The following is a 44,451-nucleotide window of genomic DNA, read 5'->3' as shown; positions in this document are numbered from 1 at the left end:
ATCAGGAGATACGGCAGCTGCTGCTTCGGAGCGGACTGCTTCACGGCGGCGGAGCGCGGCACAGCGGCAGTCTGCCGGACGTCGACCGCAATCAGCAACAGCGGGGAAACGATCAACCCTCCCAGCAGAAACGCCGCTTTGCGATTCGAAAACCAGCCGCTGTTCCGGGGCGCGGCGGTGGCGGTCATACTGCGAATGCGTCGCGAAAGTTCACGCGGCGACTCCACAAGCCCGATCGCCACGGACGCCCGCTCCGGCGTCGGAGAGGCGAATTTCAGCAGCAGCCCGCCGTATTCCCGCACCGAATCCGGATGACGCATAAGCAGGGCGCGGTCACAAGCAACTTCGCAGTTGCTGCGAACCTTCCGCCGCGCAATGAGCAGAAACGGATTGTACCAGCAGAGCGCCCAGATCACAAGAGCGAACAGATTGAGCCGGTCATCTCCGGAACGGCAATGCTGATATTCATGTTCCAGCAGAAGCTCCAACTCCCGGTCGGACAACTCACTGAGCCGATCGACCGGCAGCAGCAGCTTCCGGCGGAGGCAGCCGAACAGTGTGGGTCCAAGCCCGATCACGGAAGAGTCAAGCAGAATCACCGGCCGCCGCAGCACCCCGGCTCCGGCCAGAAGACGCGTCCAGCTTTCCAGCACCCGGCGGTCCGTCACCGGAGGAAGCCGTCGCACCCGTCTGCGGCAGCGCAGATAGCGCATCAGCAACAGCAGCAGCGCCGGGAGCGGCAGCCCCGCCAGCGCCGCCGCCTCGAATTTGCGACGGTGAAAAACCAGAAAACGCCATACCGCCCGGGGAGTGGAATTTTTCCGAAGTTCCGTCTCCACTCCACCGGAACGCGTCCCTGCCGCCGCGCCGCCGGAACGCAGCACCACCGGAAAAGCCGCGCCGGAAAGATCGAGCTTCACCGGAAGAATCGATAAATTCATCTGCGGAATCACCAGCAGCACCAGACAGAGCAGCCAGAGCCCCCGGCGCCACTCCGGCCCGAGCCTGCCGCGCAGAAGGCGTTCCGCTCCGAGCAGCAGCAGCACGGAGAACGCACCGCGCAGAAAGGTCGCACACCAGCAGAGCTCAAGCGTATTCACCTTCGTTTCACTCCGTCGGTTGGGTCTCTCCGTCCGTCGTGGTCTGCTGTTCGGCCGCCTTTTCGTCGAGCAACCGCCGAAGCTCCTCGAGTTCGCCGGGACGGAACGCCTCGTTCCGCACGAGGCAGGTCAAGAAATTTCCGGCCAGTCCATCGAAAAGCCGGTCGATCACGTTCCGCCCGACCGCGTACTGATATTCATCCCGCGCGATCGCGGCGGAGTAGAGAAACGATTTTCCCTGCGACTGGCGGCGGACCGCCTTTTTGCGCAGCAGCCGCAGCAGCAATGTCTTGATCGTCGGCTCTCCCCACTGCGTCCGGGTCCGCAGCCGGTCGACCAGCTGCCGCGAAGTCAACGGCGACTCGACCCACAACTCCTTGAGCAGTTCGAGTTCCGCATCGGATATATTCAGCTTTTTCATGATGTCATTACTTTAACCTTTTTCCGGAATTTTTCAAGTTCGGCTTGTTATTTCAAATCCTTCCAGTTGAACATCAGCACCGCCGCCAGCAGAAATCCCGCCATGTAGAGCAGCAGCGTCGCACAATTCAACAGCAGCTTGAACAACGGCAGCGGCGAAAGCCAGAGCAGAAACGCGTTGTTCATCACTTCCGACAGCAGCCAGGGCCGGATCGCATCGCTGAACGGCAGCGCAGCGATCACATAGGAGACGAAATACAGTGAGATCACCGTCACCGTCGCCGCGCTCATCCGGTTGAACACCGTCGAAAAGAAAAGCGTGATCGCCGCGAGCGCCGTCAGCGAAAATGAAAAATAAACCATCGAGGCGAAATACCGCAGCAGCGCCCCGCCGCACCCCATCACCACCACATCCGTCCCGAACATCCGGTCGGTCAACATCACCAGCTGCGTCGGCGACACCCCGAGGATCGCCACCCCGATCAGCAGATTGACCGCCGCAAACCAGATGCAGAACAGCAGCGTTACAATGTAGACCGCAAAAAATTTCGACAGCAGAATCGCACTGCGCGACCGCGCGCGCGAAACATACAGCTTCAGACTCCCGTCCTGCATCTCCCCGGCCACCGTGTCCCCGGCCAGCGTCGCCACCAGAATCGGCATGAGCACGATGAACGTCGGAACCAGCGCCACCCGCGCAAAAAAGAGACCGTCAAGGTAGTCGTTCAGATTCTCCAGATGAAAATTCATCGTCCGGTCGAACCGCTGAAAGAATTTCCCCTGCGCCGACCGGAACGCCAGATAACAGAGCGCCAGAAAACACAAATGGCAAGCGATCATGACAAAATTCTTCTTCTGCACCCGCAGTTTGGCAAGTTCATACCCGATCATTCTGAACATGACCTGCCCTCCCCTTCCGTCTGGCGCAGAAAAAACGACTCAAGTCCCCGACGCTCCCGCGCCAGATGCGTGACCTCGAATCCCGCTTCGACCAGCAGACGATTCACCGCCCCGGGAGCAGCCTCCCCGAGAGCAAGCCGCAGCCGTCCGGAGTCCGCCGTCTCCACCGGCCCGAGCGGCAGAGCTCCCGACTCCGCGCATTTGCGAAGCAGCTCCGCCGCTTCTGCGGGGCGATCGACTTCTAGAATCAGTTCCGGCCGGTCATCGCCGAGCAGTTCGCCGATCTCCCCCCACGCCTTGAGTTTGCCGTCATCGATCAGAATCAGATGGTCGCAGATCTGCTCGACTTCCGACAGAAGGTGGCTGCTGACCATCACGCTCACTCCGAACTTCCGATTATACTCCCGGATGATCTGCCGGATCTCGACGATTCCGGCCGGATCGAGCCCGTTGGTCGGCTCGTCCAGAATGATGAATTCCGACTCCGGCAACAATGCGAGCGTGATCCCGAGCCGCTGCCGCATCCCGGTCGAAAAGGTTCCGACCCTGCGCTCCAGAGCGGAATCCAGCTCCATGAACCGCAGAATCTCCGCGCGCTTCGCACGGTAACGCGCTCCGTGCCCGCCGGAAAAAATATCGAGATTCTGTCGCGCCGTCAGATCCGGAATGAACGCAGGCCACTCGATGATCGCCCCGATCCGGCGCATCGCCTGCGTATGCTCCCGGTGCGCGTCAAACCCGTCCACCAGCACGAATCCCTCCGTCGGCCACACCAGCCCGGTGATGATCTTGATGAGCGTGCTCTTCCCAGCTCCATTCGGACCGATGAGACCAGTCACTCCTCCGTCCCCGATCTCCAGAGAAACGTCATCCAGCGCCAGCCGCCGCCCGTAACGCTTGGTGAGGCAAAAGCATTCCACACTCATTCCACCTTCTCCTTCATCGCATCCAGACTGATCCGCGTCGTAAGATAGAGGTAGTTGCGCGACGAAGTCTCCCCCTCCGGCCCGTGAAACGACCCGCCGTCGTACAGAAGCGGAATCCGGTAACCGAGCAGACGCAGCTCACGGTCGTCGGCCCGTCTGCCGTTGATTCCCCATTCGCGTCCCCAGACGTAACTGCTCCCCTCCTTCTCAAACAGCTCCTCGCCGTCTCCCGGACAGCGGAACACCGTCTCGTTTCCCCCAAGATAGGGTTTGAGCGTCTCGACGATTCCCGGCAGAAACTCCTCCCCCTCCCCCGCACTCTTCGGCATGATCCGGCACGCGGGAATGATATAACGATTGTCCCCCAGGTACGACTCCAGTCCGAGTCCGATCTGCTTCAGATTGCTGATGCAGTTCGCCCGCTTCGCACGGCTGCGCGCTCCGTTCAACGCGGGCATCAGCAGTCCCGCCAGAATCGCGATGATCGCAATCACCACCAGCAATTCCACGAGCGTAAAGCTCTTTCCGACCGCGGCCGTGCCGCGAAAAGCCGAGACCGTTTCCGCCGTGCCCCGTCCCTCCTGCGTCCGGCTGGGTGCCGATGCCGGATACCATGCGTCCCCGGACAGACAGCGGCGGTCCGCCGCTTGCCGGATGTTGCGTCTTCTGACGAAAAGAGATTTCATTTTCACGCCTCCCTTCACAATTCCAGCGTTCGAATCCAGATTTCCGTGATCGGCGCGAATTTGCGCCGCTCCTCCGGCGTGAGTTCACTGTGGATGATGCGCGCCGCCTCGGCATTCAACGCCTGTCCCTCCTCCGAAGCCCGAATCGTGTCGAGCATTTCGCGCCCTTTGCCGCTCATCGCCTCGCGGTGCCACTTTTCGGCCTGGGTCCGGATGGCGGCATACATCTTGTCACGCTCGTCGTCCGGCATCGCCCGGATCTGCCGGAGCGTCTCGCCCATCGCGCCGGTCAGCGCCCGGATACGGATCATCTTCTGCTGTTCTTCCGGATATTTGCGCAACTGGCGGCGCAGATGATCCAGCACCTCCCGATGGGAACCGCGATTGCTCTGCGGAGCAAATGCCCGCGCAAGCGTGTCAATCAACTCCCGCTCGCTCCACTCCTCCTTCGACAGAATCTCCTCCGACGTCAGCGGCTCCGGCGTCACATGCAGCAGCAGCCAGATCAACACCGCCATCACCGAAACTCCGATCAAAGCCGGAAAAAACAGCATCCGCCATCGGGAGCTCCTGCGTTTTCCTCCCCGGCTCCCCTTCTCCGCAACCGTCTGTTTTCGCATGACCGCCTCCCTTTTCTCTCTGCGTTGACGATTCCAATATTAAAATTACATTTGTAATCAGAAAATACAAGCTCCATTATCAAAAAAAGCGGATATTTTTTGTCGAATACAACACAACATTATCAAAATAAACAAGATATGCAAATTACAATTGTAATTTTAAAAGTACAGCAACCCCTTTCCTGCATCAAAATTGGTATGCAATTAGTTCAAAAATGTTCGTAATTTATTCACATTTCTTTCAATCTGGTCTTGACATTGCCGGATAAATTTGTCATAATATAACAAAAGGAGAAACGAATATGCTCAAAGCAATGCCGGCCGTCCAGAACAAGAACGACCACCTGTTCCGGGAATTGCAGGAGGCGATCCGCGGCGGACGCTTTCCGGCGGGGACCCGGATTCCGACCGAGCGGGAACTTGCGGCGGATTACGCCTGCTCCCGGGCGACGGTCCGCAGCAGTCTGCGGAAACTCGAGGAGCTGAATTTCATCGAGCGGGTGCGCGGGTCCGGCACATATGTCCGGGAGAGCGGTGGAAAAAATCGGGAGCTCTGCTACCGGGTCGCCATTTTTCTGGAGGGGAAAGGTGCATTCGGTGACGACGACCCTTACTTCGGACGGTTGCTCGTCGGTCTGTTTCAGGATGGGAAGATGGAGTTTCTGCCGGAAATCCACCAGGTCCGCACCCACCTTGAGTTTCCCTGGCGGGAGCTCGAACTGGAGAAATACGCGGGCTTCGTCATCGGATTCCCGATGTCGGCTGCGGAGTGTGCGGATCTGGAACAGACCGGATTGCCGTTTGTCGCCCTGGAAAAACCCGAATGCGACTCCTCCGTCTCCTACGTCGCCGTCGACAACCGCGCGGGAGCCGCAATCGCGATGGAGCATCTGCTCGAATCCGGACGGCGCAACCCGCTTTTCCTCTGCGGTCAAACCTCTCTGCACATGAACCGCAACAAAATTCTCGGATTCAATGAAATGCTCGAACGGGCCGGCATCGAGACCGATCCGGACCGCATCATTGAAATTGTGCCTTACGACGAAAAAATTTCCAGGAGGATCATCCGGGAGGAGCTTCCGAAACGGTCCGGATTCGATTCGCTCCTCGTCGACGGCGACTGGGCCACATGGGAAACCGTAAACTACCTGCGGGAGCGAAAACTGCGCATTCCGGAAGATGTCGCAGTCATCATGTACGACGAATTCAACTGGGTCTCGCGGGCTCTGGCGCTGCCGGTCACGTCGGTCCGACAGCCGCATGCCGAACAGCTTCGCGCCGCATTGCAGATTCTGATGCGAAAAGTCCACAACCCGCAGCAGCCGCAGGTGATTCAGACGATCCAGCCGACGCTGCTGGTCCGCCGTTCAAGTATCATTTACGGATAATTCGGAAAAAGGAGCATCTATGAGAATCCCAATTTGTCTGGCGACTGCCGCCCTCCTGCTGCTGCCGCGCCTTCTGCCCGGAGTCGAAGAACGTGTCGACCTCACCCAGACCAGTCGTTGGAACATCTGGCCGCAGGGCAAGTTGCGACTTCAGGCCATGCCGGACGGCTCTCTGCGGTTCGATCAGCTCAACAACACCGGATTCTTCGCGCTGCCGATCAGGAAAAACGATGCCGTCCTGAGCGAATTCCGCTTCCGCATCCGGGCGTTGCCGGAAAACCGGATCAAACAGCTTGAGGTCATGGTCGCCGAAAACGGCGGCGAACTTTTCTTCCGCCTGATCGAACTTACACCGGAATGGAAGCTCCATTCGTTTCCGCTCTCCTCCCTCAAACTCTACACCTATGGGAATGCGAAAATCGAAGATGGAAAACTCAACCCCGCCGCCGCTGCGCTGATCCGGTTCAACGGCTGGCCCGCCGGGCGCAATTACGAAATCACAGACCTCGAACTGGTTTATACCGAAAAAGCGGCCGACGGCTCGATTCGCGAAACAGTCGACCTTGCTCATGCCAAGTGGCACTGCTGGCCCGCATCCGACGTCACCGTCAAACCACTCGGCGAAAACGGCACCGTCCTTGTCGACCTCATGAAGCCTGGCCATGCGTCCCTGCCGATTCCGAACAACATCGGGGAACTCGCCCGGATCACGTTCACGGCCCGGCTCGCGAAAGGGACATCTCCGGGTCAGCAGGAGGTCATGCTGATCGAAGCCGACGACGAAATTCATTTCACGTACATAACGCTCACCGAAGAACCGAAAAAGTTCGACCTGCCCGTCTCCGTCTTCAAACACTATCCGTACGGCAATGCGAAGAAGATTGATGGAAAGCTGGACCCCTCCGCCGTCACTCAGCTGCGATTCAACGGGTTCGGAGCCAACCGGCAACTCGAACTCTCCGACCTGGAACTCCATTTCAGTCCGGTCGAAAAGCCGGCGACTCCCGTCACAGACAACTTCACGATCAAACCGACGCCGTATCCGGCTGTCGGCGTGAACTACGATTCGAGCTACCCGGACGTGCAGGATGTCGGCATCGCAGGCAATGCGTTCACCCGCGACGGGCATCGCACCTTTCTGCTCGGCGGCTGGCAGCTCGACGTGGAAGGTCCCCCGTGGATGATGCGGATGTTTTCCGCCGACGTCATGATCTACAACGCGGATGAAATCTACACGCTCTACGCTCCCAGGCGCCTTCCGAACGGGAAATTGGAAATCAGCTGGAGCGAAAATCCCTGGTACGAGGCGATCATCCGCCGCTTTCTCGGCAACGGCATCCGCTTCTGGCATGAACACAAGGCGCACCCGCAATGGAGCCAGATCCGCAATCTGCCGGAGTTCAGGGAGGTCTACAAGGCGGGACACTTCGTCCCATACGACCCCTTCCATCCGCAGGGGGAAGCGATGTACATCGAAATGTTCAAAAGCTGGATGCGCTACACCCGGAGGTATCCGATCTTCTGCTATGAACTCTTCAATGAAATGATCTACAACAATCCGCACCGGATCAGTCGCGAGGCGTTCCGCGAAGCGATGCGGAAGAAGTTCGGATCGATCGAAAAAGCCAACCGGGCGTGGAACACCTCGTTTTCCTCGTTCGATCAGGTCAACCCGCCCGGTTACACGACCGACGACGGCCAAAACGAGTCGCTCCCGCGTGAAACCCTCGCCGCCCGCGAGGGTCGTTCTTATCCGAACCTGCTGATCGACTGGGAAAAATTCCAGGAGGAACGCAGTTATGAGGCGGTGAAGAGTCTCATGCCGAAGATGCGTTCTCTCGATCCCCGGTCGAAGGTTTACTCCACGCTTCAGAGCCACTTGAATCTCTGGCTCGACTACACCGGCATCGGCATCAAACCGGAAACGCTGACCGACTTTTCCGACTTCTACTCCCACGAGGCGGGATTCAACTATCCGGAAACCGGAGGATTCCGCAGCTTCGACTCCCTCTCCGACCTGCTCAAACGCATGTTCTTCAGCGACGCGGTACGCGGCTTCTCCCCGGACAAACCGATTTTCAATGCGGAGGCGCCGCTCGGCGTAAGCGTCCGCGGCGCGCACAAGAACGATCTCATCGAAAGCGATCTGGCCGGACTGCACCGGAAATGGAAATTCTTCGACGCGACCAGCTCCCTTCCCGCCGATTGGGAAAAGAAGAACTTCGACGACTCCGCCTGGGGAAAGGTCACGGTTCCGGCCATGTGGGGCGACGACGGTTACCGCCTCTGTCAGGTCGGGCTCTACCGCACCGGATTCAAAGCCGCAAAACCGACGGTAGGCAAGCTCTACTTGAACGGCCAGGGATTCGCCGACAAGGCCGACCTCTATCTGAACGGAAAAAAAATCGGTTCCGTAGATGGATTCGACGCGAATTTCACCTTCGACATCATCGAATCGATCGAACCGGAAAACGTACTTGCGGTCAAGATCGAAAACCGGTATTTTCTCGACGGCACCTACTACGGAGGAATCCGCGGATTCGTCTCGGTCAACACCGCCCCGCTCGTTCCGGACTTCAAGCGCGAAGTCGAAGAGCGTCACGTGCGAAGTTTTCTCTGGACGCAGGCGATCCGCGGCACCTCGGGAGTCATGCTCTGTTACGAGAGCAACTTTCTGCGGCCGTCGAGCCGCAGCATCCCCGGCGCGAAGGCCGAAATCGAGAACTTCGCCGACATCGTGTTCGACCCCGCCGCCCGGCAGTCCGCCGCCGTCGCGATGGTCTACCCGATCGAAACGCTGCGCGGCATCACGCACAAGGATTACCTTGAAACGATCATGAGTCCCGCGACCACCGACCTGATGCCCTGGTACGCCGGGGCTCTCTTCACCCGGAGCGGCATGGTCGATGTGCTGCGCGATCAGGATCTGCGCAACGGCAGCCTCCCTTACCGCGCCATCATCGTTGCGGGACATCTCCGTTCGACTCCCGCCGCGGTCGATGCTCTGAAGAAGTACGTGGAACAGGGCGGCACGCTGATCGCCGAATACGGCTCCCTCTCCGTCAACGATGAAACGCATGAAACGCTCGACGCCTCGGCCCTGACCGGCGTCGCGTTCCTCGGCTGCGATACCGCCCCCGCGGAATACGATCTGCCGGAACTCGGCCGCGACAAAATCCACGCCCGCCGGATTGACGGCTCCACTCGCGCGCGGCTCGAACTGCGCGGAGCGGAAGTGCTCCTGCGCTACAAGGACAACTCTCCGCTCCTGACCGAAAACCGTCTGGGCAAAGGGCGCGTTTTCGTGCTGAACGGAACCTTCCGGGGAGAATTCACCCGAACTCTCACGGAACAGCTTCTGCGCCGGAACGGCGTCGCGCCGCTGATCGATCTCGCCCCGCTTGCAGGACATCCGCTGCCGGAAAACGTCGAAACCGCCCTTTTCCGGGACAAAGAAGGACGGCACATTTTATTCCTGCAGAACCTCGATCCCGACGGAGCGGCATCGGCAAAACTCGCGCACCTTCCCGCCGGCGGCTACCGCGTGCGCAACGCGTCGACCGGACGAACGATTCCCTCCGTCTCCGGCAAAGAGATCTGGAGCGCACAGGATCTCGCCTCCCCGTGGCCCGTCCGACTGCGGCAATTCGACCCGGTCGTGCTGCTGATCGAACCGGAAGAGATCCGACCGCTTACGCTCTCCGGAATTTCCCCGGTCCGTCTCGCGATGCTGAATGAAATCTGGCGTCTCGTCCCGGAGAAACCCGGTCAGCCGACCATCGGCGTGACACCGGTCAGCGGCGGCGTCACCGACGGACTCTTCGGCAGCGCCCCGACCGCGTACCGGCTGCTCTGCGACAACTCCTTCAACGTGAAGCTCCTTCGAAACGGCGATTCCCTCGAAGGAGTCGACATGCTGCTTCTGCAGAATCGCTCCTTCCGGCTGAATGAACCTCAGAAAATTCTCGACTTCGTCCGCGCAGGCGGGTCGCTGCTGATCTGCGGCAACGCTCCGCTGAATTACCACGTCATCGGCCGAAACCCAAAACTGCTGGAAGGACTGGGGCTTGCCGAGGGAGGCATCGGCTCCGGCGTGCTCTACAACCGCGACGACGCACCTCCTCCGTCCGACCTTCTCCGCGTGATCTGCCGCGATTTTACGGAAGATCCGATGACGGAACATGTCGAGAGCTTTGTGAGCTCCGCCGCGACCTGCCTGACCCGGATGCCGGAGGGGGCGAAAGTGCTGCTCCGCGCCCCGGAGAACTCCACGCTCGCCGGGAAACCGCTTCTCGTCTCATTCCCGTACGGCAGGGGGAAGGTCGTCTGGATCGGCGACGGCTGGTTTCTCCGCCCGCTCAATCTCGAACTCGGAGACAACGCCCAGCTGCTCGTGAACATCGCAAACAGCCTCACGGGCCGCTCCCCGCGGAAGCTGACGGACCAGGAACTGTCCGCCTCGCTCTTCATCACGGCGGACCGGCTCAAACAGGCCGAGGAAGAGGAAAAAGCCGGACACACCACCATGGAGCGTCCCGTCCCCGCGCGACTCTATGTCAGCAGCGATCAGGGAACTCTCGTCGGGATAGCCGGAGGAGACCCGATTGTGGATCTCATGAACCTTTAAATTCGGAAAGGAACCGGATATGAAACGCAATTTCACCCTCATCGAGCTCCTCGTCGTAATCGCGATCATCGCGATTCTCGCCTCCATGCTCCTGCCCGCCCTGAATCAGGCCAGAGAGCGGGCCCGGGCATCCAGCTGCATGAGCAACGTCAAGCAGATCATGCACGCCAACACCATGTATCTTGCCGACAACAACGGCGTCTTTTACAGCAGGGGGAACGACACCTGGGAGGACTGGATGAATCTCGGACTCTACTATTTCCAGGTACTTTCGCCCTACTGCGGAGTTTCCGGCAACTGGAAGGAGTGGGACGGCACGAATGACATCATCCGGCGCGAAGCGAATGTCTTTTACTGTCCATCCTCCCCGAACCGGCTGGCAAACTACAGTTATGCCTACAACACCTGGGGACTTGTTGAAAATCTGGAAAAAGAGACGCGAGCCAAATATCCCACTACGACTCTCGTCGTTGCGGATGGCCGGAAAAGTCAGGGTGCGGTATTCAACTACAACTGCTTCGGAACTTCGATCAGCAATTTCGCGTACCGCGCCTGGTCAACCAACGAAGGCCGGCACAACGGGTCCAATAATGTCGGATTCCTCGACGGGCACGTCGAAGTCATCAGAATCACCACAGACGGCGTTCCGTTCAAATACCAGGGATTTTAATGCAGCTCAGCGCGTCACCCGGAATTCGTAGCGCACAGAAATTTCGGGTTTCGCCCCCTTCTCCCACGGCCGGATGCAGTTGCCCACGAGGTAGATCGTGCCCGGCCGGACGGCTTTGACCATCACTTCCCGCGTCTGCGGAGCGCCGACCAGGCCGCTCCCGGCGGGGAGCAGCCGTTCCCCGGCCAGCTCGATCGGCAGCCCGGTTTTCGGCTGCGGCCCCCGCTTTCCGGTATCGGTTCGGAAAAACCAGGAGTAACCGGTCGTCGGATTCTCCTTGAGGGAAATCTTCGCATACTGCCCGACCTTGATCGGGAATGTTTTCCCGGCCTCCTGGATCGTCAACGTCAGTGCAGGCTCCGGAAAGGTAAGCTCCTCATCCGTTCCCCGGGAAGCACATCCTCCCGCCGCCAGCGATACCAGAACAGCCGCCGTTGCCATTGTGAAAAACCGTCTCATCCGCACTCCTCCGCGATTGTTTACCATCAGCTCCGCCCCTTTCCGCCGCCGACCGATTCGCGGATCAGCCGGCCGAGCAACGCGAAATTCACCGGAACGTTCAGCGGGAATACCCGGCCGAGCGCCGCCAGCTCCCGCCGGAACTCCTCCGGGAACGAACTGGCGATCACCACCACCGGCAGGTCGCGCCTTCCGGCTGCACGACGCAGCTCCCCGATCAACACCGGCAATTCATATCCCCGCAGCGTCGGCGAAAGCACCATGACATCATACCGTGTTCTGCGAACCTCCTCAAACAGTCGGTTTGCATCGGAGAAACTGTGTACTTCGATGTTCTGCGCTCCGAGCAGCCGACCGAGCAGCAGCGGCGCATCGGAGACCTCGGTTCCATGCAGGACCCGGATTCGCTCCCCTTCTCCAGGCGGATTCGGATTGGTCGTCTCCGTTTCCCGCTGCGGATAATCCCGCACGGGAGTCCGCATCAGCGGCACCTCGCCGTTGCGCGACACACAGTTGTCGGAGAGTTCGAACCGCAGCACCGCATTCGCCCGTTCGTTCGAAAACACCTTCAGAACACCGCCGAGTTTCGCAGCCAGCTCCCGGGCGAAAACCAGCCCGAGAATCGATATGCTCAGAGGCTCCGCCGCGATTCCTTCCGTCTCATGGCTCTCCTCGTACGCCCGGAACAGCTCCGTGAGCGGCTCACGCAGCGGCGCATGCTTCGAATCACACACCTCAAACACCACCCGATGATCCTCCCGGAAGCAGGAGAGAACCAGCGTCTCGCCCGCCGCCGCGGCCCGGCCGACAGCCAGAATCAGGATCACCAGCAGCTGATGCAGCAGCTCGCGATCCTGCACCATCCGCTCCGGTGCGCTCGCGGAAAAGTGATTTACGAGCATGACTTCCCGCTCCTGCAGCGAAATCTGATTGAATGCGACCAGTTCCCGCATCAATTCGGCAGTGTTGAATTCGACCGCCTCAAAATGATTCCAGCGGTCGCGGTCGAGCTTTGAGATATCGAGCAGCCGCTCGATCTGCCGGGAGATCGTCCCGACCCGGTGTCCGGTCTCCTCGAGCAGCCGGATCATCTCCTCCCGGTCCGGCTCCTTTGACCCGAGCTCCAGCAGCAGAATCCGGCAGAACCCCTTGATCGACCCCAGCGGGATGCGCATCTCCGGCAGCAGCCGCGCAATGATCCGCAGCTGAAGCATGGAGTGCGACTCCGCGTCGCGCCGCGTCTCGGCCTCGCGCGAGAGCCGGAGCTTGAGCTTGCTGTTCAGGTTCATCTGCCGGTCGCGCAGCAGATTCAGCGCCGTACAGAGCAGCCGCACTTCGTCGTTGCTGTTGCCGTACTCCGCGAGGCGGGGTGGAAACTCTCCCGCGGCGAGCCGGTCGGCGAATTCGATCGCATCCCGCAGCGGCAGCACGACCCGCCGCACGATCCGGATCAAAACAAGAACGGTCAGCAGAAATCCGAGCAGCAGCCCGCCCAGCCCGAACAAAACCAGCCATTCGGTCACCTCGTGCTCGCTTCCGGGGGTATCGTGGGAATGGATCAGTTCCGGAAAACCGAGCAGAAGAATCGGAATCGCACAAATTCCGCACAGCAGACCGAGCAGAAGAATTGCGCCGGTGATTTTTCCGGTGATCCTCATGCAGAACTCCCCTTTCTCTCTTTTCTACTGCTGTTTCGAACCAAGCCGTTTCAGGAAACGGCTGAAAAACGCCCGGGTCTCCGTTCCGGGACCGGAGTTCTCCCCCTTCTCGGCGGATTCCCGCAGAACCCGGATGATTTCCGGATATTCCGGACGGTCCGAGGGCGAATACGAAAGCATCCGGTCCACCAGATCCGACAGCTCCCGCGGACACCCGATCGAAAGTTTCACCAGAGCCGGATACTCCTTCCGATTCCTCCGTTCAAGCAGCTCCTCCGGCTCGCCGACAATCCCGAACGGCGGAGAGCCCGCCAGCAGTTCATAGATCGTCACCCCGAAACTGAAAATGTCTCCACGGTAATCCTCCGCACCGAAGAAAAGCCGTTCCGGACTCACATAAGCCGGGCTGGCGAAACCTCCGCGAACCGAGGCAAAACCCTTCTCCACCGACACGTCGGCCAGATCGAAGTCTCCGAGTTTGGCCTCGCCCTCCTTCGTGAGCAGGATGTTCCCCGGTTTCACGTCGTGGTGCGCCACGCCTCGCCCCTGCGCGTATGCGAGCCCCTCGGCGATCACCGTAAGCTGCCCGAGCAGAATCGACCGCGACGGCAACGTTCCCTCCTTCAAGTGGCGTTCGAGACTGCCGTCGTCCATGAAGCGCATCGCCATGAACGCCTGCCCCTCCCAGACTCCGCAGTTGTAGACCGGAATGATCCCGGGATGGCTCAACCGGGAGACGATCTTCGCCTCCTCGAGAAAATGCGCGACTTCGCTGTTCACATCTTCGTTGGCCGGGTCGAGGATCTTCACCGCCACCCGGCGGGCGAGCTGCGGATCGATCGCCCGATAGACACAGGACATCCCTCCGCGGCCGCAGAGTTTTTCCAGCAGATACCGCTCGAACCGCATCGGCACGCGCAGAATCGTGCCGCACTCCGGGCACGCCACGCGGGAAAACGGCTCAAGCCCGCTCATGTCGAGCTTCGCCTTGCACCCGCGGCAGAATACCTTGATCGGTTCCGGATCAGTTTGCGGCATACGCGAACACCTCCTGTGCAGAAGAGTCGTCCCGAAGTTCCACCGGCCCGACCGGACGCTCCTGGGAAAGCACCTCGAACCGGAGATCACTCCGGTTGATCTCCGCGAGCCGCCGTTCGAAAAGCGCCCGCACCAGCCCGGGATCATTGCACTCCTGCGAGAGGTGCGCGAGCATCAGCACCGAAGTCCGTTCGGTCAGCAGTTCGCCGATCGCCTCGGCGGCAACCACGTTGTCGAGGTGGCCGTGCCGCCCGAGAATGCGACGTTTCAAATAGAGCTGACGATCGGAGTCGCGCAGCATTTTCGCATCGTAATTGCTTTCAAGAACCAGTGCGCTGCATCCGCGCAGACGCTGTCTGGCCAGAGCATTCACATCCCCCAGGTCGGTCGCGATGCCGATCGAACAGCTTCCGCGCCGGATCACGAAACCGACCGGGCAGACCGCATCGTGCTGAACCGCGAACGGCGAGATCTCAAAACCGGCGATCTGAAAATCATGTCCGGGCTCGAACTCCAGAACGCGCTCCGGCAATTTTCCCCGGCGGCGCAGATACTCCGCCGTCGACGCCGCCGTGCAAAGCGGAATCCCGAGGTCGTCGCAGAAGACGCGGCATCCCTTCGAGTGGTCGTCGTGCTCATGCGTCAGCAGCGCGGCCCGCAGCCGTCCGGGATCGAGCCCGAGTGAACTCATGCGGTTCCTGAGTTCGCGGCGGGAAAACCCCATGTCCACGATCAGCGCTCCCGCCTCGCAGGCTAGAACCAGTGCATTGCCCCGGCTGCCGCTGCCGAGTACGCTCAATTTGACCATACGATAGACCCTGTCCGTTCCAGAAAACCGTCTTTCTCCGGCGAAGATTGTGCTTTTTCTTGAAAAAAACCCGAATCCGGGTGGAAAAATACCGTTTTCAAATTTAAATTCTATCCGGGTAAAATGCAAACGCATTCGACCCGAAACAACAAGTTTTTCGAAAGATTATTTCTTAATATATCACCATGTCCGGAAATCAGCAAACACTAACGACCACTCTCAGACAGGAACAGCAGCTTTCGGCGCGGCAGCTTCAGAGTCTCGAACTTCTGAATCTCCCGCTCCTGGAACTTGAGGAAAGACTGACCCAGGCGCTGGAGAGCAACCCCATGCTCGAAGCCGAACATGACGATCCGCTGCCGGCCGCCGAACCGGAACCGGCCGCCGCAAGCGAAGATGAATCCCTCCTCCCCGCCGAAGCCGCCGAAGCCGAGGAGTGGAACGATGAACTGCCGCTGCCTCCCGAACGCTCCGCTTCCGCCGAGGACGAAGAACGCAGAGAGTATCTGATGAACTCCATCTCCGACCTTCCGACGCTGCAGCAGCAGCTCGAATTCGAACTCTCGATGACCGCGCTGCCGGAGGAGGTCCGCCGCGCCGCCTCGGAGATCATCGGCGGGATCGACGACTCCGGATATTTGCGCAGCACCGTCGCAGACATCGCCATGGCCACAGGCGAGCCGGTTGAAACCGTGGAAAAAGCGCTGAAGGTTGTGCAGAGTTTCGATCCGCCCGGCGTCGGCTGCCGCGATCTTGCGGAGTGCCTGCGTCTCCAGCTCGAACGCAAGCACGCGCTCACCCCCGTTTTGAAGGAGATCCTCGAACACCACCTCGACGAGGTGGCCCGCAACCGCCTGCCGCAGTTGGCCAGAACGCTCAAAATCAGCCTCGACGAACTCAATGCCGCACTCGCGGAATTGCGCAAACTCTCCCCCTTCCCCGGCTCGGCGCTCGCTCCGGAACACTCGGAATTCATCGCGCCCGAAGTGGAAATCGTCCGCAGCAACGGATCGTTCGAAGCGCGCGCATGCCGGACCGGAACTCCGCGGCTCTTTCTCGCGGAACGGTATGTAAAACTGCTGGAAGCGCCCGACCTCTCGCCGGAAGACCGCGCCTATCTGCGGGAGAAGCTCCAGCAGGCACGCGAACTTGTGCGTGCTCTCGAACTGCGCCAGAGCACGGTCGTCCGGATCGCGGGAGTCATCGCAAGGACTCAGCGCGACTTCCTTGAACAGGGAGTCGAGGCGCTGCACCCGCTCACAATGCGCCAGGTCGGCGAGGAGCTGGGACTGCACGAAACCACGATCAGCCGCGCCGTTGCAAACAAATTCGTGCGCACTCCGCAGGGATTTTTCCCGCTGAAATTCTTCTTCAGCGCAGGCTTCACCGCAGAAAACGGCGCGGAACTCTCGAACCGGGCGGTCATGGAGAAGATCCGGGAACTCATCCAGAAAGAGCAACCCGACAAGCCGCTCTCTGACGAACAGCTTGCCGGGCAGTTGAAAACCCTCGGAATTCCGGTCGCGCGCCGGACCGTAGCCAAATACCGCGAGGCGATCGGCATTCCCTCCTCAAGTCTGCGGAGGAAACACCGCTGAGGCTGCGCGGCTCAGAGCTTGATCTCCATGACGTAATCGTCCATCACAAAACCGTTTCCAATGTCGGTGACGCTCTCTCTGGCCTTCACGAAACCGTTGCGCTCATAGGCGCGGATCGCTGTCGCGTTGTGCCTGTTCACATTCAGATGCAGCACCCGGTACTCACGGCTGCGCGCCTCCTCGATCACATGCCGGAGCGCAAGCGTACCGATGCCACGGTCATGGTACGCCTTGTCCAGATAAAGTTTGTGCAGTTTCGCACAGAAATGCGGATGTTCCGGGCACGGCCCGTAACTCGTGAATCCGATCGGCTTGTCGCCGTCATAGATCAGGTCGAACCGGGTTCCAGCCGCATACTCTTCCTCCAGCACGGGCAGATCGTACATCATTTTGAGCATGTAACGAATCTGCCCCTCGCTCAGAATCGCCCGATACGCATCCGGCCAGATCCGCTCGGCGAGTTCCGCCACGGTTGAAAGCTGATCTTTTCCGGCGGAACGGATGGTGATATTCGCGACATCGTAAGGCATGACACACTCTCCTCTCAGATTGAATTTCTGAAAAAAGAATATAGCACATCCGGGCAGAAATTACAAGAGCCCCCCCGCACCGTCCGCGCGGCTACCCCTGCCGCCGGTAAACCTTGCCGAACACCTTCATAACCTGCTGAAGATCAGCCCACGCCTCACGTTTGGCCGACTCCTGCCGCAGCAGAAAGGCCGGATGGAAGGTCGGCATGACCGGGATTCCGTCATAACCGAGCCATTTCCCGCGCAGCCGCGTGATTCCTTCGCGTTTGCCGAGCAGAAAATTCACGGCGGTCGCACCGAGCAGCACGATCACCTCGGGCCGGATGAGGGCGATCTGTTTCTTGAGATATCCGATGCAGGCGGCCGCTTCATCAGGAGAGGGAACGCGGTTCCCGGGGGGACGACATTTCACGACGTTGGCGATGTAGACCTCCTCGCGCTTAAACTGCATGGCGGCGATCATCTTGTCGAGCAGCTGCCCCGCCCGGCCGACGAAGGGACGCCCCTGCATGTCCTCGTCGTAACCCGGCCCTTCGCCGATAAACATGAGTTTCGCATGCGGATCCCCCTCGCCGAAGACGACGTTGTGCCGCGTGGCAGCCAGCGGGCAGCGACTGCAAGCGAGCACGGCCGGGTGCAGTTCGTCGAGCGAATGGATGCTCTCCATCGCAACGGGTGCAGGAGCGATCCGGGCATTCTGCGGCTGCTCCCGTCCCGGAAAAGGCGCCGGGGCAGGAATCGGACGGGGTATGGAACGCGGCGTCGCCGAAACCGGCGCCGGGCGCGGTGACGGTAACGGTGTCTGTGTCGGTGTCGGACGCGGTGCGGCGGCCGCATTCTCCGGCGTGGAATGAGCTCCGCCCATGAATTCCCGGAGCACCTCCGGATCGATGCTCTGCCCCGGATGCGCCTCCGCATCCTTCCGGATGCACGCGACCAGACTTTCGAAAAACTCCTGCGCCATACTCTCCCGTCCCGGCTCCGCCGTTAAATATCGTGAATTTTTACCGGCGGAATGGCAATTTACCGCCAGTGGTGTTATCTTATATGAAAATGGAGCCGGAATCCGGCTTTGTGGATAATATAGAGCGATTTTCTCAATTTAAAAGCAGAGATTCGGGAAAGTTTTCATGTTCAGTTTATTTTCGCTGCCTTTCGCAACTGCCGATGTTCCCGCGGAACCGGAAGTGCCACCGGTGACGCCGGACATCACGAAGGTCGACAGCATTGAGGACGGATTCGGCTTCTTCCGTCTGCTCTGGGAAGATGCGGTGGAATGGTTTCAGGAGGAACGCGGCAATCTTCTCATGATGGCGGTCGGCATTGCCGTCACACTTGTTCTTGCATTCGCGATACGATGGCTTTTCCTCTCGCTGCTGCCAAAACTCATGCGGAAACTGCCGTCGGAACTGCCGCGCGAAATCGTCGAACGCATCGGAGCGCCGCTTACTTTGCTGCTGCTGCTCATCGGGCTGTCGGCCTGCAACAACATGGTGCATTTTCCCGGTTCGACCGATCTGTGGCTGGCCAAGATTTTCTACGCGGGATTCATCCTCGCATTTCTCTGGGGAATTTTCCGAATCATCGCGGTGGTGAATTTTTACTTTCAGCAGAGACGGGTCAACGAGGATTGCCGGCTCAACCAGCTGCTCGCGGATCTGGTCCGGCGGACCATCAAAACCGCGGTGTGGGTCATGGCGGTCATCTTCATCGCGCAGAACCTGTTCAATTTGAATGTCGCGGCGCTCGTCACCGGCGCCGGGGTAGTCGGTCTGGCGCTCGCGTTCGCCGCCCAGAATACAGTGGGGAATCTGTTCGGCGCAATGTCGATCGTATCCGACAAGACGTTCAAAATCGGCGACCGGGTAACGATCGGCGAAGCCTCCGGAACGGTGGAGGAGGTCGGGCTGCGCAGTACCAGGCTGCGTTCGCTGGACGGTACGATCTGGAACATTCCGAACCGGATTGTCGCGGACAACACCATCGAAAACATCACGGAACGGCCGTATCTCAAACACTCGTTCAAACTCGGGCTGGTCTACAACACCACCCCGGAGCAGATGCGACTTGCCCTGACGATCCTGAGTGATATTCTCGACCATCATCCGGGATTTGATGCGGAGCAGCTCCCGCCGCTCTATTTTTTCACGGATTTCCAGGCTTTCTCGCTGGACATCAGCGTCATACTGTGGTTCCAGACGCTCGATTACGTACAGATGCAGAAGTGGAAGCAGGAGATCAATCTCGAGATTCTGGAACGATTCAACGCTGCCGGGCTGGAATTCGCCTTCCCGACCAGCACGAATTATCTCATCGCACAAAACACAACCGCTGAAACAAACAAGGAGCAAGTGGTAAAATGAAAGTAATCGTCGCCTATTCCGGCGGGCTTGACACCTCCGTGATCGTCAAGTGGGTCAAAGAGAAGTACAACGCCGAAGTGATCGGTTTCTGCGCCGACGTGGGCCAGGAGGAGGAACTCAACGGCGTCGAAGAGAAGGCGATCCGCACCGGCGCTTCGAAGTGCTACGTGGAGGATCTGACCGAAGAGTTCGCCCGTGATTTCATCTTCCCGATGATGCAGGCCAACGCGATTTACGAAGGCAACTATCTGCTCGGCACGTCGATTGCGCGTCCGCTCATCGGCAAACGCCTCATCGAGATCGCCCGCGCCGAGAAGGCCGACGCGATCTGCCACGGTGCGACCGGCAAGGGCAACGACCAGGTCCGCTTCGAGCTGACCGCCTACGCGTTCGAGCCGAACATCAAGATCATCGCCCCGTGGCGCGAGTGGGATTTCGCTGGCCGCATGGATCTTGTCGAGTACGCGAAGAAGAACGGCATCCCGGTCACCACGACCGCGGCCAAGCCGTACAGCATGGACCGCAATTTGCTGCACATCAGCTTCGAAGGCGGCATCCTCGAAGATCCGTGGAACGAGTTCCCCGACGAGATCGCGGTCATGACCAAACCGCTGTCGCAGGCCTCCAACACGCCGGAAGATGTCATCATCTACTTTGAAAAGGGCGTGCCGAAGAAGATCAACGGCGAGGAGCTCTCGCCCGCGAACATCATGCGCAAGCTCAACGCGCTCGGCAAGGAGCATGCGGTCGGCCGGGTCGACATCGTCGAAAACCGCTTCGTCGGCATGAAGTCGCGCGGCGTCTACGAGACCCCCGGCGGCACGATCCTGAACATCGCCCACCGCGGACTCGAGGAGATCACGATGGACCGCGAGGTCATGCATTTGCGCGACAGCCTGATTCCGCGCTACGCGGACATGGTTTACAACGGCTTCTGGTACGCGCCGGAGCGCGAGATGCTTCAGGCCGCGATCACCGAGAGCCAGAAGTTCGTCACCGGCGAAGTCCGCGTGAAGCTCTTCAAGGGCGCCTGCCATGTGACGGGCCGCCGTTCCGAATACAGCCTCTACGACGATCATGTCGCGAGCTTCGAGGACAACCGCGCCTACAACCACAAGGATGCCGAGGGCTTCATCCGGCTGAATGCGCTGCGTCTGCGCGTGCTGGCCAACAGCAAGCAGAAGCGTTACTGATTCCGATTGCAATTCATGGAGAAATTCAAAATGTCGAAAAATTATAAAATCGCCGTACTGCCGGGCGACGGCACCGGTCCGGAAGTGATCGCCGAGGCGGTCAAGGTTCTCGACGCCGCCGGCAGAAAGTTCGGTTTCACAACGGAAAAAGAGTATTACAACTGGGGTGGCGAACACTACCTCAAGACCGGGGAAACGCTCCCTGCCGACGCGAAGGCGCAGCTCGAAAAGCATGACGCGGTTCTGCTCGGCGCGATCGGCCACCCGGATGTGAAGCCGGGCATCCTCGAAAAGGGAATTCTGCTCAAGCTGCGCTTCGACCTCGACCAGTACATCAACCTGCGTCCCGTGAAGCTCTACGCGGGCGTCGAGACTCCGCTTGCGAACAAGAAGCCCGAGGACATCGATTATGTCGTCGTGCGCGAGAACAGCGGCGGCGTCTACACCGGCATGGGCGGCAACGTTCAGATCGATACGCTCGATGAAGTCGCCTGCCAGAACTGGGTCTACACCCGCGCGCAGGTCGACCGCTGTTTGAAGTTCGCGTTCGAACTGGCCGCGAAGCGCCACACGAAGGAGAATCCGTGGCGCGGCCTCTCCGAAGAGGATAAGAAGGCCGGTTACACCTCGCAGCTCACGTTGGTCGGCAAGACCAACGTTCTCACCTACGTCTGCGGTCTCTGGGATCGCGCCTTCCATGCGATGGCGAAGGATTACCCGACCGTCAAGCCGAACTACTGCCACGTGGACGCCGCGACGATGTGGATGGTGAAGAATCCGGAGTGGTTCGACGTGATCGTCACGGAGAACCTCATGGGCGACATCATCACCGACCTGGCGGCGATGACCTCCGGCGGAATGGGCGTCGCCTCGGGCGGCAACCTGAATCCGAAGGGTGTGAGCATGTTCGAACCGATCGGCGGCTCGGCGCCGAAGTACACCGGCAAAAACGTCATCAACCCGCTTGCGGCGATCGGCGCGGCGGCGATGATGCTCGACTTCCTCGGAGAAAAGGAAGCGGCGAAGGCGATCGAGAAGAGCATCGAGTTCGTGACCGGCCACAAGCTCAAGTCGATGGCTGCGGGCCGCATGGGCTACTCGACCACCGAAGTCGGCGACCTCGTGGTCGAAAACCTGTAATTTCAGGAGAAGGCCATGGAACAGCCCGGCATGCCGGAAATTCTCGAAACGATCATGGAGAACGGGAGTTACATTCCGTTCGAGGGCTCCGGCTGCTCCGGGCTCGTGCGACGGGAGTGGATGCATGCCGGGAACGATCCGGCGGAAATCCTGAACAAGATCAACGATCCCGACGCCCGCCGCTGCAAGAACGGCCGCAAGGTCTATGCCGTCGTCGCGGGCGGCGTGTTCATCAAACGATACAACTTCCGGGGTTACTGGAACGGATTCCGGAAGCTCTTCAAACTCCCCCGGCCGGATCGGGTTCTGGCCGGGGCGGTGCGGCTGCGGGAGTTTGAAATCCCGACGCCGGAGGTGCTTGTGACGGCGCGGCGGACGAGATTCGGGATTCCCTTCGAGGATTTCGTCGTGACGCGGGAGCTCTCTTCGCTGCAGTTGCCGCTGGACAAACTCGCGGGGGAGTTCGCACAGGGAGACCCTTACCGGCAGTTCGTCTCGGGAGTGACTGCGCTGCTGGTCAAGATGCACGCCGCCGGTGTCGAACACGGAGACTTGAGTCTGCGCAACATCTTCTGCCGCAAGAGTCCAGTCGGGATCTACTCCGGCTGGGGCGTCATCGACCTCGACGGGTGCAAAATTCACGTGGAGGAGATGCCGGAGCCGCGCCGCAAACGTGAACTCGCACGTGTGATCTCCTCGTTTCTTCGCTGTGTGAAGGCGCGCGCGCCGAAGGTGAAGCTCGATTTCGACACGGTCATCGGGGACTTCACGCGCAAATACAAGGAGCTTTCCGGCTACAATCTCGCCGGGAGTGCTCTTGACAACCGGGTCGGATATCTGACCGGCCGCATCCGGAAGGACGGCAGACAATGACGGAAGAGTGGCTGCTCTGGCGCGACACGGTGCACGATCCCTTTTTCAACATGAGCATGGATGAGATTCTGCTTGAAGAGGCAGGCAGTCTCGGAGTTCCGCTGATCCGCACCTACCGCTGGGACCGTCCTTCGCTGTCGATCGGCAGTTCGCAGCTTTATCCGGAGAAGGAGGCGGCACGTTACGCGATTGTGCGACGCCCGACCGGCGGCGGCAATGTCTTTCATGATGCGGACCTCACCTATACGGCAGTGATTCCGGCCGGGCACGCGCTCACGGAACTGAACCGGATGGAGAGTTACCGGGTTTTTCACGAGGCGATGCTGCCGATGCTCTCCGCCCTCGGCGTGACGGCGGAACTTAAAAGCGGAGAGAGTGCGCACGTCGACCGGGCGACGATGAAGTGTTTCGTCTCCCCGAGCAGATTCGATGTCGTCGCGGAGGGGGACGGCGGCAAGTATGCGGGAGCCGCGCAGCGCCGCACCCGGAACGGCATTCTGCACCAGGGCAGCATCCGTCTTGCAGTCGCAGGAGGCGACTGGGAGAAGCTGAATGAGTCGCTGATCGCGGCGCTGGAATCCTTTTTTCACATCCGGTTCCGGGAACACGAAATTCCGGATGCGTGGCTCGAACGGGCGGAAATCCTCGCCCGTGCCAAATACGAAAGTTCGGAGTGGAACCGTGGCGCGCAATATTGATGAACTGAAAATCCGGCTCGGCGCGGAGAACTGCGGAAACAGCCGGTTGAACGAAGCGTTGACCCATCGCTCCTATGCCGTGGAGAACGCCCTCCCCTACGACAATCAAAGGCTTGAATTTCTCGGGGACGCGGTGCTTGAAATCGTGTTGACCGAATATCTTTTCAATCTGTATCCGGAGTGCGACGAGGGGGCTTTGACCAAGATGCGCTCGGCGCTGGTCCGGGAAGGGGCGCTTGCGGCACTCGCCCGCAAGCTCGAACTCGGCGAATATCTGCTCGTCGGACGCGGAGAGCAGGAGGCGGGGGGAGCCGGACGCGATTCGACGCTGGCGGATCTCTTTGAAGCCGTGCTCGGAGCGCTCTACCTCGAAGGGGGATTCGAACAGACCAGAAATTTTATCCTGAAGATGTTCCGGGAGGAGTACCCGGAGCCGCGTTCGCTTTTGAGCTCAATCAATCCGAAGGGGCTTCTCCAGGAGTACTCGCAGCACCGCTGGGGGAAACAGCCGGTCTACACCGTGCTGCGCACGACCGGACCGGAACATCTGCCGGTCTATGAAGTGGAGGTCTCCCTGCATGGCTATGTTGCATTCGGGCGCGCCGCCAGCCGCAAGCACGCGGAGAGCGAAGCCGCCCGGAATCTCTATTTATACCTGACCGAACACGAGGGGAAAGCATGAACTGCGAATTCAAACTTCCGAAAGAGATCCTGTTCGGCTGCGGCGAGCGTCACAGGCTCGGCTCGAAACTCGCCGGGGGAAATGTGCTCGTCGTCGCGGGACGTCACTCGAAAGAGCGCGTGGAGTCCGAATTGCTGCCGGAATTGAAAGGGCGGGAAGTCCGGATCGTCGCCGACGTCCGTCCGGAGCCGCCGCTCGAAGACGTCGAGCGCGTGCTCGCCGCCGGACGGGAGATTCACGCGGCGAACGTGATCGGCTGGGGCGGCGGCTCGGCGATCGACACGGCCAAGAGCGCGGCGGCGCTTTTACCGCTCGAAGGATGCGTGGCGGATTACTTTTACGGTCGGCGGCAGATCCCCGGCAAGGGGTGTTTCTTCGCAGCGCTGCCGACCACCTCCGGAACGGGGGCGGAGATCACGCCGAACGCGGTGCTGATCGACCCGGAAACCGGAATCAAGCAGTCGCTCCGCCACGCAACGATGTTCGCGGATGTGGCGATTGTGGACCCGGAACTCACGTACGACTGTCCTCCCGGCGTCACGGCTGCGAGCGGATTCGACGCGCTGACCCAGGCAATCGAGAGTTTTCTCTCGAAAAAAGCGACCCCTTCAAGTGAAGCGCTCGCGTTGAAGGCGGCGCTCGCACTCCATCCCGCGCTGCTTCCGGCCGTTCGCGGTCACTCGGAACCGGCACGGATCGCGATGGCCGAAGGGAGCATGCTCGGCGCGATGGCGTTCACGCAGTCGAGTCTCGGCGCGGTGCACGGAATCGGGCATCCGCTCGGGAGTTTGCTGCACGTGCCGCACGGCGTCTGCTGCGCGGTGCTGCTGCCGGAACTGCTGCGGTGGAATCTGCCGACCTGCCGGGAGAAAATGACGTTCCTCGCAAACCAGCTGATCCGCGACACCCCGGAGGCGCTGATCGCGGCACTCGAAGAGCTGCGGCGGGCGGCCGGCCTGCCCGCGGACTTCCGCGGATACGGACTCCGGGAGGAACACTTCGACTTCATTGTAAAAAATTGCCGCTCCGGCAGCATGAAGAGCAATCCGCGCGACTTCTCCGACGCCGAGGTCGTGGCGATACTCAGAGGAGTTGCCGGATGAAGCGGATCGTGGCACTCGGGCCGAATCCGGCCTGGCAGAAAACGCTGTTTTTCGAACATTTCCGCTACGGAGCGATCAACCGTGCGCGGGAAATGCAGACATTCCCGGCGGGGAAAGGGATCAATTTCTGTCGCGCGGCCGCGTGTCACGGCAGAGTTGCCGCGCGGCTGATTCAGTTTGCCGGCGGAGAGAACGGCGACAAGATCCGGGCGGGACTCGAGGAAGAAGGGATGCCGGTCTTTTCGGTGCCGACCGTCGCGCCGACCCGCTGCTGCACGACCTGTCTGTGTCTCGAAACGCAGACGATGACCGAAGTGATCGAGCCGTCGTTCGCGGCGGCCGCAGCTGAAGTCGATGCTCTGCTCGAACGGTTCGGCGAGTGGCTCAACGAGTCGGACGCGGGGGCGTTCTGCGGCACGCTGCCGACTGGAACCGATCCGATGCTCTATCCGCGTGCGGCCGCCGTCGCCGCAGCATGCGGCAGGCCGCTGCTCATCGACTCCTACCAGAATCTGCGCCCCGTGTTCGAGTCGAACGCGGAACTGTGGCTCAAGATCAACACGGATGAACTCCGCGCCATGACCGGGGCGGAGGATGTGTGCGACGGTCTGGCCAGAGTGTTCGAATTCTCCGCGGTGAAACTCGCGGCGATCACGGACGGGCCGGGCAGGGCGTATGCTTCCGACGGCAGACAGCTTGCGGTCTATGAACTTCCGTCCCTCGAAAGAATCGTGAACCCGATCGGCTGCGGCGACACTGCCAGCGCAGTCTGGGCGAGCGAACTGCTCTGCGGCGTCGATCCATTCGAGGCGTTTCGGCGGGCGCTGGCGGCGGCGAGCGCGAACTGTCTGTCGGCCTTTCCCGGCAGTTTTTCTCCGTCTGACGCCGAAGAGATCACACGCGGAATCCGGATGGAGAAAAGACATGTTTGAGATTGAACTCCGGAAAATAGAAACAAATTTCACCGGGGAAACCTGTTTTACGCACGCGCGCGCCGCGATGACGCCGGACGGGTTCGCGGTCATGACCACGCAGCCGCTGCGGCTCTCCGGCAGCGACATCTACTACGGACTGCATGAGCTGACCAGCCGCGACAAAGGGAGGAACTGGTCTGCGATCCGGCCCGTTCGGGAATTGTCGCGCCGTCCGTTCCCGGGCGGGGACGGCTGGGAAATCGCGATGGCAGACGCGACCCCGCTCTACCACCGGGCAACAGGAACCTTTCTGCTCACGGGAGCGAGCATGCTCTACTGCGACGACGAATTCGTCCCGCCGCCGCGGCCGCGCCATACACTTTACAGCACGATGGATCCAGCAACCGGGAACTGGAGCGAATACAAAGTCCTCGATATGCCGGAGGATCCGGAGGGGAACTTCTTCGCCTGCGCAGCCGGATGCACCCAGTACCTCGAGCTCGACAACGGCGAACTGCTGATTCCGGTTTACACGATGAACCGCGAAGAGGCGCTCGACCCGTGGCACAACAGTTATCGAGCCGCCGTCATGCGGTGCGGATTCGACGGGAAAAGTCTGCGCGTGCTCGAATGCGGCAGCTTTCTGACGACTCCGGTGCCGCGCGGATTCTGCGAACCCTCGATCGCCGGATACGGCGGCCGTTATTTCCTCACGCTGCGCAATGACGAAGCCGGTTTCGTCGCAACAGGAGCGGACGGGCTGCACTATTCCGCCCCCGTTGAGTGGCGGTTCGACGACGGGGAGCCGCTCGGAAATTACAATACGCAGCAGCACTGGATCACGGGCGGCGGCAGACTTTATCTGGTCTACACCCGGCGCGCCGGAAACAACGACCACATCTTCCGTCACCGCGCCCCGCTCTTCATTGCGGAGGTCGATCCGGAACGGCTCCGGGTCATCCGCTCCACCGAACGGATCGCCGTGCCGGAACGCGGCGCGCGGCTCGGAAACTTCGGCTGCTGCCGGATCAGCGACCGGGAGTCGTGGATCGTCGCCTCGGAGTGGATGCAGAGCCCCGGACCGCTCGGGCCGGAAAATCTGCAGCGCTGTCTCGACCACGGCAGCGACAACTCGATCTTCATCGCCCGGATCCTCTTCTGAAGAATCCCGTGCCGGGAAGCAGAAATCCCGGCTTCCGCCGGGACTCTCCGCAACTTACTTTTCGCGTGTAATCAGGTAGTCGACCAGTTCGAGCAGGCATGTCCGGAACTCATTTTCCGGGAACTCGTTCAGAATCCTGCGCGCCTTGTCGGCGAGCACCTCCGCCTCGCAGTTGAGACTTCCGGCCGCGCCCGAGTCCACCATGATTTTCCGCACGCAGTCAAGGTCGTGCTGCGTGTACTCCCGGCGTCCGAGCATCCGCAGCAGCTGCCCGCGGGCGGCGGGTTCGGCCATGCGGAGCGCCGAGAGCAACAGCAGCGTCGCCTTCCCTTCGCGCAGGTCGCCGCCGATCGGTTTGCCGAGGGTTTTGAACTCACCGAAAATCCCGAGATAGTCGTCACGAAGCTGAAACGCATTGCCCGCGGCAAGCGCGAATTCTCCGAGTTTCTTCACCTCCGGAGTCTCCGGATCGTCCGTTTCGAGCGCAATCATCGCCCCGGCCTCGGCGCAGAAGCGCAACAGTGCGCCGGTCTTGCCCATGAGCATCTCGCGCACCTCGTCGAGTTCGATCGACTCGACCGAACGCAGCGAAAATTCGACGTCGAGCGCCTCTCCGCTGATGAGATCGCGGTTCGCCAGCTCCTGGAAGCGGCGCATCAGCCCGACCACCACCTTCGGCGAAACCCCGTGATCAGCCGCGCGCAGCAGCAGATCGTTCGCCCACCCCTGCTGCACGTCGCCGGTCAGAATCGCGAAGTCACGCCCCGTCCGCCCGGCCTCGTTCTCCGAGAGTCCGAAGCGCCCGCGCGCCTCATTCGTGAGCGCGACATGGCAGGCGGGACGGTTCCGGCGGGTCTGGTCCTGGTCGATGATGTCGTCATGAACGAGCGTCCAGTTGTGACAGACCTCCGCCGCGGCCGCCGGATACAGCGCCTGTTCCTGCTTGCCGCCGAGCAATCGGCAGCACCAGATCAGAATCGCCGGACGCAGCCGCTTGCCGCCGTTGAGCGGGTAATCCAGCACCGCCGAACGCAGATACTCGGGACGAATCGTCTTCGGAAAGCCGTCGGACGCCAGCAGCGTATCGACCGCTTTCGAAACGTTTTTCAGTTGTTCAAGCATGTTCTCTCCTCCGGAAACACGTAAAAATCAGAAACAGGTCGTCGCCCGGACGCTCGTCCAGAGCTGGCTGTTGAGATCGATCTTCTTGCGCCGCCGCGTCGCGAGCGAAATCGGCACATGCGTGAAGTTGTCCCCCCAGTGGCCGATCACCATGTCGGTTCTCCCGGCCATCGCGGCGTGAACCGCGTTCTGCGCGAGCATCGCGCAGAATACCGCATCGGCGCCGTGGCACGGACCGCTCCGGACCGCGTAGGAGGTGTCGAAGTATTTCACGTTGACTTCGATGTTCAGCTTCTTGAAATATTCGCGGATCTTGTCGCGCAGCAGAATGCCGATGTCGTTGTGGATCAGGTTTCCGGAGGCATCGTGCATCTCCGGAAGATTTTCAAAGAGCTCCTGCCCCGCGCCCTCGGCGACGATCATCACGGCGTGATGCTTGCTGTTCATGCGTTCGACGAGATTCGGCAGCAGCGCATCCGGCCCCTCCCCTTCGAGCGTGAACTTCCGTTCCGGGACAAGGCAGTAGTTGATGTACGAATTCGCGAGCGCGGCGTAGGCCGCGATGAATCCGGAATCCCGACCCATCACGCGCACGAGCCCGATGCCGTTGTAGGCCCCCTTCGCCTCGTTGTGCGCGCCGGAAACGAAATGGCCGCAGGTCGCGACCGCAGTCTCGAAACCGAACGATTTGTCGATGAAACCGATGTCGTTGTCGATCGTCTTGGGAATCGCGACCACGCTGATCGAAAGACCGCGTCTCTGCGCCTCAATCGCAATCTCATGCGCACAGCGGGCGGTTCCGTCGCCGCCGATGCAGAAGAGCAGATTGATGTTCATGCGCATGAGCGTATCGACCATCACGGCGGTATCCTCCTCGCCGCGCGAGGAGCCGAGAATCGTCCCGCCCTGTTCGTGAATATCGTCGGTGTTCTCGTCGGTCAGCACGAGCGGCGCGAGTTTGCTCGCGGGATTCAAGCCGCGGTAGCCGTAGCGGATGCCGTAGACGATCGGAACCCGGTACTGATTGCGCAAAGTGCTGGTCAGAAACTTGATCACGTCATTCAATCCGGGGCAGAGCCCGCCCGCCGTCAGGACGGCCGCCTTGCTCCAGGCCGGATCATGGTAGATCTTCGCGCGCGGCCCGGCCAGCTCGAACGCCGGAATCGTCTCGCCCTTGCGCACATACTCGGCGAGTTTCACGGCATCGCTGTCGTAGGCGACGGTGGCATCGTCAGGGATAAACGCCGTCGTCGGGCTGAGCGGAGAATCCAGCAGCCTCTTTCCGAGGCTTGCAATCAGAAAATCACTGCTCTTCATATCAATCAAACTTCTCCTTTCCGGATGCATCCACTCTCACTCAGGTACTTTAAGATAACGTTTCCCGCCAAAATAGCAACCCGCGGAACTGGATTTTTTCGAACTTTAACACTATATTGAAAAAACATCAACACAATGGAGCCCCGATGACGACAGAAACAAACCGGAAGCCCCTCCCCGCCTGGGAGAGCTCCCCAGCCGCACGGAAACTGGAACGGATTGCCCGTCTGATCTGCGGCGGCGTATGTCCCGGTCTCTTTCTCGGGGCGGCCTTCACGGGGGCGATCGGCTCGTTCGAGTCCGGTTCCGGCCCCTTCGGCAATCCGGCGACGGCGCTCTTCATCGCGGGGCTCGAAGCGATCTTCGGAGCGGTTCTGGCCGGAAGCTGGCGCGAAAGATGCCGGAAATCCGATACGCGCGGACTGCTCGTGCTCCCGGCGGTTCTGCTTTTTCTGTACACGCTTCTGCCCGGTCCGAAAACCGCGCTGGCGATCTGCGGAATTCTCGCGGGAGGCTACCTGACGGCTCTGCCGCTCCGTTCCGGAGGATGGCGTCTCCTCGCAGGAGGCGCATTCGCGTGTTCGGCATTTCTGCTCGCCGGAAATCCGGAGCGGGCCGCGCTCTGGCAGATGGTGCTGTTCCCCCTGCTCTTTTCCTCGCTGATCCTCTGGGTCAAGGCGCACTGGCTGATGCGTCTGGCGATGATCGTACTGCTGCCGCTTTCGACGATTCTCTTCACCCACGGGATGCTCCCGCGGCGGCCGCCGGTTTCGTTTCCGCAGCCGCACGCGGTCGCGCCGGCGCTCCCGGCGCTGCTCATGGCAAACGCCGATTCGACCCGAATTCTCTTTCTTTCGGAACGAAACTCCCTCATCCCCGGGGTCTGGCTGGAGATGCCGTTCGTCGAACGGGTCGAGAGCATCTGGCCGCAGGGGGTGATTCTCGGCCGCTTCGGCAATCCGAAATTCCACCCGCATGAAGGCCCGCCCGGGCGCGTGCTGCCGGGCCTGAAATCGGGCTTCCACCTGATTTACGCCGACCAGCTTCCGCGCGGCAGCGAAGCGGCACGGCGCGGCTTCGTACAAAAGCTCTGGGATCTTCTCGCGCCGGAAGGAATTCTCGTTCTGCCGAGCGAAAATCGCCTGCTGCTGCCCGATACGGCCCAGTGGGCAATGGTTCCGGGATCGGACGGCAAACGGGTCGCCGCGGCGCGCAGTGCGGTTTCGGCCGATCTGGAACTGCTCGATCTCCGGCTGCAGAAGCTGCTCGCGCCGTTCGGCGGCGAATCGATCGTTCCGGCCGGAATCTTCACGGCGCTCTATGACACGGGAACGGAACTGCCGCAACTCCCCCCGCCGGCGGATGTGCCCTCCTCCGCGGGAGAAGAAAATCGTTCCGCATGGTTTTACGGAGGCGTGTTTCTCGCGCTCCTCTGCTACGGGGCGGTCCGGCTCTACTTCGGCCGGTTCGGCCGCAATCCACACGGATTCGATCTCGTGGAGAACTCCGCCGGTTTCGCCCTGATTCTGCTGGCCGCCTTCGACGCGATGTCCATCCGGGAACTTTTCCACGGACTCCCGGCGGCTCTGCTCTGGAGCTGTATCGGGTTGAGTTGTCCCGCACTGCCGTTGCGCGCCAGAGCCGCACGGATTTTCGCGCTCATCGCGCTGGTGCTGCCCGCCGTCTGGCTCATTCCGGGAAGCGTCATCGCGGCGGAGCCCTCCTGGCTCGCGGTCACCGCCATCGTCGCAATTGCAACCGGCAGCATCCGGGCGCAGATCGCGGGAGCATCGGGATTTCCCCGCAGCTGGAGCACCACCTTCTCCGCCGCCGGATGGGTCGCTGGAAGCGCAGTCTACACGGTCCTGCTGCTGCTTCCCGGAGATCCGCTGCTGCCGGCAATCCTCATCGCAGCGGCACTGCGCCTCGCCTGGCCGCTGAAATTCTGAAAGAGAGTTGATCCATGCTCGACGTTCTCAACACTCCATGGATCGCCACGGTTCTGGCCGGAATCTCCTGGGGAACTCTGCTCGGATTGCGCAGGAAGGAGACGCGCGCGGCGCTTTTTCTGGCCGCTCTCATGCTCATCGGGCACGCCGTGGTCGCCGGAATCGTCTGCGGCCGGAGCGCACCGTGGCTCTCCGCACGCAACGGAAGCGAAGCGATCTGGCAACTCATTGCGCTCGCGCCGGTCATCGCTTGTTTCGCCGCCGGGGAAACGCTCAAAACTCTCGACCGCAAAACCATGCTCTGTTATGCAGGCTGTTTTCTGCCGGCCGCGTTCTTCGGTCTGACCCGCCATATTCCGGCGATCCGGTTCAGTTTGAAGCCGGAGGATCTCCTCTCCGGCCGTCCCGGCATCCTCATCACGCTCGCCGCCGGAATCGGAATCGTCGGAACGCTGCTGATTCTGCACGGACGGGAAGCATTCCGACGGCGGGAGGGGGGCCGATACGTCGCCGCTCTCGCCGCCGCCATCCTGATTCCGGCGGCAGTGTCCTGGGTTCTGCGCGGAAGTTTCCGCTGTCACATTCACCACTATTTCTGGGCGTTGCTGCTGCTCTTCTTCTTCCGCTACGACACCTGGTTCTCCCGGTGTGCGCAGGCTGTTGCGCTCGGAATCTGCGTGGACGGGTTCGTCTCCTGGGGAGTCGAACCGCTCTGGTATCCGCTTTAGGCTTCGCGGAGTTTCCGCTTGATCTCCTTCACACGCTCACACTCGGGACGGCACTTGTAGAACTCGTCGAGCGGATAGCAGCCGGAAACCATGCCGCTGCGCGGCGCGGTCGTGCAGTCTCCGAACGTGCGGCAGATCCGCTTCGTCTGCAGCGGCCCTCCCTTGAGCGCGTCCGCCGGCAGCTCCGGATAGGCGATGACCATACGGCCGATTCCGACCATGTCGGTTCTGCCCGCGCGGACCGCCGCCTGACCGACCTGCGGCAGAAACTCCTGCAGACAGGTGTAGCCCGAACCGATGAAGATCATTCCCGTCCCCTTGAAGTGCACCTTGACTTTCGCGACCGCGCCGATCTGCCGCGCCGCGCCGCAGACCGGATCCTCCGGCGGCAGATAACCGTCCGAAACCGGATAGTAGGCCGGACGCTGGAAGTGCGGATTGTAGTAGGGACTGCACACGGTCGTGCAGATCAGCTCCACGCCGAGCGAACGGCAGAGTTCGAGGAACCGGATCGGCTCGGTGAGATCGTATCCGAGTCCCGTGCCGTCTCCGCCGAATGCGTAATGGTAGTTGCCGACGCCGATCCCGTTGCGCTGCATCGGGATTCCGACTTTGTCCGGCCCTTTTTCAAACGGCAGGCAGTCGAAGAGCGAAAAGCGCGTGCCGATCTCCAGACCCGGCACTTCACGGCGGATTCCCTCGACGATTTCGCGGAAGAAACGCGTGCGGTTCTCAAAACTCCCGCCGAACTCGCCGGGACGCTCGAAGCCGGAAAGCAGTTCGTGGCCGAGATAGCCATGCGCCATCTTCACGTCGACAAAGTCGAATCCCGCCTCCTGCGCAAGTTTCGCCGCGTCGATGAAATGGCGGATGATGTTCCGCAGCTCTTCGTCCGAAACGACGTTCGCGGCGCTGCTGTGGAACTTCTCGTCGAGCAGCGGGTGGCAGTAGGCGGTGACCGACTCGAGTTTCGCGTCGTCGTGCGGATGACTGTAACGGCCGGAGTGGGTCAGCTGCAAACCGATGAGCAGATCGTCCGCCGTGCCGAACTTCTGCGCGTGCAGTTCGCGCATTTCGGCGCAGAGCGCCTTGAGTTTCGGCATGGTGGAAGGCGTGATCATCAGCTGCCGGGTGTTGCTCTTGCCGGACTCCATCACCGCGCACGCCTCGCAGCCGAAAAGCAGTTTCGCACCGCTCGCGGCGAAGTGGAGCCAGCGGCGGCGGGTCAGTTCCGACGGCGAACCGTCCGGCAGGCAGTCCCACCCCTCCATCGGCAGAATGCACCAGCGGTTGCCGATCCGGCGGCCATGGTATTCGAGTCCCTGCGCAAGCGGGCTCTCCGGAGCCGGGAGAATCGCGTCATCGACTTCAAGATCGAGACTCAGGCTTTTCAGATGCGCGCGGAACGCCTCCGCGGTTTTGAATGAACTGATTTTGGGATAGTTTCCTGCCATGGTCAGAACCTGTTTTCCTTTCTGATGTGTAGAATCAACAACTCACAATCGGTCAAAGCCTCGTAGGTGTGCTCAAGCAGCGCGTCGAACTGGAGCGACTGCCCGGCCGAAAGCTCGTGAACCTCGGAGGGGAGCGTCAGCCGCAGCGTCCCCTCCAGAATCCAGCAGAGTTCGTAGTCGTCCTGATGGATATTCGGGTGCTTCATCCGGGCCCCCTTCTCCGCCTTGGCGTGCAGGCAGCGGATGTTCCGGTAGTTGATCTCCCGGAAGAGGAAATCCTCGTTGCGGTGCGCCGTCGCCTTGAGCGGATGCGACAGCCGCGCCTCGGCCAGACTCAGCAGTTCCGCCGCCGTGATGCCGAAGACGCGGGCGAGCCGGTAGAGCGTATCGAGTTCCGCCCGCGTACGGTTCCGTTCGAGCTTCGAGATCACCGCCGCCGAAACGCCGCTCCCGGCCGAAACCTCGCCGATGCTCAACCCCGAACGCTTGCGCAGTTCACGCAGAATCGTGAAATCGAACTCCGCCATCGTTTCACCCGTAGATCTTTCCTGTGCGGTACTCCGCCCAGACCGTCTCGAACCAGCCGTCGGTCTCCGGGAACGGGCGGCACGGCTCCCAGCCGACCCGCACTCCCTGCGGCGTCACGGTCGTCCCGAGCACCTGCGCCCGGAACGCGGGATTCTCCGGAATGACGGAGTTGTCCGCCCGCAGCACGGCCGCACTGCCGCGCGACCCCGCCCCCGAAGCCGCCTGAAACGCGATCGCTTCCAGATAGATACAGGAGGCGAACGCCAGATGGAAATTCGTGACCGCATGGTCCGTGTCCGCCGCCGGATATCCCTCGCGATCCATCGCGTCAAGCAGATTCCGCGCCGCATCCGCCGCCTCGTCGAGCTTTTGTTGCGGCCGCAGATGACCCGCGAACGCGGTCATGCGCTCCTGCAGCTCGCGCCGGTCGCTCCGCCAGTCGCGCGTTCCGGCAAGACGGCGCATGAGATCGGCCTCAAGCTGTTTCGCCGCCTCCTCCGCCCGAGTGAAATCGAGCGTGAAGTCGCGATACTTCGCGGCGATGAACTCCGCCGCCCGGAAGCCGCCGACCTGACCCGCGTTCAGCGCCGAACCGCCGGGGCGGGTCACGCCGTGCGAGCCGTTCACCTCTCCGATCGGGAAGAGGTGCGGCACGTTCACCGATTCATACCAGATGTTCCCCGCAAGACCGCCGTTGTTGTGCTGGGCGCAGACCGCGATTTCAAGTTTCTCTTTGTAAAGATCGATGTTGTGATCCCGGTAAAGTTCGATCGCTCCGGGATTCATCTTCTTGAGCCGTTCGATCGGCGTGCCGAAGCAGGCGCTGGATTTTTCGAGATACTCCCGCGCCTCGGCCGACAGCGCCGCGAAGTCGAGATTTCCCGTGTTCGTCCGGAAGTCAAGAAAGACCCGCCTCCCCTTCTTCACGGTCTCCTCGTGCACGAGAAGATCGATCTGCGAGGAACCGTCCGGAACCTTGCGCACGTCGAACGGCCACTGGTAGCCCTTCAGGAAAATCATCGAATTCATCGCGTTCGGGTCGCCGTAATAATCGAGCAGGAATTCGCGCTCGTCCGAAACGCCGTCCGCCGCGGTCGAGACGAAACGCGGCAGCACCTGCATGTAGGTTCCCGACACATTCCAGCGAAAGCGGGTCGAGGCGAGTCCGAACTGCGACTCCGGCAGATTCTGCGCCTTCGCCCCGATCTTCAGCGCGAGCCCGATCGCCCCCATGTGTCCGGCCGGATAGACGCTCGAAGCGTAGAGACCGCCCGGCCCGCCGACAGCGAACACGGTGTTCTCCGCGAGATACGCCTCGAACTCCTTCGTCTCCCGGTTCCAGGCGACCGCCCCGGCCGCGCGGCCGTCTACGGCGACGAGTTCCGCGACGTTGCGTTTTTCGGCGATCTCGACTCCGGCGGCCTTCACGGCACGGATCAGCGCGAGACACATCTCGCGCGAGGTGTACGGCCCGCAGCTCGTCGCACGCCGCTTCGGGTCGTGGTCGGTCTTGTAGCCGACGTACTGCCCGAATTCATCGCACGGGAACGGCACGCCGAGATTCACGAGATTCATGAAACAGCGCACCGACATCGCCGCCTCGACGAGCGCCACGTCCCCGTGGACCGAACCGCCGTCGAACAGCGTCCGTCCGAGCAGCGCCGGGGAGTCCGGCTCCGCTCCGTAGATGCCGAGTTTGTAGTAGGTCTGCTTGTCGCTGCCGGTGTTGATCGAGGTTCCGCATCTGAGCCCTTCCGAAAGCAGCAGAACGTCGTCCACGCCGAGCGTTTTAAGCCGCAGCGCCGCCGCGAGCCCCGAGGCTCCGGAGCCGATCACAAGCGTGTTGAGTCTGCGCGTCTTCATCACAGCCGCCCGATCTCCATGCCGCCGTCGACGTTGATGACCTGTCCGGTCGAATAGGCGAGATCCCCGCGCAGAAGCATCGCGACCGCCCTGCCGATGTCGGCGGGCTCCCCCCAGCGCGGCTGGAGCGTGAGCCCCTCGGCGATGAGTTTGTCGTATTTCGCCTTGACCACGCTGGTCATGTCGCTCGAAATCACGCCGGGACGAATCTCGTAGACCGGCACGCCGAATTCCGCCATCTTCACAGCGAAGAGTTTCGTCGCCATCGCCACGCCCGCCTTGGAGATGCAGTATTCTCCCCGGCTGATCGAAGCGACCGTCGCCGAAACACTGCCGATGTTCACGATCGTCCCGGCGATCTTGTTCTCCGCAAAATAACGCCCGACCAGCTGGGTCAGAAAGAAAGGCCCGCGGAGGTTGATCCCGAGCACGCGGTCGAAACTCTCCTCGGTCATCTCGAGAATGTCCGCGCGCACGAGCGGCGCGACCCCTGCGTTGTTCACAAGCGCTTCAAGCGAACCAAAATTTTCGAGAACCCGGGCGAGCAGTTTCCCGCGCTCCTCGTGAACCGAAACATCGCAGCAGTAATAGGCCGCCTTCACACCGTAAGTCGTCTCCAGCTCCCGGCAACGCTCCGCGAACGCGGACTCCTCCTTGCGTCCGCAGAACACGGCGTTCCACCCTTCCGCAGCAAGTTTCTCCACAATTCCGGCGCCGATCCCGCGGCCGCCGCCCGTCACCAGTGCTGTTTTCGACATGATGGTTTCTCCCTTTGTTGAGTTTTCCTGACGCTATATTTTATCGTAATATATATCCTTCAGGAAACGTTACAAGCCGATTCCCCCAAAAAGTTGACAAAAAACCAGATAGATAACAACCCATACACAGGAGGTGTCAGATGAATGAGATTTTCACTCCCCCCGCCGCCTCGGAAACCGCTTACAGCCGGCGCAGTGCCTTTCGCGCCGAAGCGGTGGAAGCGGCAGTTGCGGCGCTGCTGCGGCAGCTCGTGACCGGGCTCGAAGCCAGGGCGGGCAAACTGCCGGACCAGGTCGACGGCGTCGGCGTAACCGTGACGGGATTCCCGGAGCCGTCCGATGAGATTCCCGGCACGATTGCGGTCACGGCAACGCTCGAGGGGCGCTCCGCCGACGCGGATTTCCGCAACGATTTCTCCCGTGCGGCGATGGCGTTTCCGCGCGAACACGACGAGGTTCTCGCCGTCCGGTTCAGCCGGATCGAACGCACTTCCGACGTTGAAGTTTTCGGCAGCGAACGGCATCACGGGGAGATGAAAACGACGGCGAAACTCACCCTGCTCTGCCGCATCGACCTCGCACGCTCCTACTTTTCCGCGAGTGCGTGGGGAACCGTCCCGAGCGCTGCGCAGTGGTCGGCGATTCCGCTCGCGGCCGTGGAGAACGGCGTGGCCGCCCTGCTCGGCATCCGCGCCGGAAGTTTGTCCGGTGAGCGGGATGAGGACGCCGCCGTCCGGATCACCGGCTCGACCCCGGCTGACGATCGGCGGCACCGGGAATTCACGCTGGAGCTCGCCGTACGCGGAGTCGGCTGCTCCGGATTTGAACAGACGCTCTCCACGCTGCTCGCCAAACTACCGGCACGGAACGTCACAAGTCGCGGAATCCTCTTCAACGCCATCTGGCACAGCGGCGGCGACTCCTTTGCAGTCGAACGCATTCTTGAACGCGAATGCGGAACCGGCAGGCTCATGCTCACCGCCAGCGTCGACGTCGCCTCCTCACAGGGAGCCGACGGAACACCCGCGCCGACCAACTCCGACCGGGCCGTCACCGCGTTCGATCCGGCTGAACTCGAACGCGCGCTCACGCAGTGGATCGGCAGCAAACTCAATCTCACGCCGGATCGGGAGATCTGCCGCGGAGAGTTTCCGCCGCCGGGCTGCGGCGTGCGCCCCGTCGCCGCCGTGAAACTGACCGGAATCACCTCGGACAACCGCCCGGCAGGATTCCGGATTCAAGCGCTGTTGCAGTTCCGGACCCCGCATCGCGATGAACTCTTCCAGCGCCTCCTGGCACTCGACTCGCTTCTGCCGCGCTACGGCGAAAGCATCGGAACCTGCGAACTCCGGGCCGTTCTGAAGCGGGAATTCAAGCTCAACTGGCGCGAGGAGAACGGAAGAAACCAGCTCGAAGGCTCGCTTGCACTCGAACTGGTGCTGTGAGTTGCCTTGCTTTTTCTTCAAGCGATGTTATATTAAGGAGAGGACGCCTTTTCCGGAAAGCGTCCTTTCTTTTCGTTACTCATTACAAAGAGAGGCCGAACCACGGTTTCTCCGACAACGTTCAAGGAAGAAAAAATGGCCGAAGAAAACGTCAAGAATCAGGAGCTGATGGACAAGCTCGTCAGCCTGTGCAAACGCCGCGGATTTGTGTTCCCGAGTTCCGAGATTTACGGCGGCATCAACGGATTCTGGGATTACGGCCCCTACGGCGCCCGGATGAAACGCGCCATCGAAAATCTCTGGTGGCACGAAATGGTCGAAACCCGCGACAACGTCGAGGGACTCGATTCAACGATCATCTGCCACCCGCGCGTCTGGAAAGCGTCCGGCCACCTCGACCAGTTCAGCGACCTCATGACCGACTGCCGCAACTGCAAGTCCCGCTACCGCGTCGACCAGATGGAGGATCCGACCACCTGCCCGAACTGCGGCTCGAAAGATCTGACCGAACCGCGCGAATTCAACCTCATGATGAAAACCTTCGTCGGCCCCGTGTTCGACGAGGAGCACGCCGCCTACCTGCGCGCCGAAACCTGCCAGCCGATCTTCGTCGACTTCCACAGCGTGCGGGTCGCGACACGGCAGAAGATTCCGTTCGGCATCGCGCAGATCGGCAAGGCGTTCCGCAACGAGATCAATCCGCGCAACTTCACGTTCCGCAGCCGCGAATTCACGCAGATGGAGATGGAGTTCTTCTGCGAAGAGTCCCAGGGCATGGAGTTCTTCGAATACTGGAAAGAGCAGCGGATCAACTACTACAGGAACAAGCTGAAGTTCAAGGACGACTTCTTCCGCATCTACGTCCACGAGAAGCTCGCACACTACGCGAAAGCCGCGATCGACATTGAAGTGAAGTTTCCGTTCGGCTGGGGCGAACTCGAAGGCGTCCACCACCGCGGCACCTGGGATCTCTCGCGCCACAGTGAATTCTCCGGCGAGGATCTCTCGTACATGGATCACGACAACCACCGCAAGTTCATGCCGACCGTCATCGAAACCTCCGTCGGTCTCGACCGCACGATGCTCGCGCTGCTCTCGGCCGCCTACGACGAAGAGAAAGCCGCTACCGCGAAAGAGGGGATGGAGGAGGATACCCGCATTGTGATGCACCTGCCGCCGCTCGTCGCGCCGATTCAGGTTGCGGTTCTGCCGCAGTCGAAGAAGCTCAAGGAGTCGGCCTACGCGCTCTACAAGGAGATCGACCGCCACTTCCGCGCCGAATACGACGACACCGGCAGCATCGGCAAGCGCTATCGCCGGCAGGATGAGATCGGAACGCCGTACTGCATCTGCTACGACTTCGACTCCGCCAACGACAACTGCGTGACCGTGCGCGACCGCGACACGATGCTTCAGGATCGGGTCAACGTGACGCAGCTGCGCGATTATCTTGAAAAGAAGATCGAAGCATAAATCAGATTCCCGCGGGAGATCCGGAACCGGCTCTCCCGTTTTTTCTGCAACTGTGGAGGACCGTATCATGAACCGAACTCAGATCGAACAAATGCTCCGGAATCTCTACTGTCAGACCGGAGCCGACCGCTTCTTCGAGGAGCCCGAAGTGAAAGTTGCGGCGGCGGACGATCCGTTCTTCATTCGCTTCAAAGAGCTGATCGGACCGCAACACTGGACGCCGGACGAAGTGCTGAAACGGAAATTCCCGGAAGCCGAGGCGAAGTCGGTGATCTCCTGGGTGCTGCCGGTGAACCGGAAGGCGCGCGAAACGAACCGCGCGGAAACGGTCCGCCCGTCGATCGAATGGGCCGCCGTCCGCAGTTTCGGAGAAATCCTGAACGAGGAGATGCGCGCCCAGATGGCGAGTCTGCTGACCAAAGCGGGATTTCCCGCGGTCGCGCCGCACCTTGAGCAGAAAGCGGTCTATCCGCCGCCGGGGTGGGATGTCAAACACTTCACGTCGAGCTGGTCGGAGCGGCATGTGGCGTTCGTCGCCGGAGCCGGGACGTTCGGACTCTCGGCGAGCCTCATCACGGAGCACGGTGTGGCGATGCGTCTCGGTTCGGTTGTGACGACGCTCGAACTCCCGGCCGACAAACGTCCCTACGGCGACGACCCGTTCGCATGGTGTACGCGCTGCGGTGCCTGCATCCGGCGCTGTCCGGCCCACGCGATCGGTCCGGAATTCAAGGATCGCGACAAACCGGCCTGTGCGCGATATGCGGTCGAACATGTCGCAAAGGATCGGGAAACAACCTACGGCTGGCTCGACCGGGCACTCGGCTGTGCGCTCTGCCAGACCGGAGTTCCATGCGAATTTCACCGTCCGTGATCGAAAAAGAGAAAAAGCCCGGCAGCCAACCGACTGCCGGGCTTTTTTGATATGGAACATTACTGAACCTTGATCCGATGAACCTTCGCACGTTCCGCCTTCGGAATTTCGAGCGTGAGAACACCGTCTTTGGTTTTCGCGGTGATTTTCTGAACATCGACCTCCTCGGAGAGGCGGAAGTTGCGTTTGAAAACAACCGGGTGACCATTGCGCTGGAGTGAACTCTTCGCGCTCATCGTCATGATATTGTTGAGAACCTCAATGTCGACGCTTTCGGAATTCGCACCCGGGACTTCAAACGTAAGCGTGACACCGTCATTGCCTTCCACAATGTCCACGAGCGGAACAATCGTCACCGGTTCCGGCATCGTACGGACCTCGTTTTTTTCCTGCATATCCTTTTCCATGATATCCTGCTCCTCTCTTATTGAACCTTGACCACATGAGCCTTGTCGACATTCTCCTCCTCGCGCGGAAGCACGACGGTGAGAATTCCGTCCTGATAACTCGCACTTGCCTCGTGTCCTCTGACGCGGGCCGGGAGTTTGACTGACTCCTCGTAACTCATGCTGGAACGTTCACGGCGGAGATAATGCTTCTCTTCGCCATCCTCACTCTTCTCCTCGGAGCGTTCGGCTTTGACGGTGAGGATGTCGTTGACAACCTCCACATTGATCTCTTCGGCCTTGCAGCCGGGAAGCGGGATCTTCACGGTCACTTCCTTTTCGCCGCACTCCATATCCAGAGGCAGGGCGCCGATCCGATCCGACAGCCACTCCGGACCGAAATCAGTCGTGGCATCGAACACCGAGCGGAACAGTTCATTGAGTCCGCCGAGCGTGGCGGGCAGCAGCCCGTCGTTCAGATTCCATCTCTGCATCATATTCATATTCATTCCTCCTTCATTTCGACTCTTTCGTGTCGACACCCGGCAATTAAGCATACAGCGTGCCAACTTTTTTTCGTGCATCAAGCGCCCCCGCAACGACTTCCCGATGCGACATTTTGTCCATCGGGCGGGAAAAAATGTCCCTCCCCTGTCTCATTTTCAAATCGATTCCATTCCTGCCTCCTGTCCATCACGAAATAAAATTATCTGATTTTTTCGCGAATCACTCTTGCATTATCGTGTAAAAGACACCATAATATACACAGAAGCACGCAAAAGGAATCATCCATGAATCAGGCGATCTTGAAAACAGATATCCTGTACGACCAGCTGCGCCGGGAGCTTTCGAAATACGCCCCCGGGGAAAAATTCATCACGAGCCGCGAGATCATGAAACGGTTCAACGTGAGCCAGTTGATCGTGGATCAAACAGTGGTCGATTCCGCTCTGCCGGCTTGCTGCGCGTCGTACCGGGGCGCGGCACCTACGTGACGGAAGCGATCGGGAAATTGAATGCGGAAGTTCCCCCGACCTTCCTTTTTGTGGTCCCGCGCTGGAACTCGTCGGATCTGACGCTCATGGAACGGCACCTGGAGGTCATCAAAGAACAGTATGCGCCGAACCGGCTGCTGATTCACCGTTACGATTACAGCGAAAATGTTCCGTTTTCCCTGCCGCTGGAGGAAGAGAACGTGAAGGGGATCGCGATGTTGACGAGTGCGGGCTCATGGGATTCCGACATTCTCCGTCGACTGGAAGAGTACGCCGCCCAGGTTCCGCTGGTGCTGATGAACCGCCATCGCGGCGATCTTCAACTTCTGTCGGTCGGTGCAAACGACACGTTTGCCGGGAGCCTCGCAGTCGATCACCTGTTTAAAAACGGCCACCACCGGATCGCGGTTCTGATTTCGGAACCGCAGAACGGCGTCATCCGGGAACGTCTGAACGGCGTACTGACTTACGCGGAACTGCACGACATGAAATGTCGCGTACTCGACTGCAACATCCGTTCCGGCGATTACGCCCCGGAAAAGGCCTACTACTTTTTCGCGAAGGTGCTCAAGGACGGAATCGACTTCACCGCCCTCATCGGCATCAGCACCGATTCCTTCACCGGAGCGGTCAACGCCTGTCTCAACGCCGGAATCGCCGTTCCGGAAAAACTGAGCCTGGTCTCCATCGGCTCGAAACGCGATGCGATGATTCAGCATCCACCGCTCGACTGCGTCGATCTCAATTACGAGAAACAGTTCGAAACGATTCTCGAGATCCTGATGCACCCGGAAAAATACACACCGGAAACCAATCCGCACGAATACTTCAAACCGGAACTCGTCGTCAACGGTTCCGTCCGGAAACTGAACGCGTAACCAATAGTCAAAAAATCGATCAAATACCTCAACATCAAGGAGTGGCATCATGAACACAAAAATACATCCAGTCTCTGATCTCCCGAACCGGACGGCACGGAACTTCACCCTCATCGAGCTCCTCGTTGTGATTGCGATCATCGCAATTCTTGCAGGTATGTTGCTTCCAGCCTTGAACAAATCGCGTGAAAAAGCCAGATCAACCAGTTGTCAGAGCAATTTAAAACAGCTTGGCCTGGCAGGAATACAATATGGTGCGGATTACGATGATTATGTTGTTCCCGCGATTGCACCAGTCGACTTCGGCACTGACAATACAGATAAGTACAGAAACATTAACTGCTGGCCTGCCAAACTGCGGATGTATTTGGGGAACAACCAGAGTCCGGATTCCAATGGAGATGTCTTCAAGTCGATCAATGATCTCCCGGTAGCGATTTGTCCGTCGATCTCAGGCCGTTTTGGCTATGGATATAATTCAATGACTCTGAGTGTACAAGCGATTTCAGGTACTATTAACGACGGTAATGCGTTGCGACGATACGTCAAATTCTCTCGGTTGAAACGAATCAGTTCATGCATGTTTCTTGCGGATTCACGACGATACGCTAATAATCCTGCGAAGGATGCACTTCCAAGCGGTTGGCATTACATGATGAATTATAATGGTAACGGAGGTAACTGGGGGGCCCCATATTATGTACATAATGATTTGTTGAATGCTGTTCAGTTGGATGGACATGTGCGCAGCGTGAGATATGATCTGATGGGGAATAATGATATTGACAACCTCAGGGAGTACTGGGGCTGGCAGAATTAACTGGCAGCATTAAGAGATTTGATTGTTTAATTAAAGAAGGAGTTTTATCATGTACGTACTGATTTGTTGAATGCTGTCCAGTTGGATGGACATGTGCGCAGCGTAAGATATGATCTGATGAGGAATGGAGATATTGACAACATCAGGGAGTACTGGGGCTGGCTGTATTAGCTGGCAGCATTAAGAAACTTGAAGAAGGATTTTTTACTATGAAGGTTAGATTTTCTTTCACAGCCATCCCATAGGAAAAGAAAAAGTTGAAAGATGATGGTTCTGGATGCAACTTATATTTCAGCAAAAAAAAC

At 60.2% G+C, this 44,451-nt stretch carries 41 protein-coding genes; 21 read left to right on the top strand and 20 right to left on the bottom strand.

Annotated elements, in window-relative coordinates:
* From Q0K10_RS10635 to Q0K10_RS10610, 6 genes are all read right to left on the bottom strand, one after another.
* Window positions 1-1,100, bottom strand: a 1,100-nt coding sequence (locus Q0K10_RS10635; protein WP_294506777.1) for a M56 family metallopeptidase, incomplete at its 3' end; no start/stop codon positions are given.
* A 7-nt stretch (window positions 1,101-1,107) separates the two neighbouring features.
* Window positions 1,108-1,521, bottom strand: coding sequence for a BlaI/MecI/CopY family transcriptional regulator (locus Q0K10_RS10630; protein ID WP_294506774.1), 414 nt, complete (start codon window positions 1,519-1,521; stop codon window positions 1,108-1,110).
* Window positions 1,522-1,568: 47 nt separating this feature from the next.
* Window positions 1,569-2,420 carry an ABC transporter permease subunit gene (locus tag Q0K10_RS10625; RefSeq protein ID WP_294506772.1) on the bottom strand — a complete coding sequence of 284 codons (852 nt, stop codon included), beginning with the start codon at window positions 2,418-2,420 and terminating at the stop codon, window positions 1,569-1,571.
* A complete protein-coding gene (locus tag Q0K10_RS10620) occupies window positions 2,408-3,346 on the bottom strand; it encodes an ABC transporter ATP-binding protein (protein ID WP_294506770.1) in 939 nt (312 codons plus the stop codon). The genes Q0K10_RS10625 and Q0K10_RS10620 overlap by 13 nt, the downstream gene beginning before the upstream one ends.
* On the bottom strand, window positions 3,343-4,032 hold the full coding sequence (locus Q0K10_RS10615; RefSeq protein ID WP_294506768.1) for a type II secretion system protein: 690 nt from the start codon (window positions 4,030-4,032) through the stop codon (window positions 3,343-3,345). Before Q0K10_RS10615 ends, Q0K10_RS10620 begins: the two co-directional genes overlap by 4 nt.
* Before the next feature lie 14 nt (window positions 4,033-4,046).
* Entirely contained in the window at window positions 4,047-4,652 is a 606-nt protein-coding gene (locus Q0K10_RS10610; RefSeq protein ID WP_294506766.1) for a hypothetical protein, read from the bottom strand.
* Between the two features lie 302 nt (window positions 4,653-4,954).
* Between Q0K10_RS10610 and Q0K10_RS10605 the strand changes: the two genes are divergently transcribed.
* Genes Q0K10_RS10605 through Q0K10_RS10595 form a run of 3 tightly spaced genes read left to right on the top strand, consistent with a single transcriptional unit; the run spans window position 4,955 to window position 11,337 of the window.
* A complete protein-coding gene (locus tag Q0K10_RS10605; RefSeq protein WP_294506763.1) occupies window positions 4,955-6,040 on the top strand; it encodes a GntR family transcriptional regulator in 1,086 nt (361 codons plus the stop codon).
* Between the two features lie 19 nt (window positions 6,041-6,059).
* The gene (locus tag Q0K10_RS10600; RefSeq protein WP_294506761.1) at window positions 6,060-10,667 is read left to right on the top strand and encodes a beta-galactosidase trimerization domain-containing protein; all 4,608 of its coding nucleotides are present in this window, start codon (window positions 6,060-6,062) and stop codon (window positions 10,665-10,667) included.
* Window positions 10,668-10,686: 19 nt separating this feature from the next.
* Complete coding sequence (locus tag Q0K10_RS10595) at window positions 10,687-11,337, top strand: DUF1559 domain-containing protein (protein WP_294506759.1); 651 nt, start codon at window positions 10,687-10,689, stop codon at window positions 11,335-11,337.
* 6 nt (window positions 11,338-11,343) lie between these two features.
* Here Q0K10_RS10595 and Q0K10_RS10590 read toward each other — a convergent pair whose 3' ends face one another.
* From Q0K10_RS10590 to Q0K10_RS10575, 4 genes are read right to left on the bottom strand one after another with little or no spacing between them, the layout of a single operon-like run.
* The gene (locus Q0K10_RS10590; RefSeq protein WP_294506757.1) at window positions 11,344-11,796 is read right to left on the bottom strand and encodes a protease inhibitor I42 family protein; all 453 of its coding nucleotides are present in this window, start codon (window positions 11,794-11,796) and stop codon (window positions 11,344-11,346) included.
* 26 nt (window positions 11,797-11,822) lie between these two features.
* On the bottom strand, window positions 11,823-13,454 hold the full coding sequence (locus Q0K10_RS10585) for a hybrid sensor histidine kinase/response regulator (protein WP_294506755.1): 1,632 nt from the start codon (window positions 13,452-13,454) through the stop codon (window positions 11,823-11,825).
* 24 nt (window positions 13,455-13,478) lie between these two features.
* A complete protein-coding gene (locus tag Q0K10_RS10580; protein WP_294506753.1) occupies window positions 13,479-14,492 on the bottom strand; it encodes a serine/threonine-protein kinase in 1,014 nt (337 codons plus the stop codon).
* Window positions 14,479-15,300 (bottom strand): MBL fold metallo-hydrolase, encoded by an 822-nt coding sequence (locus Q0K10_RS10575; RefSeq protein ID WP_294506751.1) that lies wholly within the window; start codon window positions 15,298-15,300, stop codon window positions 14,479-14,481. The genes Q0K10_RS10580 and Q0K10_RS10575 overlap by 14 nt, the downstream gene beginning before the upstream one ends.
* A 185-nt stretch (window positions 15,301-15,485) precedes the next feature.
* Between Q0K10_RS10575 and rpoN the strand changes: the two genes are divergently transcribed.
* The gene (gene rpoN, locus Q0K10_RS10570; RefSeq protein WP_294506748.1) at window positions 15,486-16,898 is read left to right on the top strand and encodes an RNA polymerase factor sigma-54; all 1,413 of its coding nucleotides are present in this window, start codon (window positions 15,486-15,488) and stop codon (window positions 16,896-16,898) included.
* 11 nt (window positions 16,899-16,909) lie between these two features.
* Here the strand turns inward: rpoN and Q0K10_RS10565 are convergent, their stop codons facing one another.
* Together Q0K10_RS10565 and Q0K10_RS10560 are read right to left on the bottom strand one after the other, a co-directional pair.
* Window positions 16,910-17,428, bottom strand: a complete 519-nt coding sequence (locus Q0K10_RS10565; RefSeq protein WP_294506746.1) for a GNAT family N-acetyltransferase — start codon at window positions 17,426-17,428, stop codon at window positions 16,910-16,912.
* Between the two features lie 91 nt (window positions 17,429-17,519).
* Window positions 17,520-18,392 (bottom strand): uracil-DNA glycosylase, encoded by an 873-nt coding sequence (locus Q0K10_RS10560; protein ID WP_294506744.1) that lies wholly within the window; start codon window positions 18,390-18,392, stop codon window positions 17,520-17,522.
* A 166-nt stretch (window positions 18,393-18,558) separates the two neighbouring features.
* On the opposite strand from Q0K10_RS10560, the gene Q0K10_RS10555 reads away from it, so the two are divergent.
* From Q0K10_RS10555 to Q0K10_RS10515, 9 genes are read left to right on the top strand one after another with little or no spacing between them, the layout of a single operon-like run.
* Complete coding sequence (locus Q0K10_RS10555; protein WP_294506742.1) at window positions 18,559-19,791, top strand: mechanosensitive ion channel family protein; 1,233 nt, start codon at window positions 18,559-18,561, stop codon at window positions 19,789-19,791.
* Window positions 19,788-20,984, top strand: a complete 1,197-nt coding sequence (locus Q0K10_RS10550; RefSeq protein WP_294506740.1) for an argininosuccinate synthase — start codon at window positions 19,788-19,790, stop codon at window positions 20,982-20,984. The genes Q0K10_RS10555 and Q0K10_RS10550 overlap by 4 nt, the downstream gene beginning before the upstream one ends.
* 30 nt (window positions 20,985-21,014) lie before the next feature.
* A complete protein-coding gene (locus Q0K10_RS10545) occupies window positions 21,015-22,124 on the top strand; it encodes a 3-isopropylmalate dehydrogenase (protein ID WP_294506738.1) in 1,110 nt (369 codons plus the stop codon).
* A 15-nt stretch (window positions 22,125-22,139) separates the two neighbouring features.
* Window positions 22,140-22,997: a lipopolysaccharide kinase InaA family protein gene (locus Q0K10_RS10540; RefSeq protein WP_294506736.1), complete on the top strand. Its 858-nt coding sequence runs from the start codon at window positions 22,140-22,142 to the stop codon at window positions 22,995-22,997.
* The gene (locus Q0K10_RS10535; RefSeq protein WP_294506734.1) at window positions 22,994-23,695 is read left to right on the top strand and encodes a biotin/lipoate A/B protein ligase family protein; all 702 of its coding nucleotides are present in this window, start codon (window positions 22,994-22,996) and stop codon (window positions 23,693-23,695) included. The genes Q0K10_RS10540 and Q0K10_RS10535 overlap by 4 nt, the downstream gene beginning before the upstream one ends.
* Window positions 23,679-24,377, top strand: a complete 699-nt coding sequence (gene rnc, locus Q0K10_RS10530) for a ribonuclease III (RefSeq protein WP_294506732.1) — start codon at window positions 23,679-23,681, stop codon at window positions 24,375-24,377. The genes Q0K10_RS10535 and rnc overlap by 17 nt, the downstream gene beginning before the upstream one ends.
* Window positions 24,374-25,480, top strand: a complete 1,107-nt coding sequence (locus Q0K10_RS10525) for an iron-containing alcohol dehydrogenase (protein ID WP_294506730.1) — start codon at window positions 24,374-24,376, stop codon at window positions 25,478-25,480. The genes rnc and Q0K10_RS10525 overlap by 4 nt, the downstream gene beginning before the upstream one ends.
* On the top strand, window positions 25,477-26,412 hold the full coding sequence (locus tag Q0K10_RS10520; protein ID WP_294506728.1) for a PfkB family carbohydrate kinase: 936 nt from the start codon (window positions 25,477-25,479) through the stop codon (window positions 26,410-26,412). The genes Q0K10_RS10525 and Q0K10_RS10520 overlap by 4 nt, the downstream gene beginning before the upstream one ends.
* Window positions 26,405-27,556, top strand: a complete 1,152-nt coding sequence (locus Q0K10_RS10515) for a sialidase family protein (RefSeq protein WP_294506726.1) — start codon at window positions 26,405-26,407, stop codon at window positions 27,554-27,556. Before Q0K10_RS10520 ends, Q0K10_RS10515 begins: the two co-directional genes overlap by 8 nt.
* Window positions 27,557-27,610: 54 nt before the next feature.
* On the opposite strand, the gene Q0K10_RS10510 is transcribed toward Q0K10_RS10515, so the two are convergent.
* Both Q0K10_RS10510 and Q0K10_RS10505 read right to left on the bottom strand, forming a co-directional pair.
* Window positions 27,611-28,678 carry a polyprenyl synthetase family protein gene (locus Q0K10_RS10510; protein ID WP_294506724.1) on the bottom strand — a complete coding sequence of 356 codons (1,068 nt, stop codon included), beginning with the start codon at window positions 28,676-28,678 and terminating at the stop codon, window positions 27,611-27,613.
* Window positions 28,679-28,705: 27 nt separating this feature from the next.
* Window positions 28,706-29,995: an ATP-dependent 6-phosphofructokinase gene (locus tag Q0K10_RS10505; protein WP_294506721.1), complete on the bottom strand. Its 1,290-nt coding sequence runs from the start codon at window positions 29,993-29,995 to the stop codon at window positions 28,706-28,708.
* 146 nt (window positions 29,996-30,141) lie between these two features.
* On the opposite strand from Q0K10_RS10505, the gene Q0K10_RS10500 reads away from it, so the two are divergent.
* Together Q0K10_RS10500 and Q0K10_RS10495 are read left to right on the top strand one after the other, a co-directional pair.
* Window positions 30,142-31,944 (top strand): hypothetical protein, encoded by a 1,803-nt coding sequence (locus Q0K10_RS10500; protein ID WP_294506719.1) that lies wholly within the window; start codon window positions 30,142-30,144, stop codon window positions 31,942-31,944.
* 14 nt (window positions 31,945-31,958) lie between these two features.
* Window positions 31,959-32,672, top strand: a complete 714-nt coding sequence (locus tag Q0K10_RS10495; RefSeq protein WP_294506717.1) for a hypothetical protein — start codon at window positions 31,959-31,961, stop codon at window positions 32,670-32,672.
* Here Q0K10_RS10495 and Q0K10_RS10490 read toward each other — a convergent pair.
* From Q0K10_RS10490 to Q0K10_RS10475, 4 genes are read right to left on the bottom strand one after another with little or no spacing between them, the layout of a single operon-like run.
* Window positions 32,669-34,126 (bottom strand): hypothetical protein, encoded by a 1,458-nt coding sequence (locus tag Q0K10_RS10490; RefSeq protein WP_294506715.1) that lies wholly within the window; start codon window positions 34,124-34,126, stop codon window positions 32,669-32,671. The two genes, Q0K10_RS10495 and Q0K10_RS10490, sit on opposite strands and share 4 nt — an antisense overlap.
* 2 nt (window positions 34,127-34,128) lie before the next feature.
* Window positions 34,129-34,653 (bottom strand): XRE family transcriptional regulator, encoded by a 525-nt coding sequence (locus Q0K10_RS10485; RefSeq protein ID WP_294506714.1) that lies wholly within the window; start codon window positions 34,651-34,653, stop codon window positions 34,129-34,131.
* Window positions 34,654-34,657: 4 nt separating this feature from the next.
* Window positions 34,658-36,517 (bottom strand): FAD-binding protein, encoded by a 1,860-nt coding sequence (locus tag Q0K10_RS10480; RefSeq protein WP_294506711.1) that lies wholly within the window; start codon window positions 36,515-36,517, stop codon window positions 34,658-34,660.
* Window positions 36,517-37,275: a 3-ketoacyl-ACP reductase gene (locus Q0K10_RS10475; protein ID WP_294506709.1), complete on the bottom strand. Its 759-nt coding sequence runs from the start codon at window positions 37,273-37,275 to the stop codon at window positions 36,517-36,519. The genes Q0K10_RS10480 and Q0K10_RS10475 overlap by 1 nt, the downstream gene beginning before the upstream one ends.
* A 140-nt stretch (window positions 37,276-37,415) precedes the next feature.
* Between Q0K10_RS10475 and Q0K10_RS10470 the strand changes: the two genes are divergently transcribed.
* The 3 genes from Q0K10_RS10470 (at window position 37,416) to Q0K10_RS10460 (ending at window position 41,067) form a co-directional block, all read left to right on the top strand.
* Window positions 37,416-38,720 carry a hypothetical protein gene (locus tag Q0K10_RS10470; protein ID WP_294506706.1) on the top strand — a complete coding sequence of 435 codons (1,305 nt, stop codon included), beginning with the start codon at window positions 37,416-37,418 and terminating at the stop codon, window positions 38,718-38,720.
* A gap of 135 nt (window positions 38,721-38,855) precedes the next feature.
* On the top strand, window positions 38,856-40,193 hold the full coding sequence (locus Q0K10_RS10465; protein ID WP_294506704.1) for a glycine--tRNA ligase: 1,338 nt from the start codon (window positions 38,856-38,858) through the stop codon (window positions 40,191-40,193).
* 67 nt (window positions 40,194-40,260) lie between these two features.
* Window positions 40,261-41,067: a hypothetical protein gene (locus Q0K10_RS10460; protein ID WP_294506702.1), complete on the top strand. Its 807-nt coding sequence runs from the start codon at window positions 40,261-40,263 to the stop codon at window positions 41,065-41,067.
* A 59-nt stretch (window positions 41,068-41,126) separates the two neighbouring features.
* Here Q0K10_RS10460 and Q0K10_RS10455 read toward each other — a convergent pair whose 3' ends face one another.
* Together Q0K10_RS10455 and Q0K10_RS10450 are read right to left on the bottom strand one after the other, a co-directional pair.
* Window positions 41,127-41,474: an Hsp20/alpha crystallin family protein gene (locus tag Q0K10_RS10455; RefSeq protein WP_294506700.1), complete on the bottom strand. Its 348-nt coding sequence runs from the start codon at window positions 41,472-41,474 to the stop codon at window positions 41,127-41,129.
* A gap of 17 nt (window positions 41,475-41,491) precedes the next feature.
* Complete coding sequence (locus tag Q0K10_RS10450) at window positions 41,492-41,950, bottom strand: Hsp20/alpha crystallin family protein (RefSeq protein ID WP_294506698.1); 459 nt, start codon at window positions 41,948-41,950, stop codon at window positions 41,492-41,494.
* A gap of 294 nt (window positions 41,951-42,244) precedes the next feature.
* On the opposite strand from Q0K10_RS10450, the gene Q0K10_RS10445 reads away from it, so the two are divergent.
* From Q0K10_RS10445 to Q0K10_RS10435, 3 genes are read left to right on the top strand one after another with little or no spacing between them, the layout of a single operon-like run.
* On the top strand, window positions 42,245-42,448 hold the full coding sequence (locus Q0K10_RS10445; protein ID WP_294506696.1) for a hypothetical protein: 204 nt from the start codon (window positions 42,245-42,247) through the stop codon (window positions 42,446-42,448).
* A complete protein-coding gene (locus tag Q0K10_RS10440) occupies window positions 42,445-43,326 on the top strand; it encodes a LacI family DNA-binding transcriptional regulator (protein ID WP_294506693.1) in 882 nt (293 codons plus the stop codon). Before Q0K10_RS10445 ends, Q0K10_RS10440 begins: the two co-directional genes overlap by 4 nt.
* A 49-nt stretch (window positions 43,327-43,375) precedes the next feature.
* Window positions 43,376-44,146 carry a DUF1559 domain-containing protein gene (locus Q0K10_RS10435; protein ID WP_294506691.1) on the top strand — a complete coding sequence of 257 codons (771 nt, stop codon included), beginning with the start codon at window positions 43,376-43,378 and terminating at the stop codon, window positions 44,144-44,146.
* The last annotated feature ends 305 nt before the right edge of the window (window positions 44,147-44,451 follow it).

Origin of the sequence: uncultured Victivallis sp. (genome assembly GCF_944391105.1) — a bacterium.
Taxonomy (GTDB): Bacteria; Verrucomicrobiota; Lentisphaeria; order Victivallales; family Victivallaceae; genus Victivallis.
The sequence above is the reverse complement of the archived record's forward strand: the minus strand, read 5'-3'. Positions and strand labels throughout refer to the sequence as shown.

Excerpts from the sequence above, each read along its gene's own strand:
- Q0K10_RS10595 (WP_294506759.1), top strand. The coding sequence starts at position 10,687 with ATGAAACGCAATTTCACCCTCATCGAGCTCCTCGTCGTAATCGCGATC.
- Q0K10_RS10470 (WP_294506706.1), top strand. The coding sequence starts at position 37,416 with ATGAATGAGATTTTCACTCCCCCCGCCGCCTCGGAAACCGCTTACAGC.
- Q0K10_RS10625 (WP_294506772.1), bottom strand. The coding sequence starts at position 2,420 with ATGTTCAGAATGATCGGGTATGAACTTGCCAAACTGCGGGTGCAGAAG.
- Q0K10_RS10605 (WP_294506763.1), top strand. The coding sequence starts at position 4,955 with ATGCTCAAAGCAATGCCGGCCGTCCAGAACAAGAACGACCACCTGTTC.
- Q0K10_RS10535 (WP_294506734.1), top strand. The coding sequence starts at position 22,994 with ATGACGGAAGAGTGGCTGCTCTGGCGCGACACGGTGCACGATCCCTTT.
- Q0K10_RS10475 (WP_294506709.1), bottom strand. The coding sequence starts at position 37,275 with ATGTCGAAAACAGCACTGGTGACGGGCGGCGGCCGCGGGATCGGCGCC.
- Q0K10_RS10490 (WP_294506715.1), bottom strand. The coding sequence starts at position 34,126 with ATGGCAGGAAACTATCCCAAAATCAGTTCATTCAAAACCGCGGAGGCG.
- rpoN (WP_294506748.1), top strand. The coding sequence starts at position 15,486 with ATGTCCGGAAATCAGCAAACACTAACGACCACTCTCAGACAGGAACAG.
- Q0K10_RS10460 (WP_294506702.1), top strand. The coding sequence starts at position 40,261 with ATGAACCGAACTCAGATCGAACAAATGCTCCGGAATCTCTACTGTCAG.
- Q0K10_RS10590 (WP_294506757.1), bottom strand. The coding sequence starts at position 11,796 with ATGAGACGGTTTTTCACAATGGCAACGGCGGCTGTTCTGGTATCGCTG.
- Q0K10_RS10620 (WP_294506770.1), bottom strand. The coding sequence starts at position 3,346 with ATGAGTGTGGAATGCTTTTGCCTCACCAAGCGTTACGGGCGGCGGCTG.
- Q0K10_RS10540 (WP_294506736.1), top strand. The coding sequence starts at position 22,140 with ATGGAACAGCCCGGCATGCCGGAAATTCTCGAAACGATCATGGAGAAC.
- Q0K10_RS10585 (WP_294506755.1), bottom strand. The coding sequence starts at position 13,454 with ATGAGGATCACCGGAAAAATCACCGGCGCAATTCTTCTGCTCGGTCTG.
- Q0K10_RS10580 (WP_294506753.1), bottom strand. The coding sequence starts at position 14,492 with ATGCCGCAAACTGATCCGGAACCGATCAAGGTATTCTGCCGCGGGTGC.
- Q0K10_RS10555 (WP_294506742.1), top strand. The coding sequence starts at position 18,559 with ATGTTCAGTTTATTTTCGCTGCCTTTCGCAACTGCCGATGTTCCCGCG.
- Q0K10_RS10465 (WP_294506704.1), top strand. The coding sequence starts at position 38,856 with ATGGCCGAAGAAAACGTCAAGAATCAGGAGCTGATGGACAAGCTCGTC.
- Q0K10_RS10600 (WP_294506761.1), top strand. The coding sequence starts at position 6,060 with ATGAGAATCCCAATTTGTCTGGCGACTGCCGCCCTCCTGCTGCTGCCG.
- Q0K10_RS10545 (WP_294506738.1), top strand. The coding sequence starts at position 21,015 with ATGTCGAAAAATTATAAAATCGCCGTACTGCCGGGCGACGGCACCGGT.
- Q0K10_RS10445 (WP_294506696.1), top strand. The coding sequence starts at position 42,245 with ATGAATCAGGCGATCTTGAAAACAGATATCCTGTACGACCAGCTGCGC.
- Q0K10_RS10520 (WP_294506728.1), top strand. The coding sequence starts at position 25,477 with ATGAAGCGGATCGTGGCACTCGGGCCGAATCCGGCCTGGCAGAAAACG.
- Q0K10_RS10485 (WP_294506714.1), bottom strand. The coding sequence starts at position 34,653 with ATGGCGGAGTTCGATTTCACGATTCTGCGTGAACTGCGCAAGCGTTCG.
- Q0K10_RS10630 (WP_294506774.1), bottom strand. The coding sequence starts at position 1,521 with ATGAAAAAGCTGAATATATCCGATGCGGAACTCGAACTGCTCAAGGAG.
- Q0K10_RS10550 (WP_294506740.1), top strand. The coding sequence starts at position 19,788 with ATGAAAGTAATCGTCGCCTATTCCGGCGGGCTTGACACCTCCGTGATC.
- Q0K10_RS10480 (WP_294506711.1), bottom strand. The coding sequence starts at position 36,517 with ATGAAGACGCGCAGACTCAACACGCTTGTGATCGGCTCCGGAGCCTCG.
- Q0K10_RS10575 (WP_294506751.1), bottom strand. The coding sequence starts at position 15,300 with ATGGTCAAATTGAGCGTACTCGGCAGCGGCAGCCGGGGCAATGCACTG.
- Q0K10_RS10515 (WP_294506726.1), top strand. The coding sequence starts at position 26,405 with ATGTTTGAGATTGAACTCCGGAAAATAGAAACAAATTTCACCGGGGAA.
- Q0K10_RS10615 (WP_294506768.1), bottom strand. The coding sequence starts at position 4,032 with ATGAAATCTCTTTTCGTCAGAAGACGCAACATCCGGCAAGCGGCGGAC.
- Q0K10_RS10435 (WP_294506691.1), top strand. The coding sequence starts at position 43,376 with ATGAACACAAAAATACATCCAGTCTCTGATCTCCCGAACCGGACGGCA.
- Q0K10_RS10510 (WP_294506724.1), bottom strand. The coding sequence starts at position 28,678 with ATGCTTGAACAACTGAAAAACGTTTCGAAAGCGGTCGATACGCTGCTG.
- Q0K10_RS10505 (WP_294506721.1), bottom strand. The coding sequence starts at position 29,995 with ATGAAGAGCAGTGATTTTCTGATTGCAAGCCTCGGAAAGAGGCTGCTG.
- Q0K10_RS10610 (WP_294506766.1), bottom strand. The coding sequence starts at position 4,652 with ATGCGAAAACAGACGGTTGCGGAGAAGGGGAGCCGGGGAGGAAAACGC.
- Q0K10_RS10500 (WP_294506719.1), top strand. The coding sequence starts at position 30,142 with ATGACGACAGAAACAAACCGGAAGCCCCTCCCCGCCTGGGAGAGCTCC.
- Q0K10_RS10450 (WP_294506698.1), bottom strand. The coding sequence starts at position 41,950 with ATGATGCAGAGATGGAATCTGAACGACGGGCTGCTGCCCGCCACGCTC.
- Q0K10_RS10565 (WP_294506746.1), bottom strand. The coding sequence starts at position 17,428 with ATGCCTTACGATGTCGCGAATATCACCATCCGTTCCGCCGGAAAAGAT.
- Q0K10_RS10455 (WP_294506700.1), bottom strand. The coding sequence starts at position 41,474 with ATGGAAAAGGATATGCAGGAAAAAAACGAGGTCCGTACGATGCCGGAA.
- Q0K10_RS10495 (WP_294506717.1), top strand. The coding sequence starts at position 31,959 with ATGCTCGACGTTCTCAACACTCCATGGATCGCCACGGTTCTGGCCGGA.
- Q0K10_RS10525 (WP_294506730.1), top strand. The coding sequence starts at position 24,374 with ATGAACTGCGAATTCAAACTTCCGAAAGAGATCCTGTTCGGCTGCGGC.
- Q0K10_RS10560 (WP_294506744.1), bottom strand. The coding sequence starts at position 18,392 with ATGGCGCAGGAGTTTTTCGAAAGTCTGGTCGCGTGCATCCGGAAGGAT.